The sequence below is a fragment of the Gardnerella pickettii genome (assembly GCF_029226345.1).
GTDB lineage: Bacteria > Actinomycetota > Actinomycetes > Actinomycetales > Bifidobacteriaceae > Bifidobacterium > Bifidobacterium piotii.
Map to the genome: position 1 here is coordinate 1211099 of NZ_JAKNCU010000001.1, position 57671 is coordinate 1268769.

At 43.7% G+C, this 57671-nt stretch carries 52 protein-coding genes and 1 tRNA gene (2 of these 53 running past the window's edge); 44 read left to right on the top strand and 9 right to left on the bottom strand.

The features are described 5' to 3' along the window. On the bottom strand, window positions 1-329 hold the 5' end (the start) of the coding sequence (atpB, locus tag MAF46_RS04855) for a F0F1 ATP synthase subunit A (RefSeq protein ID WP_060785815.1). Its footprint begins 532 nt before the window's first position; the window shows 329 of its 861 coding nt (coding positions 1-329); the start codon lies at window positions 327-329; the stop codon falls past the left edge of the window. Window positions 330-710: 381 nt separating this feature from the next. Between atpB and MAF46_RS04860 the strand changes: the two genes are divergently transcribed. Continuing rightward, a tRNA-Met gene (locus MAF46_RS04860) sits at window positions 711-784 on the top strand. Window positions 785-883: 99 nt separating this feature from the next. Here MAF46_RS04860 and MAF46_RS04865 read toward each other — a convergent pair. The 3 genes from MAF46_RS04865 to MAF46_RS04875 form a co-directional block, all read right to left on the bottom strand. After that, window positions 884-1903, bottom strand: coding sequence for a tetratricopeptide repeat protein (locus MAF46_RS04865; RefSeq protein WP_060785814.1), 1020 nt, complete (start codon window positions 1901-1903; stop codon window positions 884-886). Between the two features lie 84 nt (window positions 1904-1987). Then, window positions 1988-3007: a DUF8094 domain-containing protein gene (locus tag MAF46_RS04870; protein WP_060785813.1), complete on the bottom strand. Its 1020-nt coding sequence runs from the start codon at window positions 3005-3007 to the stop codon at window positions 1988-1990. 21 nt (window positions 3008-3028) lie between these two features. Continuing rightward, on the bottom strand, window positions 3029-4990 hold the full coding sequence (locus MAF46_RS04875) for a hypothetical protein (protein ID WP_081090820.1): 1962 nt from the start codon (window positions 4988-4990) through the stop codon (window positions 3029-3031). A 250-nt stretch (window positions 4991-5240) separates the two neighbouring features. Here MAF46_RS04875 and MAF46_RS04880 point away from each other — a divergent pair, with 250 nt between their 5' ends. Continuing rightward, window positions 5241-6236 (top strand): FKBP-type peptidyl-prolyl cis-trans isomerase, encoded by a 996-nt coding sequence (locus MAF46_RS04880; RefSeq protein ID WP_060785812.1) that lies wholly within the window; start codon window positions 5241-5243, stop codon window positions 6234-6236. Window positions 6237-6494: 258 nt separating this feature from the next. On the opposite strand, the gene MAF46_RS04885 is transcribed toward MAF46_RS04880, so the two are convergent. Next, window positions 6495-8732, bottom strand: coding sequence for an RNA degradosome polyphosphate kinase (locus MAF46_RS04885; protein WP_060785811.1), 2238 nt, complete (start codon window positions 8730-8732; stop codon window positions 6495-6497). A 294-nt stretch (window positions 8733-9026) separates the two neighbouring features. Continuing rightward, the gene (locus MAF46_RS04890; protein ID WP_196485401.1) at window positions 9027-9188 is read right to left on the bottom strand and encodes a hypothetical protein; all 162 of its coding nucleotides are present in this window, start codon (window positions 9186-9188) and stop codon (window positions 9027-9029) included. 151 nt (window positions 9189-9339) lie between these two features. On the opposite strand from MAF46_RS04890, the gene MAF46_RS04895 reads away from it, so the two are divergent. The 5 genes from MAF46_RS04895 (at window position 9340) to MAF46_RS04915 (ending at window position 12790) form a co-directional block, all read left to right on the top strand. After that, on the top strand, window positions 9340-10071 hold the full coding sequence (locus MAF46_RS04895; protein WP_060785810.1) for an MIP/aquaporin family protein: 732 nt from the start codon (window positions 9340-9342) through the stop codon (window positions 10069-10071). Between the two features lie 180 nt (window positions 10072-10251). Then, window positions 10252-11301, top strand: coding sequence for a glutamyl-Q tRNA(Asp) synthetase (locus MAF46_RS04900; RefSeq protein WP_060785887.1), 1050 nt, complete (start codon window positions 10252-10254; stop codon window positions 11299-11301). 55 nt (window positions 11302-11356) lie between these two features. Further along, the gene (locus MAF46_RS04905; RefSeq protein ID WP_230479427.1) at window positions 11357-11653 is read left to right on the top strand and encodes a hypothetical protein; all 297 of its coding nucleotides are present in this window, start codon (window positions 11357-11359) and stop codon (window positions 11651-11653) included. Then, on the top strand, window positions 11650-11958 hold the full coding sequence (locus MAF46_RS04910; protein ID WP_016795915.1) for a hypothetical protein: 309 nt from the start codon (window positions 11650-11652) through the stop codon (window positions 11956-11958). Before MAF46_RS04905 ends, MAF46_RS04910 begins: the two co-directional genes overlap by 4 nt. A 31-nt stretch (window positions 11959-11989) precedes the next feature. Then, window positions 11990-12790: a YggS family pyridoxal phosphate-dependent enzyme gene (locus tag MAF46_RS04915; RefSeq protein ID WP_004131507.1), complete on the top strand. Its 801-nt coding sequence runs from the start codon at window positions 11990-11992 to the stop codon at window positions 12788-12790. A 49-nt stretch (window positions 12791-12839) separates the two neighbouring features. Here the strand turns inward: MAF46_RS04915 and MAF46_RS04920 are convergent, their stop codons facing one another. Next, window positions 12840-13655: a fumarylacetoacetate hydrolase family protein gene (locus tag MAF46_RS04920; protein WP_060785809.1), complete on the bottom strand. Its 816-nt coding sequence runs from the start codon at window positions 13653-13655 to the stop codon at window positions 12840-12842. 273 nt (window positions 13656-13928) lie between these two features. Here MAF46_RS04920 and clpB point away from each other — a divergent pair, with 273 nt between their 5' ends. From clpB to MAF46_RS04950, 6 genes are all read left to right on the top strand, one after another. Further along, a complete protein-coding gene (gene clpB / locus MAF46_RS04925; RefSeq protein WP_060785808.1) occupies window positions 13929-16523 on the top strand; it encodes an ATP-dependent chaperone ClpB in 2595 nt (864 codons plus the stop codon). A gap of 166 nt (window positions 16524-16689) precedes the next feature. Then, on the top strand, window positions 16690-18030 hold the full coding sequence (locus MAF46_RS04930; RefSeq protein WP_060785807.1) for a DNA recombination protein RmuC: 1341 nt from the start codon (window positions 16690-16692) through the stop codon (window positions 18028-18030). A 58-nt stretch (window positions 18031-18088) separates the two neighbouring features. Further along, window positions 18089-18937, top strand: coding sequence for a type I phosphoribosyltransferase (locus MAF46_RS04935; RefSeq protein WP_016810202.1), 849 nt, complete (start codon window positions 18089-18091; stop codon window positions 18935-18937). A 57-nt stretch (window positions 18938-18994) separates the two neighbouring features. Next, complete coding sequence (locus MAF46_RS04940; protein ID WP_060785806.1) at window positions 18995-19801, top strand: TrmH family RNA methyltransferase; 807 nt, start codon at window positions 18995-18997, stop codon at window positions 19799-19801. Between the two features lie 132 nt (window positions 19802-19933). Further along, on the top strand, window positions 19934-20938 hold the full coding sequence (locus MAF46_RS04945; protein ID WP_060785805.1) for an ATP-binding cassette domain-containing protein: 1005 nt from the start codon (window positions 19934-19936) through the stop codon (window positions 20936-20938). Beyond that, window positions 20935-21927, top strand: coding sequence for an ABC transporter permease subunit (locus tag MAF46_RS04950; RefSeq protein WP_020761957.1), 993 nt, complete (start codon window positions 20935-20937; stop codon window positions 21925-21927). Before MAF46_RS04945 ends, MAF46_RS04950 begins: the two co-directional genes overlap by 4 nt. Window positions 21928-22081: 154 nt before the next feature. On the opposite strand, the gene MAF46_RS04955 is transcribed toward MAF46_RS04950, so the two are convergent. Then, window positions 22082-23632, bottom strand: a complete 1551-nt coding sequence (locus MAF46_RS04955) for a thiol-activated cytolysin family protein (protein ID WP_060785804.1) — start codon at window positions 23630-23632, stop codon at window positions 22082-22084. Between the two features lie 497 nt (window positions 23633-24129). On the opposite strand from MAF46_RS04955, the gene gatC reads away from it, so the two are divergent. The 31 genes from gatC (at window position 24130) to nucS (ending at window position 56761) form a co-directional block, all read left to right on the top strand. Further along, window positions 24130-24426, top strand: a complete 297-nt coding sequence (gene gatC / locus MAF46_RS04960) for an Asp-tRNA(Asn)/Glu-tRNA(Gln) amidotransferase subunit GatC (protein WP_004114131.1) — start codon at window positions 24130-24132, stop codon at window positions 24424-24426. Between the two features lie 2 nt (window positions 24427-24428). Then, window positions 24429-25970 carry an Asp-tRNA(Asn)/Glu-tRNA(Gln) amidotransferase subunit GatA gene (gene gatA, locus MAF46_RS04965; RefSeq protein WP_016636107.1) on the top strand — a complete coding sequence of 514 codons (1542 nt, stop codon included), beginning with the start codon at window positions 24429-24431 and terminating at the stop codon, window positions 25968-25970. Window positions 25971-26002: 32 nt separating this feature from the next. Further along, window positions 26003-27502 carry an Asp-tRNA(Asn)/Glu-tRNA(Gln) amidotransferase subunit GatB gene (gene gatB / locus MAF46_RS04970; protein WP_004131493.1) on the top strand — a complete coding sequence of 500 codons (1500 nt, stop codon included), beginning with the start codon at window positions 26003-26005 and terminating at the stop codon, window positions 27500-27502. 178 nt (window positions 27503-27680) lie between these two features. Then, window positions 27681-28652, top strand: coding sequence for a GNAT family N-acetyltransferase (locus MAF46_RS04975; RefSeq protein ID WP_004131491.1), 972 nt, complete (start codon window positions 27681-27683; stop codon window positions 28650-28652). Further along, window positions 28649-28963 carry a DUF2469 domain-containing protein gene (locus tag MAF46_RS04980; protein WP_004105898.1) on the top strand — a complete coding sequence of 105 codons (315 nt, stop codon included), beginning with the start codon at window positions 28649-28651 and terminating at the stop codon, window positions 28961-28963. The genes MAF46_RS04975 and MAF46_RS04980 overlap by 4 nt, the downstream gene beginning before the upstream one ends. Before the next feature lie 103 nt (window positions 28964-29066). Then, window positions 29067-30686: an NAD(P)/FAD-dependent oxidoreductase gene (locus MAF46_RS04985; RefSeq protein WP_016841732.1), complete on the top strand. Its 1620-nt coding sequence runs from the start codon at window positions 29067-29069 to the stop codon at window positions 30684-30686. A gap of 206 nt (window positions 30687-30892) precedes the next feature. Further along, on the top strand, window positions 30893-32806 hold the full coding sequence (rho, locus tag MAF46_RS04990; RefSeq protein ID WP_032819478.1) for a transcription termination factor Rho: 1914 nt from the start codon (window positions 30893-30895) through the stop codon (window positions 32804-32806). A 292-nt stretch (window positions 32807-33098) separates the two neighbouring features. After that, entirely contained in the window at window positions 33099-33596 is a 498-nt protein-coding gene (locus MAF46_RS04995; RefSeq protein WP_004132301.1) for an Lrp/AsnC family transcriptional regulator, read from the top strand. A gap of 7 nt (window positions 33597-33603) precedes the next feature. Then, the gene (locus tag MAF46_RS05000; RefSeq protein ID WP_060785886.1) at window positions 33604-33981 is read left to right on the top strand and encodes a chorismate mutase; all 378 of its coding nucleotides are present in this window, start codon (window positions 33604-33606) and stop codon (window positions 33979-33981) included. A 74-nt stretch (window positions 33982-34055) separates the two neighbouring features. Beyond that, window positions 34056-35111, top strand: coding sequence for a class II fructose-bisphosphate aldolase (gene fbaA, locus MAF46_RS05005; protein ID WP_060785803.1), 1056 nt, complete (start codon window positions 34056-34058; stop codon window positions 35109-35111). A 130-nt stretch (window positions 35112-35241) separates the two neighbouring features. After that, a complete protein-coding gene (locus MAF46_RS05010; protein ID WP_020757985.1) occupies window positions 35242-36543 on the top strand; it encodes an adenylosuccinate synthase in 1302 nt (433 codons plus the stop codon). A 67-nt stretch (window positions 36544-36610) separates the two neighbouring features. Further along, on the top strand, window positions 36611-37168 hold the full coding sequence (locus tag MAF46_RS05015; RefSeq protein WP_032819477.1) for a fluoride efflux transporter FluC: 558 nt from the start codon (window positions 36611-36613) through the stop codon (window positions 37166-37168). Further along, complete coding sequence (locus MAF46_RS05020; protein WP_020757983.1) at window positions 37165-37584, top strand: fluoride efflux transporter FluC; 420 nt, start codon at window positions 37165-37167, stop codon at window positions 37582-37584. The genes MAF46_RS05015 and MAF46_RS05020 overlap by 4 nt, the downstream gene beginning before the upstream one ends. Window positions 37585-37715: 131 nt before the next feature. After that, window positions 37716-39074, top strand: coding sequence for a ClC family H(+)/Cl(-) exchange transporter (locus MAF46_RS05025; RefSeq protein WP_060785802.1), 1359 nt, complete (start codon window positions 37716-37718; stop codon window positions 39072-39074). A 140-nt stretch (window positions 39075-39214) separates the two neighbouring features. Continuing rightward, a complete protein-coding gene (locus tag MAF46_RS05030) occupies window positions 39215-40348 on the top strand; it encodes a CpaE/TadZ family protein (protein WP_018632991.1) in 1134 nt (377 codons plus the stop codon). Beyond that, window positions 40329-41363 carry a TadA family conjugal transfer-associated ATPase gene (locus MAF46_RS05035; protein WP_060785801.1) on the top strand — a complete coding sequence of 345 codons (1035 nt, stop codon included), beginning with the start codon at window positions 40329-40331 and terminating at the stop codon, window positions 41361-41363. The genes MAF46_RS05030 and MAF46_RS05035 overlap by 20 nt, the downstream gene beginning before the upstream one ends. 31 nt (window positions 41364-41394) lie before the next feature. Beyond that, window positions 41395-42033, top strand: a complete 639-nt coding sequence (locus MAF46_RS05040; protein WP_060785800.1) for a hypothetical protein — start codon at window positions 41395-41397, stop codon at window positions 42031-42033. A gap of 90 nt (window positions 42034-42123) precedes the next feature. Beyond that, the gene (locus tag MAF46_RS05045; protein WP_016636076.1) at window positions 42124-42741 is read left to right on the top strand and encodes a type II secretion system F family protein; all 618 of its coding nucleotides are present in this window, start codon (window positions 42124-42126) and stop codon (window positions 42739-42741) included. Window positions 42742-42857: 116 nt separating this feature from the next. Next, on the top strand, window positions 42858-43133 hold the full coding sequence (locus MAF46_RS05050) for a DUF4244 domain-containing protein (protein WP_060785799.1): 276 nt from the start codon (window positions 42858-42860) through the stop codon (window positions 43131-43133). A 205-nt stretch (window positions 43134-43338) separates the two neighbouring features. Then, entirely contained in the window at window positions 43339-43791 is a 453-nt protein-coding gene (locus tag MAF46_RS05055; RefSeq protein ID WP_060785885.1) for a TadE/TadG family type IV pilus assembly protein, read from the top strand. After that, entirely contained in the window at window positions 43788-44192 is a 405-nt protein-coding gene (locus tag MAF46_RS05060; RefSeq protein ID WP_060785798.1) for an Rv3654c family TadE-like protein, read from the top strand. Before MAF46_RS05055 ends, MAF46_RS05060 begins: the two co-directional genes overlap by 4 nt. A gap of 131 nt (window positions 44193-44323) precedes the next feature. Next, window positions 44324-46594 carry a DNA polymerase III subunit gamma and tau gene (locus tag MAF46_RS05065; protein WP_060785797.1) on the top strand — a complete coding sequence of 757 codons (2271 nt, stop codon included), beginning with the start codon at window positions 44324-44326 and terminating at the stop codon, window positions 46592-46594. Beyond that, window positions 46595-47203: a recombination mediator RecR gene (gene recR / locus MAF46_RS05070; RefSeq protein WP_018632978.1), complete on the top strand. Its 609-nt coding sequence runs from the start codon at window positions 46595-46597 to the stop codon at window positions 47201-47203. It begins immediately after the preceding gene. 191 nt (window positions 47204-47394) lie between these two features. Further along, the gene (locus MAF46_RS05075; protein WP_060785796.1) at window positions 47395-48159 is read left to right on the top strand and encodes an aspartate kinase; all 765 of its coding nucleotides are present in this window, start codon (window positions 47395-47397) and stop codon (window positions 48157-48159) included. A 144-nt stretch (window positions 48160-48303) separates the two neighbouring features. Next, a complete protein-coding gene (locus MAF46_RS05080) occupies window positions 48304-48873 on the top strand; it encodes an ACT domain-containing protein (RefSeq protein WP_060785884.1) in 570 nt (189 codons plus the stop codon). 77 nt (window positions 48874-48950) lie between these two features. Next, complete coding sequence (locus MAF46_RS05085) at window positions 48951-50018, top strand: aspartate-semialdehyde dehydrogenase (protein WP_060785795.1); 1068 nt, start codon at window positions 48951-48953, stop codon at window positions 50016-50018. Between the two features lie 51 nt (window positions 50019-50069). Further along, window positions 50070-50690: a DUF5701 family protein gene (locus MAF46_RS05090; protein WP_004131086.1), complete on the top strand. Its 621-nt coding sequence runs from the start codon at window positions 50070-50072 to the stop codon at window positions 50688-50690. A gap of 84 nt (window positions 50691-50774) precedes the next feature. Next, on the top strand, window positions 50775-51476 hold the full coding sequence (locus MAF46_RS05095) for an ABC transporter ATP-binding protein (protein ID WP_004131087.1): 702 nt from the start codon (window positions 50775-50777) through the stop codon (window positions 51474-51476). A 6-nt stretch (window positions 51477-51482) separates the two neighbouring features. Continuing rightward, on the top strand, window positions 51483-54305 hold the full coding sequence (locus MAF46_RS05100; protein WP_060785794.1) for an ABC transporter permease: 2823 nt from the start codon (window positions 51483-51485) through the stop codon (window positions 54303-54305). A 112-nt stretch (window positions 54306-54417) separates the two neighbouring features. Further along, entirely contained in the window at window positions 54418-55890 is a 1473-nt protein-coding gene (locus MAF46_RS05105; RefSeq protein ID WP_060785793.1) for an amino acid permease, read from the top strand. A 76-nt stretch (window positions 55891-55966) separates the two neighbouring features. After that, window positions 55967-56761: an endonuclease NucS gene (gene nucS, locus MAF46_RS05110; RefSeq protein ID WP_004131090.1), complete on the top strand. Its 795-nt coding sequence runs from the start codon at window positions 55967-55969 to the stop codon at window positions 56759-56761. 69 nt (window positions 56762-56830) lie between these two features. On the opposite strand, the gene MAF46_RS05115 is transcribed toward nucS, so the two are convergent. Next, window positions 56831-57671, bottom strand: the 3' portion of a protein-coding gene (locus MAF46_RS05115; RefSeq protein WP_060785792.1) for an ATP-binding protein. 527 nt of this gene lie beyond the right edge of the window; only the last 841 of its 1368 coding nucleotides appear in the window; its start codon lies off the right edge, out of view — the gene reads right to left on this strand; it ends in the stop codon at window positions 56831-56833.

Sequence of the window (57671 nt, forward strand, 5' to 3'; positions counted from 1 at the left end):
ATTGGCACATAACGCTTTCCGCGCTCTTCGCCAATCATTTCGTACACAATGTTAAATCGCACAAAGTCCATTAGAATTTCTAGCACGCTTTGGAATCTTCCTGGAACCACTTTTGCGCGGGCTGCTCCAATGCCAAAAATAATCATAACGATTACGGCCATAATAAGACGCACCATAATAATTCGATTCATGGCAAAAGGTGTGCCTTGGAATAAAATCTCTGGCGGCAAAAAGTCATTAATGCTTGGCATCTCTGGCTTTGCTGAAGCTAGCAACGCCGCAACATTTATATGCGCAGCTTTCGCTAAAACTTCGATAGCTCCACTCATTCGTGCCTCCTTGTAGGACTCTTTTACAATACAGTTGCGCTAAATATTAAAGTTATTCACAAGCTAGTTTGTAAAACCGTAAATCCTGTAAATTCATTCGTTGACGTATGTGCGAAACGAAAACATATCTCTAAAAAGCTGATTCTACTCTTAGTTTGTACATTTGAGTTATATTTGAGTTATATTGCTGATTATTAACGAGTGTTGCGATTATAGCAAGTACGCAAATTCTTAATAACTCGCTTTAGTCACTTGTTTATTATACTCCACATTTGTTTAAAATTAAACTGCTTGCGCGATAAAATTATGCGAGAAACACGCCGAAGACTTGACAAATCCAAATTTGCCCCTATCGTAGATAGAGCTGCTAAAAGTAGCCGACGCGGGGTGGAGCAGCTCGGTAGCTCGCTGGGCTCATAACCCAGAGGTCCATGGTTCAAATCCATGCCCCGCTACGAGAAAGCCAAGAATCGCATATTTCTCACGAATGCGAATCTTGGCTTTTCTTTTAATCTTTTTAGTTGGCGGAGTAATTGCGTGGTATATCTGATATATCAGTAGAGAAGAATCGCTAGGCGGCGGCGAGCACGATTCAAACGCTCATCGTCAGCAGGAAGCATTGCAAAATACTCAAGCATGCGGTTTTTAATCACCTCTGCGCAATCTTTGTGAGAAGCAAGAAAATCAAGAAGTCTGCCAAAAGCATCGTCAATGTGACCATCAATCATATCTACATCTGCTACAGCAAGCTGAGCGGAAGCATCGCCAGGATTATCGCCAGCAGCCTTGCGCACAACCTCCACGTTTGTATTCATATTTCTGCTAAGAAGCAAAGCCTTAGCGCGCTCACGAGATGCCAATTCGTCATTCGGATTAGCTTGTAATACTTTTTCATACTCGCGCGCAGCAAGAGCATAATCGCCATTCATAGCTGCATCGTGCGCAATTTTGTGTTCAGGGGGAATGCTGGAGGAATCGCCAGAATCCGCAGAGTCGCCAGAATCCGCCGCATTATCGTCTACACCAGAATCTGCCGAATCAACATAAGGAGCCGTTCCAGCAACACCAGACTTTTCCGCAACCTTAACTAATTGCGGCAAAATGGCACTACAAATCTGATTCAACTCATCTTCGCTAGGCAATCCTTGGCAAATAGGCATTGGCCTGCCCCCAACCAATCCATATACAGCTGGAAGCTGCTGCGCACGCAAAGCTTGAGCAATCGATGGGCTTTCATCCGCATCAATTCGCGCAAGCTGCATTCTGCCATCTAAGGCGCTAACAGAATCCGCAAGCTTTTGCGCTAAGTCGTAAGAAGTTTCGTCACTTTTTTGCCAAACAAGCAAAATAATTGGAAAACTTACGGAAGTTTGAACCATTGCCTGGAAAGTTTGATCGTTAACATCAATCACGTATCCGCCTGCAAGCGGAATTTTAGACTGCGGTTTGCCAGATTTTTCGGCAGCTTCGCGCTTTGCAAGAGCCTCCGCTTTGCGCTTTACGCCTTCTAGGTCTACTGCTCCAGCAAGCGAAAATCCGCCTGGATTCATGCCCATAGATTGTGAATCAACCATATTTCCTCTTTTGCTTGTATTGCTTTACAAATATCTCTAAAGCGTTAAACGCATTACCGAAAGCCTAAGGCGCTTCTACAACGCTTACAGCGCTTCCACTTTTATAGGCTGACGCTCCGCTCCAACAGGAATAATCTTTGCATCCGAGCCAGCAGGAGGTACAACCATAGCAACAACGTTCACATAAGTTACGCGCATTGTAGAAGTGGCTTTAGAATCCCCAAATAACGCTTTTTCTTCGTCGGAAGCTGGCCTAGATTCGCGGCCTTCTCCAGCTTTTCTAGTCCAAACTGAATCAATGCGAGCAATAACCAAATCACTCCCATCGCTTGCGCGCATAACGCTAATCTGGTTTGTTACAGGAGTAAAAACTTGTTCTTGAGATCCCTTATTTCGCTCCATTCCAGCTTGAACTGTTTTAGAAAGCTCGCTTAGCTTTGATCGCAAGTAATCGTCAGCAAAATACTTTGAAAACTTGCTCGATTCTCCTCTTTGCAAAACATCCGCATACGCTGCAGCAGCCGCGTGTGGAGACATAACAAGTCCCGAATCATTAGCTTTACCCATAGAAGCTCCGATTGAAGGAACTGGGAATTTTGGCAAATGCACGCCAGGGAAAAGCCTTGCAACAGCCCAAAGCTTGTAGTTTGAGCGCGCACTATCTTGGCGAATAACCAACAATCGTTTAGACTGCTGGTCTTTTGTTGTTGTGGTAATTGTCATTAAATCGCGCGGCCAACTTGCGTTTGTTGGAACAATTGTTTGAGCAACTTCACGCGGAATAGTGGTTTTTGCATCTAGCTTGCCCATTTTTGCAGCAATCGCCAGCTCGCTTGCGCGCACAAGAGCCGAAGGTCCGCTCATGTATTCTGCAAGATTACTTGCATTTTTCTCTTCGTTAGCTTTTTCTAAAGAGCGCAAAACTCTTAAACGTATATCTTTTTCTTTGATTGGCGTTACATCTGGAAGCTCTTTAACGCTAGAGCCTTCTGCAGCCTTAGGAACTTGGCCTTCGCAAGCGCAAAGCGTAAGGCACATTGCCGAAGCAATTACCGAAGCACACGCAAAACGCGCGTAGTGCTTGATTTTATGCGCATAAAACATAGTCACACTTTCCAAAATACGTTACTTTTTGCGGTTTTTTGAAGGTTTTGAGGAGCCACTTTGGGAGCCACTTTGAGGACCGTTTTGGCGGCTGCCATTTTGATGGCTAGCATTATTAGAGCCATTTGCATCACGATTGGCATTATTGCTGGCGTTATTGCTGGCCTTGTTGCCGTTGGCATTTCCGCCACTTGCAGCGCCACTCGTGCGACTCTCATAGCCTTTATGCTTGCGATTTTTGCCACGGTTTTGGCCTCTGTTGTCACGCTGGTTAAACTGGTTGCGCGACTTGCGCCTTGCTTCACCAGGCTTTGCGCTACTCGAATCGCCAGCCTCCGATGATTTGCCAAGATTTTCACCAATGCGATTATCGCTCTTACGATTATCGTCGTCTTTACGAAACTCTGCATCCATTATGCCATCTCGATTTTTACGCTCACCGCGATTGGTCTTCTTGGAGTCGTCAGCAAAATTTTCTTTGCGATCGTTGCGATTGTTGCGATCCTTGCGATCCTTATACGATTCCTTCTTGTAGCGCTTTTTTGCAAAGCCAGTTTGTGATTTAGATGCACCTTGTGATTTTTGTGATTTTCCAGACTTCCCTGCAATTCCCGAATTTCTAGATTCGCTAGATTCGCTAGATTCGCTAGATTCCGCAGATTCATGCAAATCCTTCGATTGCTCCGACTGATTCGCGCTAGACAAGTCGAAAGACTCCGCAGCATTATTCTCCGCAGCGTTATTCCCTGCAACGTTATTCCCTGCAGCATTATTCCCTGCTGCAAAATCGCCCTTAAAATCAGAACCCGACTCGCTCGCAAGCCTTGCAAAATAAGCTTGAAAATCATCTTTAGAAATAACAGTTGTTTCGTCTAAAGCGGCAGTAGGAGAAGAATTTAGACCAGACTTTACACTTATAGAAGAATCTCCAGCAGCTTGCGACTTTGTTGTACGCGTTCTTGCGTGAACTCCGTGACGCGCATGCGCACCAGAACCCACTTTGTGCTTAGACTTTTTGTCTTTATTGCTACCAAAAATGCCAGCTATTGTTCCAGCCAAAGCCTCCGAGAACTTAACTTCTTCTTGACTATTGTTTTCAACACTAATCAATCCCGTTCTGCTTGCAACAAGTCGCTTGTTTCGTCTGCGATGTGGAGCCATTGCAAACACAGAAGCCGAAAGACCACATAGCAAAATAAACAGCGCTCCTACAAAATACATAGGAGTAGCAAAATCAGGAAGATTATGCCTGCGCCAACGCAATTCAACGAAAGCTTCGGGAGAATTCTTACCAAGATCGATTATAAGAACCCTGCGTGCAATTTTTGATTGCAACTCCGACGACAATTTTTGATGAGAAGTCTGCGATTGCGCGCCATTTTGAGCATTGCTTTGCGCACTATTTTGCTCTTGCGACTCCTGCTTTATCGCTAAATCCGCCGCATTCCCCACTTGCTCAAAGTCGGCAGCATTTACAAACAACTTTGCCAAACCCATTTGGCAAGTGGCGTTAGTCCATAAATCGGAATCCTTAAAAGCAACGTCTTTAGAAGCATCTTTAGAAACGTCTTTAGAAACCTTAGAATCGGCCGTTTTTGCGCTATCTACACGCGCGTTATCGTCTGCCTTCATAACATCGGTAGAAAGACTACTCCAGTTATTAAGGCCCGTTATTCGCTGAACGGAATAACCCTTAGTCCATCCACGAACATCTTTAGCTAAGCCAACTGCAACGCAAATCGGCTTGCGACTATTTAGTGCCGCAACGCTAATCTTTACTCTATAGTCAACAAGATTCAAAACGCCTGGATCTGTAACAATGTATCTAGACCCATACACGTTTGCATGCGCCGAAACAATAGAGCTTGGCTTCCAAACAGTTGCGTTAAGCACACCAAGAACAATACTAAGAGCAGCAAGAAGGCCAAAAATTGGGGCCACTACTCCTCGCATAAACCTAGCTCGTTTTGTAGGACGTTGCATCAAACCTCTTTCTTAAGCTTGGCACGCCGCCAATTATTCAACCCCGCACGCGCACAAACTTATTAACGTAATTTTAAATTCGTTATATGCATCTACTGCTATCTATTCTACAATCTTTACTAATCTTTTATAAGGTTTGCTGTTTTGCGCAATAAATCACGCTAGAATCACGCCTAAATTGCTACCAAATCGCACACAAATCGCTAGTTAAATCACACTAAAATCACATGCAAGTTATAGTCTTAAACTTATGACAAAAACCAAATTAAATTTGACTAAATCACTTATAACTCGAGCAATCTGCGCTGCGAGCGCAATTGCCATGTGCGTTGGATTAGCATCTTGTAGCGCAAACAGCGAGTCAAGCAATGGCGCAGCAAGTAGCGAAGCAAATGCAGCTGGAATGAGTGTTTTAAGTGGCGTTAAGGCTAGCGGAGCTTTAGGAAAGCAGCCAAAGGTTGAGTTAACAGCGCCTATAAACGTTAAGCCAAATTCTTACGCAATTTTGCAAGAAGGAAATGGCGCTAAAATTCCAGAAAATAGTCGCGTATGCGCTAATGGCATTGTATACAACGCTAAAAGCGGCAAAGAGCTTATGAACACCTGGAAGCAAGGCAAACCAGACTGCTCAATTGTTGTTAAAAAGGGCGTTACTAGCAAGTCTTACTACACGCTGCTTAAGGGAAGGAAGATTAATTCCACGATTGCGTTTGGCATTCCTGCAAATCCACAAACTAAGCAAGACGCGTACGTAATGGTGTTAACTCTTGTTTCTGCAATGAAAACTCTTGATCGCGCAACAGGCAACAAAGTTAAAGATATTCCGCAAAATCTGCCGAAGGTAACTCTCGATAAGTCTGGCGCACCGTCGTTAGATAAGAATAACTACGTGCCAAATGGAAAGTTGATTTCTCAAACTTTGATTGAAGGCAACGGCAAAGTGGTTACCGAAAAAAGCACAGTAACCGCTCACTACACTGGATGGACTACAGACAAAGACGGCAAATTGTACCAATTTGACTCATCATGGAAGCGCGGCACGCCTGCGGACTTCTCGCTAGCCGGCCAAGTTATTCCAGGATGGACTAAAGGCTTAGCTGGAAAGAAAGTTGGGTCACAGGTTCTTTTGGTAATCCCACCAGAAGATGGATACGGCAAAGAAGATAAGAAGGACGCAAAAGGAAATGTAACTATTCCTGCAAATTCAACTCTTTACTTTGTTGTAGATATTCTCTACGCTTCGTGATTAGTTGCGATTTAACTCGCGATTAAACTGCGATTAATGTTATGCCGCGCTTGAATAAATCTTGCGCGGCATTTTTGTACAAGTTATACACTATTTTGCGTTATAAATGCTATAAATGTTACAAATTCCTCACGAGTGAGACAAATCTAACAAAAGTAGGCCAAAAAACGTTACAAATGTCTCGCGAGCGAGACAAATATAACGAATTCGGAGCGCAAAAAGCCAGAGCTAAATGCCCTGGCTTTTGCTAATCGTAAGTTAATTAACGCCGCGCGGCTTACGCGTATGCGTGCGGATCAAGTATTCCTGGCTATCTACCAATGGCCTGCCCTCTGCATCGCGAGAATGCAACGTGTAAGTGCCGTCGCCATCCATCCACCAAGAAACCGTTGAATCCGCCATTTGAAAATCAATGTACTGAATCAACGCTTCCACCTGGTCTGGAGCACTTATGCGAACCAGCGTTTCAACGCGCCTATCAAGATTGCGATGCATCAAATCGGCCGAGCCAATCCACACTTCTGGGCCACTTGCAGGGCCGTCACCAATTTGCGGACCGCAAGAATTAGCAAAAGCGTAGATTCGGCTGTGCTCAAGGAACCTGCCAAGAATAGAACGAACGCGAATATTCTCACTCAAGCCCTCAATGCCAGGCTTTAGCGAGCAAATTCCACGCTCCACAATGTCAATCTTTACGCCAGCTTGAGCCGCACGGTACAAAGCATCAATCGTCTTTTCGTCAACAACAGAATTGACTTTAATCTTAATCCACGCTTCTTTTCCAGCAAGAGCCGCTGCCTCTTCCCTGCGAATTCGCTCAATAATGCCCGTTCTAACTGTGCGAGGAGCCACAAGCAAACGATGGAAGCTTGACTTTGGAGCGTAACCCGAAAGCTGATTAAACAAACGAGTCAAATCTTGACCAACTACAGGATCGCAAGTAAGCAAGCCCAAATCTGTGTAAAGGCGAGCAGTCTTAGGATTGTAGTTGCCAGTTCCAACGTGGCAATAGCGGCGCAATCCTTCGGCTTCTTGACGAACCACAAGCGAAAGCTTGCAATGCGTCTTCAATCCAACAATGCCATACACAACGTGAACGCCTGCGCGCTCAAGCTTGCGCGCCCAAGCAATGTTGGCGTCTTCGTCGAATCGCGCTTTAATCTCAACAAGCGCAAGCACCTGCTTGCCAGCGTGAGCCGCGTCTACAAGAGCGTCAATAATTGGCGAATTACTAGACGTGCGGTACAGCGTTTGCTTAATTGCAAGCACTTTTGGATCTGCCGCCGCCTGCGCCAAGAACGCCTGAACAGAAGTAGAGAACGAATCGTAAGGGTGATGCAACAAAATATCGTGCTCGCGAATCGAAGCGAAAATATCTTGCGCGTGGCTAGTTTCGACTTCTGCAATCTGGCGATTTGTAGTAGGAATAAATGGACGATACTTCAAATCTGGGCGATCTAGCGCTTGCAACTCAAAAAGAACCGTCATATCTAGCGGCGAAGGCAAACGATAGACTTCCTCTGGACTTACGCGCAATTGATTAGCCAGCAGCTGCGATAAGAATGGGCTAGCTTCGTCGGAAATCTCAAGACGAATAGGCGGCCCAAAACGACGACGCAAAAGCTCCTTTTCCATAGCGTTGAGCAAGTTTTCTGCATCGTCTTCCTCAACATCAATATCTTCGTTACGCGTAACGCGGAAAGATCGTGCTTCCTTAATAATCATGCCTGGGAAAAGCGATTCCAAATGTGCTGCAATCAACTTTTCCATAGTAATAAAGCCGTAGCGCTCTTCGCAACCTTCTTCGTCTGTTAAATCGTCAACTGGAACAAGACGATTCAAATTATCTGGAATCTTCACGCGAGCAAAATGCGACTTTCCAGAATTTGGATTTTCTACAATAACAGCCAAGTTGATTGACTTGCCAGAAATATATGGGAACGGGTGAGCAGGATCCACCGCAAGTGGCGTTAATACTGGGAAAACCTGCTTGCGATAATAGTCTGAAAGTCTATCTTTTTCGGATTGCGTAAGCTTATCCCAACTGAGCATAACAATGCGCTGCTTAGCAAGTTCTGGCAAAATGTGGTCAATAACATAATGCGCATGCTCATCTTGACGACGATGCGTAACCTCGCTAATTGCGCGCAATTGTTGACGTGGACTAAGCCCACTTGCTGCGGTTACTGCGATTCCCGAGTCGATTCTGCGCTTTAAGCCTGCAACTCGAACCATAAAGAACTCGTCTAGGTTGGACGCAAAGATGGCTGCAAAATTAGCGCGTTCAAGAAGTGGTAAATCAGTATTTTGCGCTAGCTCAAGCACGCGACGATTGAACTTTAACCAGCTAAGCTCGCGGTCAAAGAAGCGATCTTTTGGCAACGGTAGCTCGCCCTCACGAGCTTCACGCTTTTCTGCCTTTTCGTCTTCGGCGATGTGCTCTGCAATTTGTCCGCGCAGAATCGCCTTTGAGGGAGCGTCAAAAATTTGTACCATACTCCGTAATTGTATGCGCTGTAAGGGATGTGCGCGACTGAGTGTCGGCGGCTGCGAGTGCTCGACACGCCGATATCTTCAATATGTGAACGCATTTGAACATGACAACCATTGCATGTTCACAAAATGATGCAAAACTTGCGACTTTCCCGCGTGCAAATGAACACTAATTACAATATGTTAACAAAAGCAATTTTGCACTTTACTCTTGAGTAAAAAGTTGTGATAATAATAATCACAAGAACAAATTAAAAGAGCGGTAACCCACAAAAATGTATGGATGTTAGATTCCAATTACGTTGGACGGATACTTAAGACTTTTACCGTTGCAACGAGGATGTTGTGCAGATGAATCCGCAAGATTGTTTTTGTAGTAAGAGGCTCGCCAAGGCGGTGAGCCTCTTTTGATGTGGATTTTAGTTCGCCGCCGTCTGCTAAGTCTCCCACTACACGCATTGCACGCGCCATGCTCCTCACACTGTCTGGCTCTTAGGGGAAACTATCAAAGAACAATTGCTGAAACAATATTGTTGAAATTCATTTTCTTAGCTTCTTTGAAAATGATTTATTAGGTAGCAGCAAAACAATTAAGAAGGATCGAAGAACCATGCAACACTCGTTTACAGTAATGTTGGCGGCTGAGTTTATTGGCACTGCCATTCTTATGATTTTTGGCAATGGAGCCGTTGCCAATGTTGAACTTAAAAACACTAAAGGTCATCACGCAGGTTGGCTAAACATTGCTATGGGCTATGGTTTTGGCGTTATGTTCCCAGTGCTCATGTTTGGTGGAATTTCTGGCGCGCACATAAATCCTGCTATGACAATTGCACAAGCCGTAAATGGCATGTTCCCTTGGCAAAATGTTGCACCTTATATTGTGGCTCAGCTTTTGGGTGCATTGGTCGGTCAGCTTATTGTATACGTAACTTATTTGCCACATTACAACGAGACAGAAGAGCCAGAGGCGATTCTTGGCACTTTCTGCACTACGGATGCTTACAATAACAAGCTTAACTACTTCCTAAACGAATTCTTTGGCACGCTCGTGCTTGTTTTGGCAGCTCTTTGCTGCCTAACTTCTCCTTGGGGAGAGAAGAATTTGGCTGGCGCTTCAATCGTAGTTGGCTTTGTTGTTTGGGGATTGGTGACTTCTATGGGCGGTCCTACTGGTCCTGCTTTGAATCCTGCTCGAGACCTTATGCCGCGCTTACTTCACGCCATTTTGCCAATTCCACACAAGGGTTCTTCTCGCTGGGGTGAGGCGTGGATTCCAGTGGTTGCTCCTATTGCTGGCGCAATTTTGGGCGTACTTATGTTTAAGTCGCTATTTGCGTAAAACGGTTGTTTTTAACTGTTATTGATTGCGGTTGATTGCGATTAATTACGGTTAATTGCGGTTGTAAGAAGCGCGTAATGCTAGTATGAATGCGTTACGCGCTTTTTATTTTACAAGTTTATGTTTTGCAAGCTTGTGCTTATTAAAAAAGGTATTAAAGGTATTAAGAAAGACGGAATAATGTTTTCGAAGTCAACTATTGCAATTGGACGTTTTGCCCCCACTCCTTCTGGGCGCATGCATATTGGCAATATGGTAGCAATGTTGGCTGCTTGGCTTTCTGCAAAGTCGCAAGGTGGAAGCATGATTTTGCGTCTGGAAGATCTTGATATTGCGCGAATGCCGAAGGATGCCAGCGCGCGAGTGATTGACGATTTGCATTGGGCTGGTCTTGATTGGGTTGGCGAGCCGACTTATCAGCATGAGCGCACTGCAATCTACCAAGAAGCTCTTGAGGCGCTAGAATCTTTGCAAGACGACGACGGAAATTCCCTGATTTACCCTTGTTTTTGCTCGCGTTCCGATATTCGCGCAATCGCAGCGCCGCAAGAAGGCGACGGCTTTATACGCTACCCAGGTACGTGCAGAAATCTTCGCGAAACTTCGGAAGGCTTAGCGCAAATCGAAAAGCGTTTGCAAAATAATCAGCAACATTCTTTGCGACTTGCTGTTCCCTCGGCTGATTCGCCGCAAGCAAATGTGAGTTTTATAGACGCGATTTTTGGCGCGCAATCGTTTAACATTAATCGCGATTTGGGAGACATGGTGATTCGTCGCGCAGATGGCGTTTTTTCCTACCAACTTGCGGTTGTTGTTGACGATGTGCTTTCGGGAGTAAATGATATTGTGCGCGGACGCGATTTGCTGCGTTCGGCGGCGCTTCAAATTTGGATTGGTGAGCTGCTAGAAAAATCGGGATTTTTTGCGGCTCATGACGTGCATTACGTGCGTCCGCAATTTGCGCACTTGCCACTAATTGATAACGCTCAAGGCGAGCGACTCGCAAAAAGTAAGCATTCTTTAGACGTTGGTGCGCTTCGCGAATCTGGATGGAGCGCCGAGCGCATTATTGGCTATTGCATGTATCTTTTGGGATACAAGAATCCTGAGCAAAATCAGCCTGTAGACATGAGCGCTGCAGATGCGCTTGCGTTGTTTGAAAACGACGAAACGCCGTGGGATTCTGTTCGCGCAAACCTAGCCGACAAATCCGTGCCATTCCTCGACTAATGTATTCCACTACATATAATTGCAGATATTATTTGCCAATATTTGACGGCAACATATGTTGGCATGTAATGTTGTGTATATGGATCAATATGAAGAGCCAATTATTTTGCCATCAGCTTTAAAGCATGGAGTTTCAGAAAGCGATATACTTCATGCGTACCGAGAATCCAGAGGACCAGTCGATGTCAATTATGATAGAAATCCACCAACAATAATGTATGTGGGGCCAGGAGTTTCTGGTGCTGTTTGGTACGAGATTGGCACAGCAAGAAGACGCGGATTCCCGCAAGAACTTATAGTTCACGCTATGAAAGCGAGAAAAGGATATTTGATGAAGGAAGGGTTGAAATGAAATTTAGTGAACTGAGTAAAGAAGAGCAAAAAGATCTTGCGGAGTATGGCGAGCTCATCTCAAAAGAAATGGAAGCAAAATCGGAACCAAATCCAGGAGATCCAACTTTAGATTCTCGTTGGGATCCATCTCGTGAATTGAGCAGATTAAATTATCGCCGTCACGCAATTGAAAAAGAGATAAATGACGCTGTATACAAAAGCCGCAAAAATGGTCAGTCTTGGAATAAGATAGGTCGCGCACTTGGAGTTACTGCAGAAGCTGCACGTCGTAAATATAGTGATAAAATTCCTCAATTGGTGTGACTATTTTTTATGAGATTAGATTGGGGCAATAATGGCATACATGACGCAAAAAAATTTAGCGAATACTGAGGTCGATTGTGTTCGCGCGCGTCAAATTGCCGACGGTGTGCACAGCGTGCAAGATGCCATTGCTCAAGCAGAATCGCATTATGGTCGCAAAGCTGAGTCCGTTACGCTGCTTGCCGCAACTAAAACGCGAGATGTTGGCGAAATTATGGCGGCAATTCGTGCTGGAGTGCGCGTAATTGGGGAAAATCGTCCGCAAGAAATTGTCGCAAAAGCCGAGATTTTACGCGCGGAGGCTGCTAAAGAAGGCTTAAATGTTGGTGTAAACGGCGAAATTCCGCTCTACTTAATAGGTCAGTTGCAAAGTAATAAAATAAACAAAGTCTTGCCACTTGCAAATGGTATTCAGTCGATTGACGGCATTGATCTTGCGCAAAAAATATCTACGCGCGCGCAAAATTTGGGACTTTGCACAGACGTTATGTTGGAAGTGAACATTTCGGGAGAAGTTACAAAATCTGGATGCGCGCCAGAACGCGCAATTGACGAAGCGCTCGCTATATCTAGTTTGCCATCACTTAATTTGCGCGGATTCATGACGCTCGGAGCGCGCGTGAATGATGAAAAAGTAGTAAGAAGCGGTTTCGCTGCATTGCGAGAAATCAGAGATTGTGTGAGTGAACAACTTGCGCAATATTATGATGGAAACTCTACAAAATTAGAGCTTTCAATGGGAATGTCTGGCGATTTTGCGTGGGCGATTGCCGAAGGATCTACTATGGTTAGAATCGGTTCGGCAATCTTTGGCCCGCGCGCATTTGTGTAGTATTAAGTTTCGTCTAGCTTCTGATTTTTATCTTTTACTTTTATTGCTGTCACGCATGCATAATCACATTACGCAGCGAACCAATGCCATCTACATGCACAATCGCTTCGTCGCCAGCGTGCAAAGTTCCTGCTGGATACGGAGTTCCAGTCAAAATAACATCTCCTGGAAGAAGTGTTGAGAAGCTTGAAATCGCAGCAATCTGCTCTGGAATACTGTGGATCAATCGCGCTGTAGTGCCGCTCGATTCTGGCACATCTTTCCCATTAAGCGTAAAGGATATATGCGCATCTCGCCAATTTAGCTCGGTTGTAATCCATGGACCTAGTGGGCAAGAAGTGTCGAAGCCTTTTGCGCGCGTAAACATTGGGTCACTACCTGCGCAATCACGCAAAGTTACGTCGTTTACGCAAGTAAAGCCAAAAACGTAGTCCATTGCGGTGTCTGCCGACACATTTTTGGCGATTTTGCCCATAACAACAGCCACTTCTGGCTCAAAATTCATATCGTTTGAAAAAGCAGGAATAACAATCGGATCGTCAGGTCCTATTACAGATGTGCTCGGCTTTGTAAAAATCACCATGTCTGCAGCCGTATGCGACGCGGCCGCAGCAGAAGATGCGCGCTCTTCGGCAGAACGCGTATCGTAGTTTTTTGCCAATCCGTAGACTTTTGAAGGAATCACTGGCGCAAGCAGACGCACGCCGTCGGCGTCTAACTCGTAGCGCTTACCTGTTGGTTTAACTCCTTGAGGGCTTAGTGGATGGCCTTCTAGAGCCACTAAATAATCCTTGCCGTCTGCTTCGTCTTTTTGAACGAAAGCGTATTGAGGAACTTCATTATAGGAAAAACGTGCAATTCTCATATTTTTAAGATTACGACATATTTAATACTTATTTATTTTTGATACTTATTTATTTTTGATACTTGACTGACGACTTTGCGATTGATGACTTTGCTGCGGAAAAGTCGCAAGCAACCGAAGATTTAAGGAAACGCCACAAACATCTTGAAAACAAAACTTGAGTGTAGTAGACTCAAGTTTTAGAAATTGACAGAATGTGGTTTGAGTGTAATCGCAAAAAGTTCACGCAAATCACCTAAAATCCGCAGAATAGCGGTGCAAATGGGGGTAAATATGGAACAAAAGTTTACAACCTTAGCGCAAGATGCATTAAGTGATGCTGTGCAAAGCGCGGCGGCGGCTGGCAATGCGCAAGTAGATACGTTACATTTGGCAGATGCCTTACTTCGCCAAGAGCAAGGTGTAGTGCGCGCGCTTATTGCTCAGGCAGGGGCGGACGCGCAACAAATCGGAGCCGAAATTCGCAACGCATTAGTGGCATTGCCTTCATCTACTGGCTCAACGACAACTAAGCCAGATGCAAGCCGTCAGCTTTTGGCTGCCTTAAGCCAGGCAGAAAAAGAAATGCGCACAATGGCAGACGAATACGTTTCTACAGAGCATATGCTTATTGGCATAGTTGCAAGCGCGCCGAATGCTGTTGCAGATATTTTCAAAAAGCACAATGTTTCTGCAGATGCGTTGCGCAAGGCTGTGCCAACTGTGCGCGGAGGTGCGAAAGTTACCAGCCCAGACGCGGAAGGCAACTACAAAGCGCTTGAAAAATATTCGGTTGATATGACTGCGCGCGCTCGCGAAGGAAAGCTCGACCCAGTAATTGGGCGCGACCAGGAGATTCGTCGCGTGATTCAGATTCTTTCTCGCCGCACGAAGAACAATCCTGTGCTAATTGGCGAGCCTGGCGTTGGTAAAACGGCAGTTGTAGAAGGATTGGCTCAGCGAATTGTTGCAGGAGATGTGCCTACGACTTTGCAAAACAAGCGTCTTATAAGCCTCGACTTGGCTTCGATGGTTGCAGGTTCGAAGTATCGTGGCGAATTTGAGGAACGCTTAAAGGCAGTGTTGAAGGAAATTCAGCAATCGGATGGTCAAATTATTACGTTTATTGACGAAATTCACACTGTTGTTGGAGCAGGATCTGCAGAAGGTTCAATGGATGCTGGCAATATGCTTAAGCCAATGCTTGCGCGCGGTGAGCTGCGCTTGGTTGGCGCAACTACGCTTAACGAGTATCGTGAGCATATCGAAAAGGATTCGGCGCTTGAACGCAGATTCCAGCAAGTGTTTGTTGGCGAGCCGTCTGTTGAAGACACGGTGACGATTTTGCGTGGACTTAAGCAACGTTACGAAGCGCACCACAAGGTGACGATTAGTGACGATGCAATCGTAGCCGCAGCAACGCTTTCAAACCGCTATATTACTGGTAGACAACTTCCAGATAAAGCGATTGATTTGGTGGATGAAGCGGCAGCTCACTTGCGTATGGAGCTTGATTCTCAGCCAGAAGAAATCGACGAATTGCAGCGCAAAGTTACGCGTCTTGAAATGGAAGAAATGCAATTAAAGAAGGCGGAAGATGCTGCTGCACGCGAACGCTTAGAAAAGTTGCAGGAAGAATTAGCTAACTCACGCGAAAAGCTTACTGGTTTGAAAGCGCGTTGGGATGCGGAAAAGGCTGGTCACAACAAGGTTGGTGATTTGCGAGCGCAACTCGATGCTAAGCGCGTAGAAGCCGACAAATTCACGCGTGAAGGCAACTTGGAGCAAGCAAGCCGTATTTTGTATGGCGAAATTCCAAGCATTCAAAAAGCTTTGGAAGAAGCGGAATCGCAGGCTGCTAATGCTAAGAGTGAAGCGAAAGAGCCGATGGTTCCAGACCAGGTTGATGCTGATTCTATTGCTGGAGTCGTTAGCGAATGGACGGGCATTCCTGTTGGCCGCTTGATGCAAGGCGAAAATGAGAAGCTGCTCAACATGGAAAAGGAGCTTTCTAAGCGCGTGGTTGGTCAAAGCGAAGCAATTCAGGCTATAGCGGATGCTGTGCGCAGAAGCCGTGCTGGAATTGCAGACCCGAATCGCCCAACTGGTTCGTTCCTATTCTTGGGTCCTACTGGCGTTGGTAAGACGGAGCTTGCAAAGGCTCTTGCCGACTTTTTGTTTGACGACGAGCGCGCAATGGTTCGCATTGATATGAGCGAGTACATGGAAAAGGCTTCCGTCTCGCGGCTTATCGGTGCTGCTCCTGGTTACATTGGCTACGAGGAAGGCGGCCAACTTACTGAAGCTGTGCGTAGACGTCCGTATTCTGTAGTGCTTTTTGACGAAGTTGAGAAGGCACATCCAGAAGTATTCGACGTTTTGTTGCAGGTTTTGGATGATGGTCGTTTGACTGACGGACAAGGTAGAACGGTTGATTTTACGAATACGATTTTGATTATGACATCAAACTTGGGTTCGCAATTCCTTGTGCAAGAGGGCTTGGACGATGCTGCTAAACGCAAGGCTGTTATGAACGCTGTTCACGCTGAGTTTAAGCCAGAGTTCATCAACCGTTTGGATGAGCTTGTTATGTTCCATCCGCTTACTCGCGAAGAGCTTGGTGGAATTGTGGATATTCAAGTTCGTCAAGTGGCTGCACGCTTGAGTGATCGCCGTATTAGCTTGGATGTGAGCGATTCTGCTCGCGCTTGGCTTGCGGAGCATGGCTATGATCCAGTTTACGGTGCTCGTCCGTTGCGTAGATTGGTTCAAACGGAAATTGGCGATCAGCTTGCGCGATTGCTGCTTTCTGGAAAGGTGCATGATGGCGCTCACGTAGTTGCGGATTGTGAGAATACTAGCGACCATGTGACCCTAAAGATTGCGTAATATATGCACTATTTAATGTAGTCAAATAAAACAAAGCGTGCTGTTTATTGGATTATTTTCCAGTAGACAGCGCGCTATTTTGTTGCATAACACTTATTCTTCTATGCAATAATGCGCGTGTTTAATTATGTTTTAAAAGTCGAACCAATAGTGTTTAATAGAACGTATGTTCGATAATATTGTGATGTTTGTTTTAATGGTGGTTGCTGTTGTAATAACCGCCATTGTTGTGCTGGCTATTGTTAAGCGCAACTATGGAACGCAAGGCGCTAATGGTGTAAACCAGCGCGAATTTAACGAATTGAGCTCGCAGTATGAACAAGCGCGCGCTCAAGCGCAAGAAAATGGCAATCAGGCTATACGATATCGCACGCAAGCAGAGCAGCTTGCTGAGCGATTGAAATTTGTTGAGTCTGAGTTGTTAAAAGCGCAGCAAGCAGAGCAATTGCGAGTGAATCGCGAAGAACAATTGCGCACAGAGCGAGAAGAACGCGAACGGTTAAATCGTGAGAAAACTTTGAAAGAGCAAGGCAAAGTCTTGGAAGCGCTTGCTCCAGTAAAAGACAATCTCGAAGCTTTGAAGAATAAAGTTTCGCAGATTGAAGAAGGGCGTAAGCAAGAAATGGGTGCGCTGAACACTCAGCTTAAAGGCTTAAGCGAGCAGCAAGCAAGGCTTGACCGCGAAACAAGTTCGCTTTCTGCAGCATTGCGAAATAATAAGGTTCGCGGAGCTTGGGGCGAGGCTCAACTAAAGAATATTGTGGAATCTGCAGGTTTGCTTGAGCATGTTGATTTTGATACGCAAGTTGTTGTAACGGGAGTAAATGGCGAACAGCAGAGGCCAGATATGGTTGTGCATCTGCCAGGAGGCAAAACAATTCCAGTTGATGCAAAAGTTCCGTATGCGGATTATCAGCGAGCTTGCGAAATCCCAGATAACGCAAGCGACGAAGAATTAGCTAGAAGAAGTGAGCTTCTAAAAGCGCACGCTAAGGCTTTGCGAGAGCACGTTAGAGCATTAGGAGCTAAAGCATATTGGCAGGCTTTTGAAACAGCACCAGACTTTGTAGTTGCATTTATTCCAAACGAAGCATTGCTTCAGGCAGCCCTTGAGGCGGATCCAACACTTATGGATGATGCTTTTGCGCAAAAAGTAGCCCTCACTTCCCCAGTTACCTTGTGGGCCGTGCTTAAGTCTGTTGCATACGCATGGCAGCAGCAAAGTCTTACAGATGACGCAAAAGAACTTTTCGATTTATCTCGAGAATTGTACGATCGCTTTGCGGTTCTTGGAGAAAATGCTTCAAAGCTTGGCATATCTTTGGCAAGAACAGTCGCAGCTTACAATAAGTTTGCTTCCTCACTTGAGTCTAGAGTGTTGGTAACAGCGCGTAAACTTCAGAAGTTAGACCAAAGTAAAGTTATTGCTTCAATAGATCTTATAGATTCCGATAAAGCTGATGTTAAAGAGCTGAGCGCTCCAGAAGTATCAGTAGAAGATCATTAAGCGTAAAAACACTAAAGCATAGAAAATTGAAGAACTCTAAACGCTAAGGAGTGCAAAAATGACAGAATTACAAGAGGAACGCGCGGAACTTAAACGCATGCTTTGTGCAGATATGAGCGCGAAACCATTTAGCGAACTGTTTTCTGTTACATTTGCTCAGCGCGGCTCTAAGCTAGTTGGTGATGTTCTTTTTGACGCAATTGAGAAAGCTGGGTATTCGTTAGAGCGCGATGTTGACGCAGTTGGTGCGTTAACTGCTGCTGCAGTTCCAATGGTTTTTGCACTTATTCATGCTGCAGAACGTAAAGGAATTGCGCTCGACGGCTTTGTTATGGATTTTGTTTTTCCTGCAACAAAAGGTCCGTCAGTTAACGGCAAGCGAGTGCTGTTGCTTGATTCTTGGCTTTCTGAAAAATCGTATGTTCAAACTTCTTCGCTTGTGACTTTACGACACGGCAATGAATTAAGTCTTGATTTTGGCATTGTTAATCAGCAAGGCGCGCAAATTCTTGCTATAGTTGCATTAATTGGTGGTGTTGACGCCGACGAACAAGGCACGAGGCATCTTCAATTAGTAAATCCAATAAGTGAGGAGAGTACTAAAATGGCATTTGTTCAAGCTTTCGGTGAAGAAGAATTACGTGCAGATGCAGATCACGAAGATTGCTGCAACGACAACTGCTGTGGCGGTCATTGCGAGGTTAAATGCACGGGAGATTGTGCTAACGATGGTTGCACTGAGCCTTGCTGCGAAGATAATTGCTGCGGTGGCCATTGCAAGGTAGAGTGCACTGGTGATTGTGCTCATGACGGTTGCACTGAGCCATGCTGCGAAGACAACTGCTGCGGAGGCCACTGCAAGTCAGGTTGCACAGGCGATTGCGCAACTGACGGCTGCCAAGACTAGCTGCAAAGACTAGCTGCCAATACTAAGCAAAAGTATTAAACGGAGCAAAACTCACACATGCACGAACCGAATCCAATTACTTTGGCTGCAAAAGCTTCCGACGAGCCAGAATTTCGACCTATAGGAGTTGGCCCGTGGGAAGAAGAGCATCCAGGTGAGCCTCGTCCAGATAATCCAGAATCGCCAAATTACGATGCGCGGTTTAGCACTGAATTACTAGACGAAGGCGACCAGCGTAACGTACTAGACCGCTACCGATACTGGAAAGTAGAAGCTATAAAAGCGGATCTCGATTCTAAAGGCCGTCACGAGTTTGAAGTAGCTGTAGAAAATTGGACTCACGATTTCAACATAGGCTCTATGGTTCGCACTGCAAACGCGTTTACTGCGAAAAAAGTGTATATTGTAGGGCCTCATAAATGGAATCGCAAAGGCTCGTTAATGACTGAGCTTTACCAATACGTTGAATGCTGCCCAACTATTGAAACTCTAGTAACTAATTGGCGCGAAAATATGCTTAAAGAAGCAGAAGAAGCGCATCAACTTTTGCTTAAAGCGCAAGCAGAAGGCAATAAAGAAGCCGAAAAAATCGCAAATATCAAGGAACAAGACGCTAAAAACGCTCGCGTTATAGCGCTCGATATTATTCCAGGCGCTGTTGCTATGGAAAACTACAAGTTCCCTAAACGTTGCCTTATGCTTTTTGGCGCAGAAGGTCCAGGTCTTTCTAAAAAAGCGCTAGAAATGGCGGATGACGTTGTTTACATTTCGCAATTCGGCTCTGTTCGCTCGCTAAACGCAGGAGCTGCTGCGGCTGTTTCCATGCACGCGTGGATTGCGCAGCATGCAGCACCAAATTGCTGAGTCTTAATAAAATCTTAATTAAAATTTCAGCAGCAGAATCTCATCAGTAATGTTAATTAAAACGCATTAGCCTGTACTCATAAACACTTACATTTTATGTGCATTTTTTTTTATTTGTGATATTGTTAATTTATGTTAGAATTTCAACATATTACAAAGCGTTTCGGCGCAAAAACAGCGCTTAACGACGTTTCTTTTATTGCCGAAGACGGTAAAGTCACTGGCTTTTTAGGCCCTAATGGCGCTGGTAAATCTACCACCATGCGTTGCGCGTTAAATCTTATTCATGCCAATAGTGGTACTTCTCTTATTGACGGCAAACCTTACGCAAAAATCGCATCCCCAATGACAGAAGTTGGCGCAGTTCTTGATGCAAAGTCTGCTCACAGAGGACGAACGGCGTACAATCACTTGTATTCACTCGCTTTAACTCACGGAATATCAAAAAAGCGCGTTGACGAAGTGATTGATATTACTGGATTATCAAGTGTTAAAACCCGCAAAGCGGGATCCTTCTCGCTCGGTATGAGTCAGCGTCTTTCTATTGCTGCGGCACTTTTAGCAGACCCTCACAATCTTATTTTGGACGAGCCAATTAACGGCTTAGATCCAGAAGGTGTTAAGTGGGTTCGTGAATTATGCAAGTATTACGCAAGCGAAGGCCGCGCAATACTACTTAGCTCGCACTTAATGAGCGAGGTTGCTCTTACTGCAGATAACCTTGTGATTATTGCGCATGGCGAGATTTTGAAGCGCACAACAGTGCAGGATTTTGTTGATGCACATTCGCAGCACGCTGTGCGACTTGTAACTCCAGAAGGCGAAAAATTAAAGCAAGTGCTTGCTCAAAATCATCCTGAGTGCAAGATTTTGCCAGATAATCGCACACCTCAAGACGTTCAAGAAGGCGAACTTTTTAGAATAACAGATTGCGAACTAAGCCAGATTGCGCGAGCAATTGCGGATAATCAAATTTTGGTATATCAGCTTAATTACGAGCACGCGTCACTTGAGGAAGCATATTTGGCTCTTACACACGGTCAAGAGCAGTATTTAACGAAGGCTGTTCCTAGCAGCGGCTCGAAGCCGAGTGAACAAAACGTAGAGCAATCTAATAGTGAGGAGAGTGCAAAATGAGTGAGCAAGTAGCAAATCAACAAGTGCAATCTTCTGAATCTAACGCACATCAGTCTAACGCGTATAAAACAGGTCGCAGCATGAACGCTCAGCACTTGCGTCTAACATTTATGCACACGCTTAAATCCGAGATTGTTAAGTTGCGCGGACTTGCGTCAACATGGTGGTGCATGGCATTAACAATTGTTTTGCCAGTAATCTTTAGCTTTATTATAGCGATTGTGCAAAAAGCAATGTCTAAAGTTGACATTAAGAATGGAGCAAATCAAGGCAAATCAAGCGCTGCAATTACTGTTGGGCCGAGCAATAAAAGTAGCCTTATTGCATCTTCTCAAGATAGCATTTTCCACTTAGTTATTAGCTTTGCTTCTGTATCTTTGATTGTTTTGGCAATTTTTGCAGTGCTTGCTGTAACCGCGGAGCATTCTACAACTTCGATTCAGGCTTCTCTTACTGCTGTACCTAAAAGGGGTATGTTCTTTACGGCTAAGTTTATTGCGGTTGCAATCTATGTTTTTGTAGCCCAACTTATTGCAATGGCAGTTTCTTTAGCTGCTGCAGAATTAGCTTTTATGGGAGATAACATTTCCGGATTATCGGGAAGCAACGTGTGGAAATTGCCGCTTACTCTGTTCCTTGGCTCTCCTGCAATTATGGTTGTTGTGTCAGCAATGGCCTACGGTTTTGGCATGATTTGCAAGTCAACTGCTGGCGGAATTATGTGCGTTATTGGAGCCGTGGTGATTCTGCAGACCATTGTTAGCATTATTATGCTTGCAAGCAATTTTGCGAAGTGGACTTCAATACTTATTCAGATTTTGCCAGGCAGTGCTGTAAGCCAATTCTTAGGAGCCTCCGCTAATTCTGGGCTGCAACTTCCACCAAACGCATATGTTTTCACATGGTGGCAGTCCGGTTTAGTGGTTCTTGCTTGGGGCGTAGTCATGTATGCAATTGGCCACGTTGTTGAAAAGCATCGCGATATCTAAAATATTTAAATATTCTGCAAATAATTTTGCAAAAACAATAAGGGCTTTACTCTGTAGATTCAAAAGATTTGACTACAAGATAAAGCCCTTTCCTGTATTTACTTTTCTATTTTTCTATATGTATTTTTTCTATATTTAATCATGTGTTATGAATTCAGTCATTCTTTACAGTTTCAGCAACGCGAGGCCACAAGGTTGTGCCCCAATTGCTAATAGTACGCTGACGAACTAGTGGCAAATCAGAACGGTCATATACTGTGCGCCATGGTTCCCAAACTAAGCCAGTCTTTTCAACCAGCTTGATTCGTAGATTGTGTACATTTCCTTTGAACTGAATAGTGGTGTTGAAGTGAGCTGTACGATACTTGCCATTGCCTTCCCAAGCGCGAGAACGCACGTAAGGAGTGCCGTCAATTTCGGTGCCGTACTCATCCCAGTAGATGTAGTAGCGAGCTACGTAAGCTCCACGGTGATCCAAAGTCAAGTAGCCGTCGCGGTAGGAAGAAACCTTGGTTTCAACGTAATCGCTATTGGTTTGCAAAGTTGCTACTTCGTTATCCTTGACGAAGGAAGTGGTGTAAGCAATTGGAACTGCTGGGCTGGAGGTGCTCAAATTTGCGCCTTCTTGAATCAAAGCCTTCAACGTGTCGACGTTGCCGGTAATAACCTTGGCTGCACCGTTTGCGCTGCCGCCGAGAATTACAGCAGTTACAGAAGTGTTCTGCAAAATGCGGTGGAACTCGGTATTTGGCTTGATTTCAACACCCTTGATTGCAGCTTCAACAGCAGCCTGGAAATCGGTACTCTTGCTGCGGGTGTCGAACTTTACGTACATTGAACGGCCGTAAGCTACGTTGGACACATATACTGGCGGACGCTTGCTGTCTACTCCGCGGCTCTTCAAGCTTTCTGGCGTAGTGCATGGAGCAAAGAAATCTGCTGGGCTATCTGGTGCATCAACGCTTACAGTGTAGTAAGTTTGCTTGAAGTTCACAATTTGAGTCTGCTTCTCACCCTTGTGTACTGCATCGAAATCAATCTTCAGCGGAACACCAATCTTGGCAAAATCAGCACCAAACTTAGCCTTGAGTTGGTTCATGCTTTGTGCGCTTGCAGAATCGTACTGCATACGAGCTGCAACATGATGACTTGCAGCATATTGTGCATTCCACTTAGAAACCAAGCCGTTCACTGCGGAAGTTACGGAACTCTTAGTTGGATGCTCAACAGTGACAGCACTCTCGCCGCCATGGAAGCCTGGCAGATCAATGCTCAATGTGATTGAGCCACGATTTGCAGAAATCAAGCTTGGCATGTTATCCATCAAATTCTGGTCAGCGCGGAATAATGCACCCGGATATACACGATCATTGTTGGCCGAAGTTACCGACAAGTTTGACGTTGTATTTGTGATGTTCTTCTTTTGATGCTCAACAACAACGAATTCGCCACCTTTGTCAAAGCTATCGCTGGAGAACTTGTTATCTATGGTTTCTCCGTGACGGGCAAGAATGCTTGTTTTATCGTATTGCAAATCCCACAAATAATCATTTAAGGCATTCTTATTAGCTGCGCATGATGGAGCCGGTTCTGGATCTTTTGAAGCAGGAGTAGCCATTGCTGGAACTGCTAAGCATTGTGGAATAATAGTCGCGCCCGCCAGCAACAACATTGCTGCATTACGGTAGAACTTTGTACTCTTCATATGTATCCTTATATTATGATATTTTCTGTTATTTTTTATGAGATACCGTAACTTATTTGCTTCTATGCATGGCATGCTTCGCTGCATTAGCTTAATATCTCATAGCATTTAATTATTACATGCTTTTTTATTTCTGGGATAGTGAAATAAAACAAATTTTTTTATTCTGCAAATAAACGTATGAAGAAGGTTGGAATGCCAACATTCTTTTATTGAATTATTTCCATTTCATGGCGTGTTGACATGCATAGACACTCGTTTTCACATATTTTATACTCGTTAATTTTATAAAACTGTATGTGATAATAATTGTTATTTCGCTTATTGTCTAGCTAATAAAATTTTTTAATATTACACATAATTTTCCCTAGAAAATATGAATCGACAATCATGTTCTAAAATTGGGAAAATATTTCTGCAGTAACGTGTGTAAATCTTTTATTAATATTGCTTTTTCTTCTATAAGAAGGTCACGCATCACACATATAGTTGAGGTTATGCCAACATTCACACGCGAAGAAATTGAGCATCTGGGCGTTCTATCCCAGATTGCGCTTAGCGACGAAGAAATCAGTCGCTTGCAAGGCGAATTAAACGTCATTGCAGAATCTATTAACAAAGTGCAGGAAGTTGCTGGCGAAGATGTGCCACCTACTGCAAATCCAGTACCTCTTGAAGCGTATTTGCGCCCAGACGAGCCTGCTACGCCATTGACTCAAGAAGAAGCGCTTTCTGGCGCTCCTAGAAGTGAGTCTGGCATGTTTGTAGCACCTCGAATTTTGGGGGAGGAATAAACATGACTAATACTCAAGATTTAGTAAAGCTTTCTGCTGCCGATATGGCAAAAGCTGTAAAAGCTAAAGAAGTTTCTAGCCGCGAGCTTGTTGAAGCTCACTTGGCAGTAATCGAAGCAGCCGAGCCAGAAATCAAAGCATTCTTGCATGTTTCTGCAGATGTTGCACTTGAACAAGCAGATGCCTTTGATAAAAAGAATGCTAATGGCGAAGCTGAAGGCTTACCTGAGCTTGCAGGCGTTCCAATTGCCATTAAAGACATGATTGTTACTAAGGGCATTCCTACTACTGCAGCCTCTAAGATTCTTGAAGGCTGGGTTCCACCTTACGACGCTACTGTTATTGAAAAGCTCAAGGCGGCTGGCATGCCAATTCTTGGCAAGACTAATTTGGATGAGTTTGCTCAAGGTTCTTCTACCGAGCATTCTGCCTACCAAACTACTTGCAATCCTTGGGATACCGAGCGCGTTCCTGGCGGTTCTGGCGGCGGTTCTGCAGCTGCTGTTGCTGCATTCGAAGCCCCTATTGCTTTGGGTACAGATACTGGTGGCTCCATTCGCCAGCCAGGCGCTTTAACTGGTACAGTCGGCGCAAAGCCAACTTACGGCGGAGTTAGCCGTTTTGGCGCAATCGCCATGGCAAGCTCGCTAGACCAGATTGGTCCTGTTTCTCGTACCGTTCTTGACTCTGCACTTTTGCAGGAAATCATTGGCGGCAACGATAAGCGCGATTCAACTTCGATTCCAGCTCCTGTTCCTCCAATGGCTCAGGCTGCGCGCGAGGGTGCTCGCCGCGATTTGAAGGGCGTAAAGGTTGGTCTTGTTAAGGAACTTAGCGGCGAAGGCTTCCAGCCAGGCGTTGAAGCACGCTTTAATGAGGCTGTGCAATTGCTTAAAGATATGGGCGCAGAAGTAACAGAAGTCTCCTGCCCTCACTTCCCTTACTCGCTATCTGCATACTACATAATCATGCCTTCCGAAGTTAGCTCCAACTTGGCTCGCTACGACGGCATGCGCTACGGTCTGCGCGTAATGCCACCAGCAGACAAGCCTCAAACTGCAGCAAACATGATGGCTGCAACTCGTGAAGCTGGCTTTGGCGACGAAGTAAAGCGTCGTATTATTCTTGGCACTTACGCACTTTCCGCTGGCTACTACGACGCTTGGTATGGCTCGGCACAAAAGGTTCGTACGCTTATTATTCGCGACTTTGAAGAAGCGTTTAATAAGGTAGATGTTCTAGTCTCCCCAACAAGCCCTACAACGGCATTCAAGTTTGGTGAGAAGATGAACGATCCACTCTCTATGTACATGAACGATATTGCTACGATTCCTGCAAACATGGCTGGCGTTCCAGCTTTGAGCCTCCCAGCTGGCTTGAGCGATGATGGCTTGCCTGTTGGCATTCAGATTATTGCTCCGCAATGCCATGATGAAAAGATGTACAAGCCTGCAGCAGCGTTGGAAGCAGCGCTCGAAGAAAAGTGGAGCGGCCCAATCTGGAAGTCGCTTAAAGCTGGTTGGCTCGATTCATTGGCTAAGTAAAGTGAAATAAAGCTTAAATAAGAAGGATTCTCATGGCTGAAAAACTTATGAAATACGCCGATGCTGTGGAGCAGTTTGACCCAGTTTTCGGCTTGGAAACTCACGTTGAGCTTAGCACGCGCACAAAGCTGTTCTGCCCAGCAGAAGTATCTTTTGGCGGCGAACCAAACACTCAGCTAACACCTGTAAGCCTTGGTTTGCCAGGCTCTCTGCCAGTTGTAAACAAGACTGCAGTTGATTACGCGATTAAGCTCGGTTTGGCGTTGCATTGCGAAATTGCTGAGTGGAGCCAGTTCGCTCGTAAAAACTACTTCTACCCAGATATGCCTCGCGATTATCAGATTTCCCAGTACGATAAGCCTACTAATGGCAATGGCTACTTGGATGTTGAGCTGGAAGATGGCACTGTGTTCCGCGTGCCGATTGAGCGTGCTCACATTGAGGATGACGCTGGTAAGAATACTCACGTTGGCGGCGCTGACGGTCGTATTGAAGGCGCAAATCATTCTTTGGTTGATTACAATCGCGCAGGCGTTCCTTTAATCGAGATTGTAACTAAGCCAATCGAAGGTGCTGGCAGCCGCGCTCCAGAAATCGCAGGCGCATACATGCGCGCTATTCGCGATATTGTTCGCGCTCTCAACATCTCCCATGCTCGTATGGAGCAGGGCAATATGCGCGCAGACGTAAACGTTTCGCTCCGCAGAAAGCCAACCGATCCATTCGGTACGCGCTCGGAAACTAAGAATGTGAACACATTCCGCGGAATCGAAAAGACGCTTCAATACGAAATTCGTCGCCAGGCTGCTATTTTGAGCGAAGGCGGCGAGATTTTGCAGGAGACTCGTCACTGGGATGAGGCAACTCAGACTACTGCTGGCGGCCGAGTAAAGTCTGACGCCGACGATTATCGCTACTTCCCAGACCCAGATTTGGTTATGCTTCACATCACTAAGGAGCATATTGAGCGCATGAAGGCACAAATGCCAGAAATGCCTCGCGAGCGCCGTAACCGTTTGCAAAGCGAATGGGGCATTAGCGATCTTGAAATGCGAGATATTCTTAACGCGGATGCTCTTGATTTGGTTGAAGAAACCGTTAAAGCTGGTGCAAGTGCTGCTGGCGCTAAGAAGTGGTGGCTTGGTGAGCTTGCTCGCGAAGCAAACACTCGTGGCGTAACTTTGGAAGAATTGCCTATTACTCCGCAAGATGTGGCGCAAGTTGAAAAGCTAATTGCAGACGGTAAGCTTAACGATAAGCTCGCTAAGCAAACTGTTGCATGCGTTTTGGCTGGCGAGGGCAAGCCTGATGAAGTTGTTAATAAGCACGGATTCAAGGTTATGAACGATGACGGCGCTTTGGAAGCTGCTGTTGACGCTGCTCTTGCAGCCGATCCTGAAGTTGCAGAAAAGCTTAAGGCAGGCAATATGAAGCCGATGGGCGCAATTATTGGCGCCGTTATGCGTGCGACTAAGGGTCAAGCAGACGCTAAGGCCGTTACTAAGATTGTAATGGCAAAAATCAAAGGCTAGTTTAGATTAGCTTTTACTTTGCACTTTTTGCGCTTTATACTTTGCGTTTTAACTTTGTGTTTTATAGCATTGTATAGGGTGCAAAAAGTGCGATTTTATAACGCGGTTTTTACTAATCGCTGTAGCGCTTTTTGTAAGCTTTTATAACACGTAAGTCGATTGTACGAAAAAGGTGAATATGCAAGGATTCAATGCTGATTCTACAAGCCACCGCGAGTTGCCAGAAAATATTACGATTCCGCCAATCCGCGGCGAAATGGCACGTCTTAGGCCAGCAACAATCGAAGATTTGGCGCAAATGGACGCATTGCATGCTTTTGATGGAGCAGCCGTTATAACAGGCAAAGATGCGCAATCGGAGCGCGCCATGGTTCACGCGTGGGTGAATCGTTCGGTGCAATGGTCTTCGGCTGGAAGCACTGAGGCAAAATCTAATCATGATGCCGCCTCTAGCGACGCTCAATCGCGCCCAACAATCGCATGGTCAATTGTGCCAGATTTTATTGATGACTCCGAAAATGCTAATGGCAATATTATTGGAATGATATTTTTGATTGACATTGACGGTTGGTCTAAATCCGCTAGGATCCAGGTGATTCTAGGACGCGACTATAGGGGTCGTGGGTATTCTAGGGATGCAATGCCTAGAGTTATGACTTACGGTTTTGCGCCAAGCGAGGTTGGTCTTGCTTTGCACAGAATTTGGGTTGGCGTTCCTGCAACAAACACGCGCTCGCTTTCCGTGTACCAGTCGCTTGGATTTATGAAAACGGGAACTGCTCGCGATGCACTTTGGGATTCTCAAAGCCAAAAGTATCAAGATTTTGTTGTTATGGACACTCTTGTAGACGAGTACGATGCGATTCGCTCGCTAGACGCTTTTGGATTACACGTTATCGAAGATAATCCTGGAGTTTGCGAGGCCCTAAGCGCGCACGAACATTCGATTGCAATCCCAGTTAAAAATGGCGATTCGCGCAAGTCGTTAACGGCCGATAAGGCCGAGCATAGTGTTAAGCACACGGATAATTCCTCTAAGCGCGCATGGTGGCGTATTATAGGACGAGGCCGCAAGCGTGCTCAAGAAGACGACGCAGCGAATAAAGCTACATCAAATACGCAAATCACGCCAACGGAAGGGAAGCAATGAGCGCCGAAGACCTCGACAATTACGAAACAGACGCCGAACTTGCGTTATACAAGGAATATCGTGACGTTATTAAGCTTTTTACGTACGTTGTAGAAACAGAACGCCGATTTTACTTGGCAAATAAGGTTGATTTTAACGTGCGCTCCGCAGGTCAAGACGTGTACTTTGACGTGCAATTAACAGACGCTTGGGTGTGGGATGTTTACCGCCCTTCGCGATTTGTAAAAAACGTTCGTATTGTTACGTTTAAAGACGTAAATGTGGAAGAAGTACAAAAAACAGATATTGATATTCCAGAATCTATCGCGTGATAAGAGTATAATAGTAAAGCTTATATTTAGATTTCAGTATAAATACGTGCTTGCAATTTTGCGTTTTTGACTTTATAAAGCGGTTTTTAGTTATGGAGGAAAATTGGCTGATACACAATCCCAGAAACAATCTGTAGTGATTATTGGTGGCGGTCCGGCAGGGTTGACGGCAGCTTGGGAGCTTGTAAAAGATGGCGGCTCTAGCCGCTACGATGTGACTGTTCTTGAGGCAACCAGCGAGTTTGGTGGCATTTCTCGCACCGTAAAATACAACGGAAACCGCATGGATATTGGCGGACACCGATTCTTCTCTAAAGACGATCGCATTATGCAATGGTGGCGAGATATGTTGCCTCTTCAGGGCGCTCCTTCTTACGACGATAAGAAGCTTGGCAGGCATCACGATTTAGAGGCTGGAGGCCCAGACCCGGAAGTCGAAGATGAAGTTATGCTTAAGCGTCATCGTGTTTCTAGAATCTTCTGGAATCATCATTTCTTCGACTACCCTATTTCTCTTTCGGCATCCACCTTGCGATCTATGGGCTTTGTGCTAACAATGAAGGTTGGTTTTAGCTACCTTTGGTCCATGATTCACAAGTTGCCAGAAACAAACCTCGAAAACTTCTACATTAATCGCTTTGGCAAAAAGTTGTATTCCATGTTCTTTGAGGGCTACACCGAGAAGCTTTGGGGAAGGCATCCAAGCCAGATTTCTGCCGATTGGGGCGCTCAGCGCGTTAAAGGCTTGAGCATTGTTGAAGTTTTGAAGAACGCTATTTCTAAGCTTATGCCTAAGAATAATGCAAGTCAGAAAGAAGTTGAGACTTCTTTAATTGAAGAATTTTGGTATCCTAAGCTTGGTCCAGGTCAGCTTTGGGAGACCGTTGAACGCCGCTGCCGCGAAAATGGAGCCACTGTTTTAACAGGATCTAAAGTTGTTGCCGTAAAGCAAGCGGATGGCAAGATTTGCAGTGTTGTTGTTGAAAATCAAAATGGCGAACGCAGTGAGCTTCGTGCAGATCAGTTTATTTCGTCTATGCCAATTAAAGATTTGGTTGCATCTATTGAGCAAGGCGCGAATGGCGATGCAAATGCAGAAGTTCCACAAGACTTGCAAAAAGTTGCAGCAGGCTTGCCTTACCGCGATTTTGTAACTGTTGGCTTGCTTGTTAAGCGCATGCGTTTGCGCAACACTACAGATATTCCAACGCTTGGCAACCCTCCTATTGTGCCAGATTGCTGGATTTACGTTCAAGACCCTGGCTACAAGGTCGGACGCTTGCAAATCTTTAACAACTGGAGCCCATACCTTGTTAAAGACGTTGATAATACCGTTTGGATTGGCCTTGAATACTTCTGCAGCGAAGGCGACGATTTTTGGAATATGAGCGACGAAGAAGCTCGCAAAAACGCCATTGACGAGTTGATTCGCATGCAAGTTATTGACAGCGAAGACGACGTTTTAGATGCTCATCGCGAACGCGTTCCAAAGGCCTACCCTGCTTACTTTGATACTTACGCTCAAATGCCTGATCTTGTTAAGTACTTAGACGGTTTTGGCAACTTGTATTGTGTTGGTAGAAATGGCCAGCATCGCTACAATAACCAGGATCACTCAATGGCAACTGCTATCGAAGCTGTTCAAAACATCAATAGTGGTAAGAAGTCTAAAGATAACGTTTGGTCTGTTAATACCGAAAAATCGTATCACGAAAAGAAGTAGCGTCTGTAGCGTATTCGCGTATATCGCACATATAGTGCATACCCTGCCGCGCGTGTTGTTGTGAGTCTTACGAGTGTAGTAGCATACATTTATCAGCGACTGATACACATTGATATGTGTTTGTCGTTATATTCACAACGGATTTTCCGTAATCTTCCACGTAAAGCTCCAAGCAATCTATCTTGGAGTTAGGGAAAGGCATAACTGTGGCAACAAGCCAAAATCTTGATGATATGAAGCTTTCGGAGCTTAAGGATCTTGCGAAGCAAATGGGTCTACGCGGTACGTCTACAATGCGCAAGCCAGATTTGGTTGCTACGCTAACTGCTGCGCGCAATGGTGGGGATGCTCCAGCTGGTGTTAGCGTTCATGTTCCTAAAAGCACTTTACGAATAAATCGTGTTTCTCAAAGCGACGACGAAACGCAAAACAATTCATCTTCTTTTGAACTCCGCTCGAGCATTGACACGAATCGCGATTTTAATGATTCTTCTGATTCAAGCGATGCAAATAGTGGGACGCGTAATCGCAATTTTGCGCGCGAAAATCAGACTCATCGATATCGCAAAGAAGGCTCTGCAAATGTTACGAGAGAAGATAACGCTCGTACAAATGCAAGCGTAAACGCTGAGCAAAATAATGGTAGTAATTTTGCTAAAACAGACGAAGTGGATGCTAATTTAGATCAGATTCTTGCCACTTTGCCAAGCGAAAAGTCTTCTGCTCCAAACGCTAACCGCAACTCGGAATCGCGCAGAATGCGTATGTCTACTCGCTCTAGCGAAGAAAATGATTACACTTCTAAAGCAGAAAGATCTGATAGATTCCAGCGCAGAACGCGACGCACTAGAGACGACTACGATTCTAAAGCGGAACGTACTGAACGTGCGGAACGCTCCGAGATTCGTGAAGAGCACGAGATTCACGAGCAAGCTCCACGTCGCGAAGAGCCAAAAGAAGAGCTTGTTCCAGTTGCTGGCATTGTAGATGTGCTTGAATCTTACGCATTTGTGCGTACTTCTGGCTATTTGCCTGGTCCAAATGACGTTTATGTTTCTATGAGCCAAATCAAAAAGTACGGCTTACGCAAGGGAGATGCGGTTCAAGGCTCTATTCGCGCTCCTCGCGAGGGAGATCGCAGGAATCAGCGTCAAAAGTTCGTTCCTTTGCAAAGTGTTGACAGCATTAACGGCATGAGCGTAGAAGAGTCTCAAAATCGCCCACAATTTGCTAAGCTCACACCTTTGTATCCGCATGAACGCTTAAAGCAAGAGACTACGCCAAATCGCATGCTTGGCAGAATCATTGATCTTGTGGCACCTATTGGCAAGGGTCAGCGTGGTTTGATTGTTTCGCCTCCTAAGGCTGGTAAAACAATCACTTTGCAAAATATTGCTAACGCGATTGCTGTTAACAATCCAGAAGTACATTTGATGGTTGTTCTTGTAGACGAACGCCCAGAAGAAGTTACAGACATGGAGCGCACTGTTCAGGGCGAGGTTATTTCTTCTACATTCGACCGCCCAGCATCAGACCACACTACTGTTGCAGAGCTTGCGATTGAGCGTGCTAAGAGGCTTGTAGAGCTTGGCCAAGATGTTGTTGTTCTTCTTGATTCCATGACTCGCCTTGCTCGCGCATACAATATTGCTGCTCCTGCTTCTGGCCGTATTCTTTCTGGCGGCGTAGACGCTCAAGCGCTTTACCCTCCTAAGAAGTTCTTTGGTGCTGCACGAAACATTGAAAATGGCGGCTCTTTGACTATTATTTCTTCTGCTTTGGTGGAAACTGGTTCAAAGATGGATGAAGTTATTTTCGAAGAGTTTAAGGGCACTGGAAACATGGAGCTTCGTTTGAGCCGCGATTTGGCAGATAAGCGACTGTTCCCAGCTGTAGATATCAATTCTTCTGGCACGCGCCGCGAAGAGTTGATTACTCCTGCTCAAGAGTTGCCGATTATTTATCGCTTGAGGCGATTGTTCGGCGGACTGGAGCCAGAACAGGCTTATCAGACTTTGGTTCCGCGCTTAAAGAAGACCGCTTCTAATCGCGATTTTCTTGCGGCTATTGTTCAGCAAGCCAACAATTCCACAAATGGCGGAACAGGCGCAATCGCGTAAAGTTTTCGCGTAAAATAATAATCTAAATTAAATGCCTCTTGATTTAATAATCATGAGGCATTTTTAATAATCTCATGCATAAAACATACAAAAAACATACATAAAAATAGAATGGTCAAAAGTTTATATATGTAAACATGTGTTAAATAATGTGAAAAACCGTGATTTTTTATCTAATTTTGTTCTTTTTCATTAAAAAATACGATACGATTGAAGAGACTGCAGGGGGCGCAGCTAAAGTCGAAGAAGCAAAACAAAGATTTTGGTGGCGCTGTATGAGGATGGAGATCGCATGACGGGAAACTCTCATAGGATTGAAAATAATATTCCTTCTGGCTTAGAAACCAGCGCGAGCACAGTTGCTCCGATCGATTCTACGGATGCAATTATTGTAGATATTCTTGAGCACGATGGCCGTGCAACATTAACCAAGCTAGCCAAAGCTTCTGGACTGTCTGTTTCCGCTGTGCAATCCAGAGTTCAAAAGCTCGAGCGCAAAGGAATCATAACTGGATATCGCGCTTTGATTGACTACGAGCGCAGAGGCTTGCCAGTAAGCGCATTCGTGGCGGTTACGCCTCTTGATTTTGAGCAAGAAGCTTCCGTTCCAACCAAGTTGAAAGACATTGACGGCATTGAAGCGTGCTATTCGATTACTGGAAGCCCAAGCTTTATGCTTGTTGTTCGCGTTGCAACTCCTAGCAAGCTAGAAGAACTAATCAACACAATTCATCGTGTTGTTCCAGTTAGCACAGAAACAACAATGGTTTTGCAAACTTATTTTGACTAAAAATAGCATGTTCAACTTTTCTAAAGAGTCGATTGACGCACGCGAATATTTTGATGAATCGCATTGCAACGATTGCAGCGATTATAGTGATTGCAACGATTCAATGAATGAGATTTTTGCGCTGCGTCAGTCGATTGACAATATTGACAATGCAATTGTTTCGCTTCTAGCAGAGCGCTTTAAAGTTACGGAAAAAGTCGGAGAAATAAAAGCTCGCGCAAATCTTGCTACAGAAGATAAGTCTAGGGAAAATCGCCAGGCGAATCGACTTAAAAAAATTGCTGAGGAATCTGGATTAAAAGAAGAAATCGCACTAGAGTATCTACATTTTGTAGTAACGGCCGCAAAAAAGCGTCATCAAGAAATCAAAAATAATCAAAAATAGTTAAAAATAGTAAAATCTAGCAAAAAATCTAGCAAAATATAAAAAATATGCGCGCTTAGAGTCATAATAAAAATATGACTATTGCAACCGTTGAACGTTACGCACAAATGCTTGATGCAGCCAGCAAAGGTGGATACGCCTACCCTGCGATTAACGTTACTAGCACACAGACCTTAAACGCAGCACTACAAGGATTTGCCGAAGCTCAAAGTGACGGAATTATTCAAGTGTCTGTTGGCGGATCCGCATATTTTTCTGGTCAGTGCGTAAATAATCGCGTTGTTGGATCAATCGCATTTGCGCAATTCGCGCATCAAGTTGCTGCACAATACCCAAACATTACGGTTGCATTGCACACAGACCATTGTGCAGAAGCCTATTTAGACGATTGGATTAGGCCACTTTTAACTTATGAGGCAGATCAAGTTGCAAACGGCAAAGAGCCGATTTTCCAGTCGCATATGTGGGATGGATCCACAGTTAAACTTGAGCACAATCTAGACATTGCAGAAGAATTGCTAGAAGAGTCAAATAAAGCGCGCACGATTCTAGAGATTGAAATCGGCGCAGTTGGCGGCGAAGAAGACGGCCACAGAGCAGATATTGACGAAAAGTTGTATTCCACACCACAAGACGCTATGCGCGTTGTTGAGCGATTAGGTTTAGAGGACCGCGCAAAATACATGGCCGCTTTTACGTTTGGAAACGTGCATGGAGCTTATAAGCCAGGCGTTGTTAAGCTTAGGCCGCAGTTATTAGACAACATTCAAAGCGCTGTATACAACAAGTACAAGCTTGATTTGTGTAATCGCAAGTTTGGCGTGCCAACAAAACCATTCTTGCTAGTGTTCCATGGCGGATCTGGCTCTACAGCCGAAGAAATTGCGCAAGCTGTAAAATATGGCGTTGTAAAAATGAATATTGACACAGATACGCAATACGCTTTTACGCGCGCAATCGCCGACCACATGTTCCACAACTACGACTCGGTTCTTAAAATCGACGGCGAAGTTGGCGCCAAGAAACTTTACGACCCAAGGTCTTGGGGTAAAGAAGCAGAAAAAGCAATGGCTCAGCGTGTTGTTGAAGCATGCGTGCAGCTAGGGTCTGCAGGAAAAGCTCTAAAATAGTGTAATCGCAAATATTATTTGGCATTATTTAGCATTATTTAGCATTATTCGGTATTGGCTTTGCGCTAATCTTGACACGTAGGAATTGTGTTTATTTGGGCAATGTTAGCCCAAAAAATGGAGGTGCGGCATGCCTGGAATTGTGCTTATTGGCGCTCAATGGGGTGACGAAGGCAAAGGTAAAGCAACTGATTTAATTGGTTCTAAGGTAGATATTGTTGCGCGTTTTAATGGCGGCAATAATGCTGGCCACACTGTTGTTGTAGGAAACGAATCTTACGCATTGCACTTACTTCCTAGCGGCATAATCAGCCCAAATGTAACTCCTGTTATTGGAAACGGAGTTGTTATAGACCCAGAGGTTCTTTTTGAAGAGATTGACGCGCTAGAATCACGTGGTGTTGATTGCTCGAGGTTGCTTGTTAGCGAGTCTGCGCATGTTATTACGCCTTATCATCGCGTAATCGATAAAGTTACAGAGCGATTCCTTGGAAAGCACAAGATTGGCACAACGGGTCGCGGAATTGGACCGACTTATGCCGATAAGATTAATCGCGTTGGAATTCGCGTACACGATTTGTTTAACGCGGATCATTTGCGAGATAAAGTAGAAGCCAGCTTGCATCAAAAGAATCAAATGCTTGTTAAGCTCTACAACCAGCACCCAATTGATATTGATGCCGTTACAAGCCAGCTCGTAGAACTTGGAAAGCGCTTAAAGCCATACGTTGCCGACACTTCGCTTGTGCTAAACCAGGCAATGGAAAATGGTAAAACCGTGCTTTTTGAAGGCGGCCAGGCAACTATGCTAGACGTTGACCACGGAACATACCCATTTGTAACGTCTTCTAATCCTACAGCTGGAGGCGCTTGCACGGGTACGGGCGTTGGTCCTACTCGCATTAATCGCGTAATCGGTGTTGCTAAGGCTTATATTACGCGCGTTGGCGAAGGCCCATTCCCTACAGAGCTTTTGGACGAAAGCGGCGATTGGCTGCGCGAGCAGGGTCACGAATATGGCGTAACTACTGGTCGCCCTCGCCGATGCGGATGGTTTGACTCTGTTGTTAGCCGCTATGCAACTCGCGTAAATGGCCTAACTGATATTGTTCTTACAAAGCTAGATGTTTTGACTGGCTTAAAAGAGATTCCAGTTTGCGTAGCTTACGATGTAACTTTAACTGACGGAAGCGTTGAGCGCGTAGACGAGATGCCAGTAGATCAGTCTTTGTTTGCTAGCGCTAAGCCAATTTACGAGATGCTTCCAGGCTGGAGCGAAGATATCTCTAAAGTGCACAAGTTTGAAGACTTGCCTGCAAACACTCAAAGCTACGTAAAGCGCTTGGAAGAGCTTTCCAGATGCCGCATTTCTGCAATTGGCACTGGCCCTCAGCGCGATCACATTATTAGCGTTCATTCGCTGATTGATTAGTGGCTATTAATGCTGACTAAATAGTTGACTAAATACATATTAAATGCGATTTAAGGCGGCTAAAAATATGAGTGTTCCGAGAAAAAATCGCCCAGACTTGCCTAAAAAGCGCCAGCATAAAACACTTGGATTAAAAATCTATTTTGTTGTTTTTATTGGCGGATTGCTTGGCGCTTTTGTGCGTAGTGAAATAGGCGTTTTTACGTACGGCATGCATTGGGATTCGGGATATTCTATGCTTTTTAGCCGCTTTACTTTTGCAACTCTTTTATCTAACGTTTTAGCATGTTTTATTCTTGCTTTAGTAAGTTCGCTTGTAGCAAATAGATTGCGCAGCAAAAATAAAGACTTAATAAAATACGGCTTTTGCACAGGATTTTGCGGCGGACTTTCAACAATGTCTACTTTTGCCTTTGAGGGCGCGCATTCCGCATTTACTGCAATGAACATTGTAGAAGTAATTGCCATTATGGCGTTGTATATGGTTCTTGGCGTTTTAGCAGTGCTTGTTGGGAGTCTAATTGGAGATAAAATTTTTGCTTTTAAAGGCAATGGCAGCGTAAAAAATGCTGGTGATGCAAACGCCATCAATAAAATAGACGCTAACAGGGGCGGTGCAAAATGATGTCTTACGCATACGTTCTTTTTTGGCTGCCTCTTGTTTTTGCGGGACTTGGCGCCGTTCTTCGTTGCGCAATATCTGACGCAATCGGGCGCGTTTATAACCATGATTTTCCAATCGCGACTTTGCTAATCAACGCTTTTGCGTCTTTTATAATGGGCTTAGTTGTATTTTTAAGTTCTTCGATTATATACGATTTAACTTTTGCTTCGACTATTATCTACACGTGCGCATTGGGATTTTTAGGCGGATTTTCAACGTTTTCAACCGCAATCTTAGAAATCGTAAGCCTGTTTAAGCTAAAGAAAATCAAGCTTGGACTATGTCTTTTTATTAGCGAACTAATAGTGCCATTCTTGTGCGCATTTATTGCATACGCTGGACCGTGTTTTGTAATGTTTTTACTTCTAAAGTCTTAGTTTTTAATTTTATTAATTGACGTATTTTATTTATTAATTAATGTATTTTATTAATTAACGTTTATTGTGTTATTAAAATGTTAAAATGCTTTGTGTATTTGTTTGCGATTTGATTTAAGAATAGGTTTATTGTGACTTTAAAGAACGTAGGCGGTTTTATACGCGACTTTTTGCGCGACTTTTCGGATCGCATTCTTAAAACACTTAAGCATCTTAGATGGAAGATGGTTCTTGCAGGCGTAGTTGTTGGCCTTGTTTCGGGAGCGCTTGTAGCAACTTACAGACTTGGAATTGAGTACGGAACCGATTTTGCGCGATGGATGTATTCGCAAATATTGCAAAACATGCTTTGGATTGTGCCGTGCGTAGCTTTTGCGATTGTTGCTGGGCTCTTTATTGGCTGGATGAGTCGCAAAGAAAGCATGGCGTCTGGAAGCGGCATTCCACAAGTTGTTGGATACGTTCAGCGCGGACTAAAAATGTGTTGGAACACTATTTTGCCCGTTCGATTTGTAGGCGGATTGTTGGGTTCGCTATTTGGCTTGTCTCTTGGTCGCGAAGGCCCTTCGATTCAAATCGGAGCTTGCGGCGCGCAAATGATGTCTCGCATTTTTAGAAAAGGCAATAAAAACGATACGCAAGAACACTATGTTGTAACCGCTGGAGCTGCAGCTGGCTTATCTGCAGCATTTAGCGCTCCACTTTCTGGGCTTATGTTTGCTATGGAAGAAGTTCAACACGGATTGTCTTCTACAGTTCTTATGGGAGCTGCTGCTGCATCTATTTGCGCGGACTTTGTGTCTCAAACATGCTTTGGACTTCGGCCTGTTTTAGACTTTGGAAAGATTCCAGACTTGCCAATGACGCTTCATTTTTGGCTGATTCCGCTTGGCATTTTTGCGGGACTTATTGGCTCTTTAATGAACAGATCCTTGCTTGGATTACAAACGCTGTATAAGTATTTGCCAAAGTGGGCTCCCGTATCTGTAGCATGCTTAATCGCGATTCCTGTTGGCTTATATTTGCCAGAAGTTCTTGGCGGAGGCTCGAATCTTGTTAAGCTCTCTGAATATGGAAAAGCAAGCATAGCGCTTCTGTGCATTCTGTTTGTTGCAAAAATGCTATTTACTTCTACAAGCTTTGGGTGCGGAGCGCCTGGCGGAATTTTTATGCCAATTCTTGCTGTTGGAGCGCTAGCAGGCGGCGTTGCTGCGCGCGCAATAATAAGCATTCCGATTCTTGGCATTGACGCAAAGCTAATGCCAATTTTTACAGTGTGTGTTATGGCTGGCACGCTTTCGGCTTCTGTAAAAGCTCCGCTCACTTCGATTTTGCTAACTGTAGAAATGTCGGGAACAATGATTCACACTCTTCCAGTTGCTGCATCTGCTTTTATTGCGCTTCTTGTATCCGATATTTTGCACACTAAGCCAATCTATGGCGAACTTCTGGAAAGGTACATGGCTTCCAATCCAAAACTCGTGCGCTAATATGCTTATACGCTTATACAAAAATACGCTAAAACAGCAATGTGGATAACTTTTTGGCGGATTTGCAACGTTTATTGAGCCTTTAACCACATTCTTACAAAAGTATTGCTTATTTATTTTGTATGCGATTCAATAGCTGCATGAGCAATATGAGTATTGATAATTACGATGCGCCTTCGTGCGCCGCTAGGGTACTTAACACATACCCTCCGCAGGCGAGTGCGCTTAAAAACGCCATTAATCAGTCTAACAATGTTAACGACTCAACTGTTATTGCATCTTTTAATCGCAGTTGTGAACTGGCTGAAAATCCTACGTTTAACAAAGATTTTGGCGTTATAAGCAATCGTGTTCTTCAAGACGATCGCAATAATAGTGTTGCTCAAAAAACTACTGGAAGCTTGAACTACTCGCTAAAGCCTTTTCCAAAAAATGTTGTAATTGGTTCTGCAGCAAATAGCGGAATTGGCTTAAGCACTACTCTTGCACTTCTTGCAAGCAATATTGCTAGTAAAAAATACGTTGTAGCTTTAATCGATGCAGATATTTCTAATGGCGGTTTAGATGTTTTACTTGGATTGGAGCAAGACGAAGGCAGAAGATTGCAAGAGGTTCAAGCTCCTTTAGGAAGACTAGACGGTTACGTTTTGCGTTGCGAGCTTTTGCATTGGAACAATGTGGATATTCTGGCCTACTCACCTTGGAAAAATCAGGAGCCTAAGCCATGGGTTATTGAGGCCGCAATTAGAGGTCTTGCTAAAGCTTGCGACGTTGTGATTGTAGATATTGGATCTGGGTTTTCGGCAAGAAGGCTTTTACAAAGTCTTCCAACTCTAGCGAATGTTCCAACAATTTTTGCATCGGAGCTTAGCGTTTTAGGTTTAGCTCGATTGCGAGCGCATCTAAAAAATCTAGAGTTGGATCATAAAAATTACGCGGAAAATCTAACTTATATTGTTGCAGGCTTAAATCCACGCGGACTTTCTAACAGATTTTGCCCAGTAGAGATTACAGAAGCTTGTGATTATTTACTTTGCAATGTAGAAGGCCCAATTGGTCACGATTCTAAGATGTACGAAGACATAATTGGTGGGTATGGGATTAGAAGCATACCAAAATGCGCGCAAAGTGCGGTAGAAAAAATCACCATATGGCTGCTTGGCGACTCGCGCAAATCGGGTTTAATGGCATCTAGCACGCAAGGTGATTCTTCTTATGCGTTTGGCAGATTTTCAAAAATAGTTGGTGGTAGGCATGGCTTTACAAGATATTGATTTTGGAATTTTGCAAGATATTGCAGATAATCCAAATGTAACGGATATTGTTGTTACAGACGAGGGAAGAGTTTGGGCAGACTTTGGGCTTGGGCTTAATGAATACAATCCAAGAATCCCGTTTGATAATCCCAGTGTTTTGCGCGAATATGCCGTCTGGCTTTGTGCTCAATTGGGTAAACGATTAGACGACGCATGCCCAATTGCAGACGCTTCTAGTCCACTTGGTGTGCGAATTCACGCGCTTATTGCACCAATAGTTTTGAGCGGAGCTGCCATTTCGATTCGCTTCCCTGCGCTAAAGCACTACTGTTTAACGGAACTTAGCAGCAAAGGCATGTTCCCAATTGAGCTATCTAGGATTCTTTATTTGCTTGTTGAGAGTCGCGCAAATATTTTGATTACAGGTAGCACGGGTTCGGGAAAAACAACACTTATGAAGGCTCTATTAGCTTCTTGTAATCCAAAAGACAGAATAGTTACTGTTGAAGAAACTAGGGAATTGGGCTGTGTTTCTAACGATTACGTTTCTTTAGCAACAAGAGAAGCAAACGTTGAAGGCGCAGGATGCATTGATTTACAAGAGCTTGTAAAAGCCACTTTGCGAATGCGACCAGACAGAATCATTTTAGGAGAATGCAGAGGCAAAGAAATCGCTGATTTATTGCGCGTTTTTACATGCGGACACAAAGGCGGAATGACGACTTTGCACGCAGATAAAGTGCAAAAAGTTCCAGCGCGATTAATGGCACTTGGTCTGCTCGCAGGGCTGGAGCCAATGGCACTTTGCGCTCTTGCTGCAGACGCATTCGACGTTGTTATTCACGTTGAGCGCGTAAACGGGATACGCGTTGTAAAGGAGCTTGGAGTTTTAAGATCTAATGATTCTGGTGCGCTGGAAGGTGTTCCTGTTTTAAGAGTTAAAGGCGCGCAAATAGAGGCCACTTTAGCGTGGAAAGAATTTTCGTCTAAATGGCATTTGCCGTTAAATTCGCAAATCGTTTTAAGAGCTTAACAAGCAAAAATGAGCTAACAAAGGATTTAACATGAGTATTGAAGAGTCGCTAGCATCTCTTATTGCATCTTTAAAATCGGGAGCTTCGTTTGAGTCGATTATTAGCGTATGCTCCGATTGCAATTCTAATGGCGATGCGCGCAAAGCATACAACAAGCAAATAAATGCAGAATCAATATTAAAGTGGATTGACTCTAGACTAAGCGAAAGCACAATAACGTCTAGCTTAGATAGCTCTTTCAAAAACGCGAAGAACACAAAAAATACAAAAAATTATAAAAATGCCAAAAAACAAAAAGACATTCGTAAAATAGCGCAATCCCTTATGAGTGTATACAAGTTGAGTAATTCGATTGGCTGCCCAATGGCAGATTGCGTTCAAGCTGTTGCGGATTCTTATTATGCAAACAAAAGGGTTGATGACTTAAGCGCAGAAGTTTTTGCAATGCCAAAAGCCACTATTAAGTTGCTTATTGCACTGCCGTTTTTGTCTCTTTTAACTGGTCAGCTTTTAGGAGCAAACCCAATACTAATGATTTTTACTAGCTACAAAGGATATACGCTTTTAAGCGTTGGAATGGCATTTTACGCGGTTGGAGTTATTTGGGTTGCAAACATTCTTAAAAATTCTAGAAACGCAATGCAATCTGCTTCTTTTAATGGCAATTAAAACGCGAACAAAAAAATAATCTAAGAAGTAATCAAAAAATTAATCAAAGAAGTATTTTTAGTCAAAACTTAATGCAGTAAAGGAGGATAAATGTTAAGAGCAATTATTATTTGGCTTATTTTAGTTGCATACATAATTATTTTGTGCAAACTTTTTTCTAAGCAAATGGCATCTAGCTCACTCTATGAGCGCGCTGTTAAGCCGAGCGTTTTTATGCAAAACACTTACGACTTTAGACAAAACATAATAAGCGATATAGACCCGATTCTTGGTTTGCAAATGATAATAGTTGCACTAAAAAGTGGTGTTGCAATAACTAGAGCACTAGACGTAGTCGGTTGTTCTTTGCCTGCATCAAAAGGAATTTGGCTAAGTCGCGTTTCTAAAGCGCTTATCTCTGGCAGCACTTGGAGAGAAGCTTGGAGCGAGCCACATGTTTGCTTTAGTAAAAAAGATAAAAACGCTTACACGTCTTTGATTTTAAGCACATGGCTAAAAAATTCTTTGCGTGAATCTTGGATTTACGGAAGCTCCCCCGTACCAGTACTTAATGCCGTTTTGCAAAACTACGAGCAATCAATGAAGAATGTTGCAAAAAAAGAAAGTTCTAAACTTTCTGTGAGGCTTCTTTTGCCAGTTGGATTGTGCTTTTTGCCAGCGTTTATTTTTGTTGGCATTTTGCCAACAGTTGCATCATTTATGCACTAAATAAAAGGTTTTGCAGATTGATAGTCGCGCGCAAAATGGCACTTAAAAAATTTGTATCCAAACTGGGTACATAAATAAAAAATAAACAATAAATAAAAGAAAGGAAGGTAAGTAACATGAAAACAATTGCTAAAGCATTTTCAAAACTTTGTTGCGAGTTTACAACAAACGCAAACAAAGGATTGATTAAAGCAGAACAGGCGTGCAATAGTATGCAAAACCGCTTGGATAACAGTCTAAAGAAACTAGACGAAGGAGCGGTTACTGCAGAATATGCGGTTGTTCTTATAGCTGCTACAGCTTTTGCAACAGTTCTTATTGCTATTGCTAAGTCAGATGCTGTGCACACAGCTATTGGCGAACTTGTTAAAAGAGCTTTGCACGTTAGCTAATGTACAGAAGAATATAAGTGTTAAGCACTGCGTGAAACATTGCGTGAAACATTACTAAGCTCTTGTTGGAATTTAACAAGATTCGATTATATTTAACGAGATTGAGATTAAACAAGATTCAGATTAAACAAGATTAAACGAATTCTAAAGAACTAAGCATAAACACTAATAATGGAGATTCACTAATGCGAAAGAAATGAGAAAAATGAAGAATTATACGTTTTTGAATATTTTCAACAAAAGTAATGCAAAAAATACAAGCATAAATAGTTACAAGCAAACTAAAAGCACTAAATTCACTAAAGATGCTAAAAATATTAAAAATGCTAAAGATTCAGGTGCAGTAACCGCAGAATTTGCGATTATTCTACCTACAGTTGCAATTCTTGCTATAGTGTTAATTTTTGTAGGCAAATCAGTAGTAAATACAATGAATTGCAACGATGCAGCAGGCCAAGTTGCCTATTACATTGCATCAACACACGATTCTAAAGAAGCTCAAAACATAGTGCATAAAGTATCTGGGAAAAATAGTTCTGTAAAAGTCGAATATGTTGGAAATATGGCAAATATTGTTGTTAGTTGCCCAGTCGTGCCAGACCCGCTGAAGATTTTGCCAATGCAAGTAGAAGCGCGCATTAGTCAGGTTTTAATATGAATCAAAAAAGAGCTAAGCGATTAATAACGCAATGCTTAAAAGCTAAACATTTACACGGAGCGGATTGCGGATCTGGAACTATGCTTGGCATAGGATTAGTAACCGCAATCTGCTCTATTCTGGTTCTTTGTGCGGTTATTGGAACGATTCTTGTTTCAAAACATCGCGCCTACGCGTTAGCAAATGCAGCAGCAATATCGGGAGCGGTTGCTATACAAAACATGAACGGAGACGCTTGCAAAATCGCTCAAAACACAGCTACAGCAAACAATGCAAAAATCGAGTCTTGTGTGGAAAAAGATAACGACATATCGCTAAAATTAAGCGTTCCTTTACACGTTCCAATGGCCTCTAGAATAACCGTAAGCGCTAAAGCGGGTTTAGTGGATTGTAGCGAGTGAACCATAATGTAGCATGTAGTAAAGTGCGCATCGTTAGCATGTTAGTACTTAGATGCTTAAAATAGAACAGGTGATTTGCTTAAACAGTAAGCGGATTTAAGTTAATATCTAGTTGGCGGTAGGTTATAGTTATGGCACTTGCGTTGTATCGAAGATATAGACCAGACACTTTTGAAGGTGTTATTGGTCAAAATCAGGTTACGATTCCGCTTATTAGAGCGCTTGATCAAGGCAAAATTACGCACGCGTATCTATTTTCTGGTCCGCGCGGATGCGGAAAAACAAGTTCGGCACGAATTTTAGCGCGATGCATTAATTGTGAACAAGGACCAACTTCTAAGCCGTGCGGAAAATGCCAAAGCTGTAAAGATCTTGCAACAGGCGGTCCAGGTTCTATAGATGTTGTAGAAATAGACGCAGCAAGCCACAATGGTGTTGATGACGCTAGAGAATTGCGCGAGCGCGCAGGATTTGCGCCAACAAGAGATAGATATAAGATTTTTATTTTAGACGAAGCTCATATGGTAACTCCTCAAGGCTTTAACGCTTTGCTTAAGATTGTGGAAGAGCCACCTGAGCACGTTATGTTTATTTTTGCTACAACTGAGCCAGATAAGGTGATTGGAACAATTCGCTCCAGAACTCACCACTACCCGTTTAGGCTTGTTCCGCCAGAAGTAATGGGGCCGTATTTAGAGAGTATTTGCCAAAAAGAAGGCATTAAAGCACAAAAAGGCGTTCTTCGACTTGCCATGCGTGCAGGTGGCGGATCTATGCGAGACACGCTTTCTGTGCTAGATCAATTGATGATTGGCTCCGTAGATGGCGTTATATCGATAGATTCTGCGGTTGCTCTTCTTGGATTTACGCCTTCTAACTTAATCGGAGATGTTGTTGACGCTCTTATTGAAAAAGACGGAGCAAAACTTTACGAAACTGTGCAAAAGGTTATTGTTGGAGGCTTCGACAGTCGCAAGTTTGTAGAAGATTTGCTTGGTCGCTTGCGCGATTTGTTACTATTGGCTTCTGCTGGAGTAGATAGTGCTAAAAACTTGCTTGGGGATTTATCGCCAGAAGACATGCAAGTTTTGCAACGTCAATCAAGTCAGCTCACTTTGCGAAGCTTGTCTAAAATGGCAGAAATCGTAAATAATGCTTTTTCGGGAATGGCAAATGCTGTTTCGCCTAGAATGAATCTTGAAATTCTTGTTGCGCGCCTGCTTTGCACTAGAACGGATTCGAGTGAAAACGTTCAAACGCAAGTTTATGCAAAAAATGTTGAAGCGCAAAAAGCGAACGTAAAGCATTTTATTGGGTCGGCTGCGGCAAATGCGATTGAAACTGCAGAAACAGCTGCAAAGTGGCCAGAACAGCCAGAAAACGCAAACGCTAGCACAAATGCAAATGCAAGCGCAACTACAAGCGCGCCTCAAATTTTAGACGTTGACGAAGCTTGGAACAATCTTGTTAAAAGTCTTCCAAGCGATGTTCGCGAATACGTAGAAAGAAATCACGTTCCAAAAGTTAGATTAGACGAAAGCAATCCGCTAAAAAGAAAGCTTGTTTTAACATTTGATGAGCCTATAAGTCAGCATGCTTTTGCTCTTGCTCTTTGCACGACTGCTCCTTACGATGGCAAAAAAGTGCCAGTTGTTGTTATGAGCAAAGTAAAAGACGTTTTTGGTAAAGATGTTTCAATCGCGCCTGATTCTGTTGCGGAAAATGGACAAAAAGTTGAGTCTGTAGCAAAAATGGATCCGCAAAAGCTTGCGCAAGTTAAGCGCGAATTACTTATGCGCAAAGCTGGAATTGTAAAAGGATTTGGCAAAAACACAAGCGAGAAAAGCGAGTTAAATGCTGATAGCCCTTTAGGCGGTGATAACCCTTTAGATAATTCTTTAGATGATCATTTAGATAACCCTTTAGATGATCATTTAGACGCATCACAAGATGACGCTTGGGCTAGTATGGCTTCCGCTCCAATGGGAGACGCAATTGCACCTGCGCGAGCGCAAAATAAAACGCAGTCGCAAGATAAAACTCAGCAATCGCAAGCACTGCATAGTCAGCAAGAAAAGCAAGCAATAAAGCCAGTTAACAGTGCGCAAAACGTGCAAGAAACGCAAGAATCTTATCAATCGCAAGAATCATTGCAAGAACAAGCTCCGTCGCAAGAGTCGTCGCAAGAGTCGTCACAAGCACAAACTCATTCTGCAGAGGGCATAAATGGCGCTCAAGAAGACGAATGCTCAATGCAAGACGAGTCTTTAGAATCCGCTACAAATTTGAGCATAGACGACTTGGAAAAAATGTTTGAAGTCAAATCTGTAAAAGAATTCGGCGCAAGCGACCCAAATAATCCTAAAAACGCGCATGCTCGTAAAAGAAAGCAAGAGGAATAAATGCATAATGTGTCATCGTACGAAGGCGCAATCGGCAGAGTTATAGACGCATTTTCTAGCCTTCCTGGAATCGGCCCAAAAGGCGCACAACGAATTGCATTTTACATACTTTCGTCTTCTAACGCGCAAGCGCAAGAACTAATCAACTCGATTAACGACTTAAAAGAAAACGTGCGATTTTGCGAAATTTGCGGTAACGTGTGCGAACAAAGCCCTTGCGTTGTTTGCTTAGACCCTAGAAGAGATCACACAAAAATATGCGTTGTAGAAGAGCCAAAAGACATTATGAGCATTGAGCGCACGCACGAGTACGCAGGCGTTTACCACGTTTTAGGCGGAGCGATTAATCCAATGGCAAACGTGGGACCTGCAGACTTAAAAATAACGCAACTACTTGAGCGCTTAAAAGACGCGCAAATAAAAGAGGTTATTTTAGCGCTAGATCCAAATATAGAAGGCGAAGCAACAGTTACGTATTTAGCACGACTGCTTGAGCCGCTTGATATAAAGGTGACTAGGCTTGCAAGCGGATTGCCAGTTGGTGGAGACCTTGAGTATGCAGACGAAGTGACTCTTGGGCGCGCTTTTGCAGGAAGGCAAGATGTTTAGAGATTGCACGCGGAAAAATCGCAAGCAGCCGCTCGCCAAAATTCACGCCACTAATATATTGCAAAATAAAAATAAAAATAAACAAAAAATAAATAGAGCACGCTTGGTAGTCTGATTTGGTAATCTGATTTTAGATTAGTTCTTCTAACGCGCGTGCTTTAGAAGCATACGGCTGAACATAAGGGGTTAGAGTGGCTCTTATAGTGCAGAAATACGGCGGTTCGTCTGTAGAAGACACGGACGCAATTCAGCGCGTAGCAAAAAGGATTCTCGACACAAAAGCTGCTGGAAACGACGTTGCGGTTGTTGTTTCGGCTATGGGAGATACAACAGACAATCTTATTGACCAAGCAATGAGTGTAAACGCGCATCCGCCTGCACGAGAGATGGATATGCTTATGACTGCAGGAGAGCGCATTTCTATGAGCCTTCTAGCAATGGCGATTCACGCGCAAGGCTCGCACGCATACTCTTTTACAGGGTCGCAAGCTGGTTTTATGACGGACGCGCAATTTGGAGCGGCGCATATTCGCGCTGTTAAGCCAGATCGCGTTCAGCACGCGCTTAAAAAAGGCAGTGTTGCTATTGTTGCAGGATTCCAAGGAATCAGCGAGATTGGCGACGACACAACGCTTGGCCGAGGCGGCTCAGACACTTCGGCAGTGGCACTGGCTGTAGCTTTGGGCGCGGATATTTGCGAGATTTACACAGACGTTGATGGCGTTTTTACAGCAGACCCTAGAATTGTTCCAACAGCAAAGCGAATCCCAGTTATTGACTACGATTCGATGCTAGAGATGTCGTCTTGCGGATCGCGCGTTTTGGCTTTGCGATGCGTTGAATATGCGCAAAGATTTAGCATGCCATTGCATGTTCGCAGCTCGTTTTCGCACAGAAATGGCACTTTGGTTGTTCCTAATGGCGTAGATCCAAAAAGACTGCCAAATCTAAGCTAATTATTTATTAAATAATATAGGCATAATACACAAAAATAAAACACAAAATAAAACACACAAAATAAGACGAAACGTAAGACACAGTAAATAAGCAGAAGCAATAGACAGAAGGCGGCAAAAATGGCAAATACAATAGCAAATAAAATGACAAATGTAGATATTCGCTCCACAATGGGCGATTTATTCCCAGACTTAGGACCAGAAACTCCTGTAATTTCTGGCGTTGCACACGATAGAAGCGAGTCCATGATTACTCTTAGAGGCGTGCCAGACAAGCCTGGAAACGCAGCAAAAGTGTTTACGACTCTTGCTACAGCAAACGTTAACATAGACATGATTGCTCAGGCAAGCGCATCTACCGAGACGGCAGACATATCTCTTACAGCTCCAAGCTCGGCTTTGGACGCCGTTTGCAAGGTTTTGCAGGGCACGCGCGGAGAATTGCAATTTACGTCTATGGATGTGGACCCTTCTGTTGGAAAAGTCGCAGTTGTTGGCGTTGGAATGAAAACTTATTCTGGTCTTGCAGCCACCTTCTTTACAGCGCTAAGCAATCACGGAATTAATATTCTTATGATTTCCACATCCGAGATTCGCATTGCGGCGATTGTTCCAGTAAAGCAGCTCGACGAAGCGGTTCGCGCACTTCACACGGCTTACGGATTGGACGCAAGCAAAGTCGAAGCTGTTGTTTATGGAGGAAGCGGGCGCTGATCGCGCGCAAAAATCCGCTTAAATAATCGTAAAAATCAAAGAAACTCACGCAAAATCGCAAAAATAAGGGAGACAAAATGGCAATTATAAGCAACACAGGCGTAAACCTTGCGGTTTTAGGTGCCACGGGCCAGGTTGGAATGGTTATGCGTCGCGTATTAGACGAGCGCGATTTTCCAATTAAAAACTTGCGATTTTTGGCTTCCGCGCACTCTGCTGGAACTGTTTTGAACTATCGCGGCAAAGATGTTGTTGTAGAAGACGTGGAAAAAGCAGATTTAAGCGGAATAGACATTGCGATTTTCTCCGCAGGTGGCGGAACATCCAAAGTGTGGGCGCCGCGATTTGCGGATGCTGGCGCAATAGTAATCGATAACTCTTCTCAATGGCGTATGCATAACGATGTGCCTCTTGTAGTTGCAGAAGTAAATCCGCAAGATTTGAACGATATTCCGCGTGGGATTGTTGCAAATCCTAATTGCACAACAATGGCGTGCATGCCTGTTCTAAAGCCACTTTCTGACGCTTTTGGCTTAAAGCGACTTATTGTATCTTCCTACCAAGCGGTTTCGGGAGCTGGCAGAGCTGGTGCATTGCAGCTTATGAACGAAGCGCAAGCGGCTTTATATCAGGGCGCAGATAAGCTTGTGTTTGATGGAGATGCGATTGATTTTCCGCAACCAACCAAAGTTGCGCGCACAATCGCATTCAACGTTGTGCCATTTATTGGCGCGATTGTTGATGACGGATCGCAAGAAACCGACGAGGAGCAAAAGCTTCGCAACGAAAGTCGTAAGATTTTGCACTTGCCAAAGCTCGCAGCAAGCTGCACATGCGTGCGCGTTGGCGTTTTTACGGGTCACGGAATGAGCATTAATGCCGAATTTGAGCACGATGTAACTCCAGAGATGGCTCGCGAAGTGCTAAAATCGGCCGCTGGCGTTGCACTAGACGATATTCCTACGCCTCAGCTTGCTGCAGGAAAGTCTGCGAGCTACGTTGGCCGCATTCGCCAAGATCAAGCGGTTGATGGAAAGCGCGGATTAGCAATGTTTATTACAAACGACAATCTTCGCAAGGGCGCTGCGCTTAACGCTGTACAATTGGCGGAAATCGTAGCTAAAAAACGCGGATTTGCGTATTAATCAAGCTAAGTCGCACTCGCGATTGTAGAAAATTTTACGTAAAATGTAACTATGTCTATTGCTTCGCAAGAAATACAAAAACAGCTTGACCGCATTGTTGCCCTTGGCTACCCAGATGTTGCAGATATGAGTGCAGCGGCGTTCCGCGCTTTAGCATTGCCACTTATTCGCGCGCTTGAGCAAAGCGATTTGGGAACAAACATTCTTCTTGTGCCTACTCGCGAGCTGGTTTCGCCAGAATCCTTGATTTCTAGAACTAGCATTGAGAGAATGGCCGGTTTTACAACAATGCCACCTCGAGATATAGCTAGTTTCTTGCCTCAAGATGGTTTTGAGCCTCCAGAAGGACCATTTTACCTTGCGATTGACCCGCATACGGGCACATCGTATTTGAATCGTGAGCCAGATGTTGCCAGAAAGCTTATAGACTCCGACGAGCGCCTTCCTTTAACTTTAGAAGAAGGATTAGCGATTGCAACGCAGCATCCTGATTGGCTTGAAAGCAAAAATGGCTTTAATCTTTTAGGCTCAAAAAGCTCCGATGGAAGGGTTCCAAGTATTTGGATAAGTCAAGGAGCCGCACGTCTTGGCGCTGTTTGGCCAAATTCAAGGCACACTTGGCTTGGAAACGCATATTGCACAGCAAGGCGTGGCGTATCACTATTCCAATAAATAGAATTAAATATTAACCGAATAAATTAAAATTAAACATTAATAGCGAAAGCACAATTAAGTAGTCAGTAAGCAAGGAGTATTGTGGCGTACATAACTTTTGATCATGTTGTAAAAGAGTATCCATCTGGCTCAAGTGTTGTGCGCGCGCTAAATGATGCTAGTTTTACTGCCGAACGCGGTAAACTCACCGTAATATTAGGCGCTTCGGGTGCAGGTAAAACTACAGCCTTGAATATTTTAGGTGGCATGGATACAGCAACAAGCGGTAGTGTAACTGTTGGTGATTTAAATATTACAAAGTTAAATGGCCGCGGATTAGTAAAGTATCGAAGAGAAGATATTGGCTTTGTTTTTCAATTCTATAATCTTGTTCCAAACTTGACTGCATTAGAAAATGTGGAGCTTGCTTCACAAATTTGCTCAGATCATTTTGATCCAGCTCAAACACTTATTGACGTAGGTTTGGAAAAAAGACTTAATAATTTCCCAGCACAACTTTCTGGAGGCGAACAGCAGCGAGTTTCTATTGCGCGCGCACTTGCTAAAAAACCTAAGTTGCTTTTATGCGATGAGCCTACGGGTGCGCTAGATTATGAAACTGGAAAAGCTGTTTTGCAATTATTGCAAGATATTTGCCAAAAAGAAGGAATGACGGTTCTTATTATTACTCATAATGCTGCTATTGCTCCTATGGCTCATAAAGTTGTGAGATTCCATTCTGGAAAAGTTATAAGCGAAACAGTGCAAGAAAATCCTACGTCAATTGCAGATATTGAGTGGTGATTTGTAGTGAGTATTGAGACTGTAAAATCTAAGAAAATCAAACGCAAAATTGCGATTCGCAATAAGCGCACACACTCTATTTTGCCAATAGTTTTTATTAGCGCTGTAAGAATGTGGATTCACGAATGGCGTCGCTTTTGCATACTAGCAGTTATAGCAATGCTTGGTGTTGCTGTTATGACTGGCATTTATGCAGGATGCAACGATATGCTTCTTGGAGCAAATGACACTTACTCTAAGCTCAAAGCTTACGATTTACAAATCGTTTCCACTCTTGGATTAACTAAAAACGATGTTAAATCAATCAAAAAATTGCCATTTGTTAGTGAAGCAGAGGCAGAAAAGTCTTTTAAAGCTACTGCTCATCCTTCAAATAATGCCGACTCATCTTATGCAATGAACGTTGTGCAATATAATCACGATTCTAAAAAGCTAAATCGAGTACATTTGCTTAGTGGCAATATGCCAACGAATAATCGTCAAGCTGTAGTAACTGAGCGATTTTTGCACGATAGTGGGTTGCGCGTTGGTAGCACACTGTTTTTGAGTATGCAACAGAACGCTAATCAAAATAATCAAAATAATCAAGCTAATCAAAATAATCAAAATAATTCGTCTAATCAACCGAATCAAAATCAAAAATATAAGCTTCTAATCACAGGAAGCGTGCTAGACATAAACGATTTAGACAATCCAAAAGGGTATCAATCAAAAGCTTTCCGCAATTCTGTAGTATCGCGCTACCCTATTTTTACCTCTGCGATTAGTGAAAACACAAATAATCTTCCATACACGTCTATTTCTGTGCGCCTAGATGAGACTCAACGAGTTAACGATTTTTCACAAAAGTATCGCGCAATTGTGGCAAATGCTTCAAACCAAATTAAAAATAGCGTGCAAAATGATTGCGAAGAAGCGCGCACAAATCAAGTTATAGAAGATCAAACTAATCAAAAAGTAGATCAAACTATAGTCAACATGCCAATGCTTAAAAACGCTCCCAACTCGGTTTTAGCTAAGGCTCGCGCACAAATTTACGCAAAAATTAAGCCAGAAGTGCAAAAGCATGTTCCTCAAGCAAGATGGCATATTTTTGCTCGCATATCAAACGGGAGCTATACTCGCTTGCGTTCTGATGTTGCCTCGATTCAATCTCTTGGATATGCCTTCCCAGTGCTTTTTCTTGTAGTAGCAATGATGATGAGCCTTACATCCATGGCAAGAATGGTAGAAGAAGAGCGAGGGCTAATTGGAACGTACTTAAGCTTAGGGTATGGTCGTTGCGCAGCAATAACAAGGCACGCTTTCTTTGCGATTTTTGCATGCTTTATAGGCGGTGGAATAGGAGATATTCTAGGATTCTTAGCGATCCCATCTTTACTACTTAAGATTTTGCGCGGATTGTACACAGTTCCTGGAGTTGTTTTGCGATACGACTGGCTTTACGGCTCGCTTTGTGTGCTCGCGTTTGTAATACCAGTTGCAATATGCACAATAATCGTAAGCTGGAGGGAGACAAGGCAAGTTCCAGCGGCATTATTGCGTCCAAAATCTCCAAAAGCTGGAGCTCGCGTGATTCTTGAACGATTACCTTTTATTTGGAATCGTCTAAGCTTCCTAAACAAAGTATCTATAAGAAATCTAGCTCGTTTTAAAAGCAGATTATTTATGACGATTGGTGGCGTAGCTGGTTGCACGGCATTAATCGTATGTGCTTTAGCGTTAAACGATACTGTAGCAACTCTTGGAATACGCCAATATGACGGCATTTACCACTACGATATGATTTCTATTTCTACTCCAGATGCATTCCATAATATGAAGAAAAGCGTGCAAAAAGATAAATCCAACAATCTTGTTGATGCCATTTTGCCTGCCTACATTAGCTCTGGAGAAATCGCAAAAAGCAATGCGAATAATGGTAATTCTAATAGTAAATCTAACAGCAAATCTAATAGCAAATCACATAATAGCAGCGTTGAAGATTCCGAAAGCGTGCAAATCGTAGTTGTTAAAGATTCGGCAACGTTGTCTAAAATGATTCGCCTTCAAGATGTTAACAATAATTTGCAAAATATTTCGCTTGATGACTCGGGTCCGCTTCTTTCACAAAGCGCATCATCATCACTGGGCATTTCGAGTGGAAACTACATTACAATAACAAACTCAAGTTTTAAGCGTGCAAAAGTGAAGTTGCGCGCAATCGTGCGTAATCTTATTGGTTCAAACATTTATATGACTTCTCGTTGCTATGAAAGAATATTCGGTTTTAAAAATGGGAAAAATGTTAAGAATAATGCACTAATGATGCGCCTTCGCGGAAACGATGACGCAAAAATGCGTTACGCAGATCAGTTTGCAAACAGAAGCGGCATTCTAGCTGTTATGAGCATTACGCGCATGAAACATTCGTTTAGCTTCGATTTAATGAATGCTGTTGTAGCGCTTATAGTAACTTTGGCTGCTGGCTTAGCATTAGCCGTGCTATTCACGTTAGCAAGCACAAATATTTCGGAGCGCTCGCGAGAGATGGCAACGTTAAAAGTTCTTGGATTCTACCGTAGAGAAGTTCACGCTTACGTGCATAAGGAGATGCTTACTCTTACTTTAATTGGTATTCTAGTTGGTTTACCACTAGGAAGACTAGTTGCTGGCTTGCTAACAAACGCCTTGCGAATGCCAGCACTGTATTTTGAAGTCGAGGTATCTTGGCTAAGCTATGCGATTGCTGGCTTTGCAACGCTAATCTTTGCTTTGATTGTTCAATGGTCAACCAATCCCGCATTGGACCGCATTGACCCTGTAAGTTCGCTTAAAAGTGTGGAATAATCCTATATGCGTTAAAAAATGTTTAACAATAATCCAAATAATATAAATAATCCAATATTTAAGGGTTCCTATAAAATTGAAAGCTCACGTCTAAAAGAATGGAGTTATAGCAATGAGTGATATTGACCAAACTAACAATGGTCACACTAACAAGATGGAGCGCAGCCTTACAAAAAGACACGTTCAATTCATTGCTATAGGTGGAACAATCGGCACTGGCCTATTCTTAGGCTCGGGCAAATCCATTAGTCTTACAGGCCCAAGCATTATGTTTGTGTACATAATTGTTGGCCTAATCATGTTTTTGCTTATGCGTGGCATTGGCGAACTCATGTATAAAGACCCAAATCAGCACACGTTTATTAGCTTTATTACGCGATATTTAGGCAAAGGCTGGGGCAATTTTGCAGGATGGTCGTATTGGATAGTGCTTGTGCTTATTGGCATGAGTGAGATTACGGCAGTTAGCACGTATTGCGTTACTTTCTTCCAAACTTTTGGCATAGACGTTAGCAGCTGGAAATGGCTTATAGAAGTAGCGTTTTTGGCTGCTTTAGTGTGCATAAATCTGGTTGCTGTAAAGCTATTTGGAGAAACAGAGTTTTGGTTCTCAATGATTAAAATCACGCTGATTGTGGCTCTTATTGCAACTGCTGCAGTTATGGTTATTATTGGCTACCATTACCCTGCAACACAGATTAGTGGCGTTGCAAATCCGGCAGGCCACGCAGGCTTTGACAATATTTTCAACAACTTCTCGCTTATGCCAAATGGATGGCTGGCATTTTTGATGAGCTTCCAAATGGTGTTCTACGCATACCAGCTTATTGAGTTTGTAGGCGTTACAGTTTCGGAAACTAAGAATCCTCGCCAAGTTTTGCCAAAGGCGATTAATGAAATCATTATGCGAATCTTGATTTTCTACGTTGGAGCGCTCGCTTCAATCATGCTGATTGTTCCTTGGCAACAATTTAAAGCTACCGATTCTAAAGGCGTTTACATGTCTCCGTTTATTATGGTTTTCCAATATGCGGGACTTCATTGGGCTTCGGCGCTCGTGTTCTTTGTTGTTATTACAGCAGCGTCTTCTGCGCTTAATTCACTGCTTTATTCTGCAGGAAGGCACATGTATCAAATTGCTCTGGAATCTAATTCTCCTGTTCTTTCGCATTTGCGCAAGGTTTCGCGCACTAAGGTTCCTGCGCGAGCAATCATTTTCTCTGCTGCACTAATCCTGTTCTCGCCGCTTATTAACTCAATTCCTGGAGTGCATGGCGCGTTTATTGTGTTTGCTTCTGCATCTTCGGCAGTAATAATCATGATTTACATTTTGATTATGGTTACGCACAGAAAGTACCGCGCTTCGGCTGATTTTATGCCAGACGGCTTTGTTATGCCGCACTATAAGTTGCTTAATTCGCTAACGATTGCGTTCTTTGTGTTTGTGTACATAACGCTGTTTATTAGCGAAGACACTCGTGGATCTGCGATTGGCGGCCTTATTTGGCTCTTGCTTTTTGGAGGCTATTGCGCGTTGCATCAGCGCTGGCAGAATCGCGATTTAGCGGCGGCTTTGGGCAGATAGTTTACGCGATTTAGCGGAAGTTTTGGGTAGATAGTTTTTGTGCAGATAGTTACGCGATTTATGCTACGCTTTTTGTGTGCGAATTATTGTTGCGGATTGTAGTGCAAAATACACGGGTAGGCTTAACGCAAGTCTTCCAACAGCTAAGCGCGTTTTGCTTATTAAAGAAGACGGAAGCGTGCTTATTTTTTCGGAGATTGGCTCTTATAAACCACTAAATTGGATGGTTGCTCCGTGCACGATGCACGTTGAGAAGGATTCTGGCGATTCTGAAGAATCTGATAGTGAATCTGGCGAATCTGGCGAATCTGAATTAGATAGCGAATCTAATGAATCTAGCGAAGAATCTAATACCGTGTCTAATGCCGAATCTGTTTTTGCAAATGGAACTGTTCTAAAAATCGCAGCAAAAAAGGGCAACGACATACTTCGCATAGTTTTGCAACACGTTTATAGCGATTCTTCCTACGATTTAGGCGAAGACCCAGGTCTTGTTAAAGACGGCGTGGAAGAGCATTTACAGCATTACTTAGCAGAGCAAATTGAACGCATTGGCAAAGGCGCAAAGCTTGTTCGCCGCGAATACCCTACTGCGATTGGACCAGTGGATATTATGGCTAAGGATTCTAACGGCGTTCACGTTGCTATTGAGATCAAGCGAAATGGCGGCATTGACGGCGTTGAGCAGCTTACGCGATATTGCGAGTTGCTAAACCGCGACCCACTTCTTAAGCCCGTTCGCGGAATTTTTGCAGCGCAAACGATTAGTCCACAAGCGCGCGTTCTTGCGCAAGATAGAGGATTTACTTGCCTTATTTTGGATTATGACGATATGCGCGGTGCTGATTCAAACGAGCTGCGACTTTTTTAGGCATACTCACGAATCGCGTTTCGCACGCATCCACGCATCCACACAGTCACAGTCACACAGTCACAGTCGCTAAATCTCAAGCGTTCCAGCAGCCAAATCGCCAGCAACAAACGTCATAAAATAAAATGGCATAGTCGCGATTTTCTGATTTGCATCATAGCCATAATTATTTTTAGAAACTTTTATTGCAAACTCAAACTTGTTGTGCATTGCAAACTTATTTAAAGAATTAAGAGTTCCTCTGCCTTTTTTAACATCAATCGGAAAAAGCTTGTTATTTGATTCAATTATAAATTCCAATTCCGAATCCGATTTTCCACGCCAATAAAACAGATTTAAACCATTTGCGCTAAGTTCGTTTGCAACGTAATTTTCGAAGAAAATACCAGATAGCGTATTGTCTCTTTCGTTTGAAATAAAAGATGCTGCATTAACTCCGCTTTGATATGAGAACATGCCAATATCGCACAAAAATAGTCGGAAATTACTTTCGTTTTCTTGCATAAGCGGCATGGTTATATGCTCTTTGAGTTGGAATGACTGATTAACAATATGAGTCATAAGCAGCCACTGAATGGACGTAGCAAAATCTCTAGTTCTACTATCTTTTTTAATAAGACCAGCTGAAAAGTTTTTTGATTCCTTATTAAGCTCTCTAAAAATATTCTCAAATAAAAGTCGAGATCTTAAAATCGATTCGCTACTTGCTTGATACAACTCCATATCTGCAAGATAATTGTCATAAAGCGAGCGCAAAATCTCACGCGATTCTAGTAAATCTTTACGTTCAATATATGCTTCTACTGCTTCTGGCATACCTCCAATCAGCAAATATTTATACACCTCGTTTAACGCAAGATTATGTATTTCGGAAGAAAGCGCTTGCTTAGAATCATAAGCTTCACGCACC

Bases quoted from the DNA above. Each gene is read 5' to 3' on its own strand.
- MAF46_RS04865 (WP_060785814.1), bottom strand. From the start codon at position 1,903: ATGGTTGATTCACAATCTATGGGCATGAATCCAGGCGGATTTTCGCTT.
- MAF46_RS04870 (WP_060785813.1), bottom strand. From the start codon at position 3,007: ATGTTTTATGCGCATAAAATCAAGCACTACGCGCGTTTTGCGTGTGCT.
- MAF46_RS04875 (WP_081090820.1), bottom strand. From the start codon at position 4,990: ATGCAACGTCCTACAAAACGAGCTAGGTTTATGCGAGGAGTAGTGGCC.
- MAF46_RS04880 (WP_060785812.1), top strand. From the start codon at position 5,241: ATGACAAAAACCAAATTAAATTTGACTAAATCACTTATAACTCGAGCA.
- MAF46_RS04885 (WP_060785811.1), bottom strand. From the start codon at position 8,732: ATGGTACAAATTTTTGACGCTCCCTCAAAGGCGATTCTGCGCGGACAA.
- MAF46_RS04890 (WP_196485401.1), bottom strand. From the start codon at position 9,188: ATGCGTGTAGTGGGAGACTTAGCAGACGGCGGCGAACTAAAATCCACA.
- MAF46_RS04895 (WP_060785810.1), top strand. From the start codon at position 9,340: ATGCAACACTCGTTTACAGTAATGTTGGCGGCTGAGTTTATTGGCACT.
- MAF46_RS04900 (WP_060785887.1), top strand. From the start codon at position 10,252: ATGTTTTCGAAGTCAACTATTGCAATTGGACGTTTTGCCCCCACTCCT.
- MAF46_RS04905 (WP_230479427.1), top strand. From the start codon at position 11,357: ATGTTGGCATGTAATGTTGTGTATATGGATCAATATGAAGAGCCAATT.
- MAF46_RS04910 (WP_016795915.1), top strand. From the start codon at position 11,650: ATGAAATTTAGTGAACTGAGTAAAGAAGAGCAAAAAGATCTTGCGGAG.
- MAF46_RS04915 (WP_004131507.1), top strand. From the start codon at position 11,990: ATGGCATACATGACGCAAAAAAATTTAGCGAATACTGAGGTCGATTGT.
- MAF46_RS04920 (WP_060785809.1), bottom strand. From the start codon at position 13,655: ATGAGAATTGCACGTTTTTCCTATAATGAAGTTCCTCAATACGCTTTC.
- clpB (WP_060785808.1), top strand. From the start codon at position 13,929: ATGGAACAAAAGTTTACAACCTTAGCGCAAGATGCATTAAGTGATGCT.
- MAF46_RS04930 (WP_060785807.1), top strand. From the start codon at position 16,690: ATGTTCGATAATATTGTGATGTTTGTTTTAATGGTGGTTGCTGTTGTA.
- MAF46_RS04935 (WP_016810202.1), top strand. From the start codon at position 18,089: ATGACAGAATTACAAGAGGAACGCGCGGAACTTAAACGCATGCTTTGT.
- MAF46_RS04940 (WP_060785806.1), top strand. From the start codon at position 18,995: ATGCACGAACCGAATCCAATTACTTTGGCTGCAAAAGCTTCCGACGAG.
- MAF46_RS04945 (WP_060785805.1), top strand. From the start codon at position 19,934: ATGTTAGAATTTCAACATATTACAAAGCGTTTCGGCGCAAAAACAGCG.
- MAF46_RS04950 (WP_020761957.1), top strand. From the start codon at position 20,935: ATGAGTGAGCAAGTAGCAAATCAACAAGTGCAATCTTCTGAATCTAAC.
- MAF46_RS04955 (WP_060785804.1), bottom strand. From the start codon at position 23,632: ATGAAGAGTACAAAGTTCTACCGTAATGCAGCAATGTTGTTGCTGGCG.
- gatC (WP_004114131.1), top strand. From the start codon at position 24,130: ATGCCAACATTCACACGCGAAGAAATTGAGCATCTGGGCGTTCTATCC.
- gatA (WP_016636107.1), top strand. From the start codon at position 24,429: ATGACTAATACTCAAGATTTAGTAAAGCTTTCTGCTGCCGATATGGCA.
- gatB (WP_004131493.1), top strand. From the start codon at position 26,003: ATGGCTGAAAAACTTATGAAATACGCCGATGCTGTGGAGCAGTTTGAC.
- MAF46_RS04975 (WP_004131491.1), top strand. From the start codon at position 27,681: ATGCAAGGATTCAATGCTGATTCTACAAGCCACCGCGAGTTGCCAGAA.
- MAF46_RS04980 (WP_004105898.1), top strand. From the start codon at position 28,649: ATGAGCGCCGAAGACCTCGACAATTACGAAACAGACGCCGAACTTGCG.
- MAF46_RS04995 (WP_004132301.1), top strand. From the start codon at position 33,099: ATGACGGGAAACTCTCATAGGATTGAAAATAATATTCCTTCTGGCTTA.
- MAF46_RS05000 (WP_060785886.1), top strand. From the start codon at position 33,604: ATGTTCAACTTTTCTAAAGAGTCGATTGACGCACGCGAATATTTTGAT.
- fbaA (WP_060785803.1), top strand. From the start codon at position 34,056: ATGACTATTGCAACCGTTGAACGTTACGCACAAATGCTTGATGCAGCC.
- MAF46_RS05010 (WP_020757985.1), top strand. From the start codon at position 35,242: ATGCCTGGAATTGTGCTTATTGGCGCTCAATGGGGTGACGAAGGCAAA.
- MAF46_RS05015 (WP_032819477.1), top strand. From the start codon at position 36,611: ATGAGTGTTCCGAGAAAAAATCGCCCAGACTTGCCTAAAAAGCGCCAG.
- MAF46_RS05020 (WP_020757983.1), top strand. From the start codon at position 37,165: ATGATGTCTTACGCATACGTTCTTTTTTGGCTGCCTCTTGTTTTTGCG.
- MAF46_RS05030 (WP_018632991.1), top strand. From the start codon at position 39,215: ATGAGCAATATGAGTATTGATAATTACGATGCGCCTTCGTGCGCCGCT.
- MAF46_RS05035 (WP_060785801.1), top strand. From the start codon at position 40,329: ATGGCTTTACAAGATATTGATTTTGGAATTTTGCAAGATATTGCAGAT.
- MAF46_RS05040 (WP_060785800.1), top strand. From the start codon at position 41,395: ATGAGTATTGAAGAGTCGCTAGCATCTCTTATTGCATCTTTAAAATCG.
- MAF46_RS05045 (WP_016636076.1), top strand. From the start codon at position 42,124: ATGTTAAGAGCAATTATTATTTGGCTTATTTTAGTTGCATACATAATT.
- MAF46_RS05050 (WP_060785799.1), top strand. From the start codon at position 42,858: ATGAAAACAATTGCTAAAGCATTTTCAAAACTTTGTTGCGAGTTTACA.
- MAF46_RS05055 (WP_060785885.1), top strand. From the start codon at position 43,339: ATGAAGAATTATACGTTTTTGAATATTTTCAACAAAAGTAATGCAAAA.
- MAF46_RS05060 (WP_060785798.1), top strand. From the start codon at position 43,788: ATGAATCAAAAAAGAGCTAAGCGATTAATAACGCAATGCTTAAAAGCT.
- MAF46_RS05065 (WP_060785797.1), top strand. From the start codon at position 44,324: ATGGCACTTGCGTTGTATCGAAGATATAGACCAGACACTTTTGAAGGT.
- recR (WP_018632978.1), top strand. From the start codon at position 46,595: ATGCATAATGTGTCATCGTACGAAGGCGCAATCGGCAGAGTTATAGAC.
- MAF46_RS05080 (WP_060785884.1), top strand. From the start codon at position 48,304: ATGACAAATGTAGATATTCGCTCCACAATGGGCGATTTATTCCCAGAC.
- MAF46_RS05085 (WP_060785795.1), top strand. From the start codon at position 48,951: ATGGCAATTATAAGCAACACAGGCGTAAACCTTGCGGTTTTAGGTGCC.
- MAF46_RS05090 (WP_004131086.1), top strand. From the start codon at position 50,070: ATGTCTATTGCTTCGCAAGAAATACAAAAACAGCTTGACCGCATTGTT.
- MAF46_RS05105 (WP_060785793.1), top strand. From the start codon at position 54,418: ATGAGTGATATTGACCAAACTAACAATGGTCACACTAACAAGATGGAG.